This is a genomic window from uncultured Tateyamaria sp., assembly GCF_947504105.1.
Lineage (GTDB): Bacteria > Pseudomonadota > Alphaproteobacteria > Rhodobacterales > Rhodobacteraceae > Tateyamaria.
On sequence record NZ_CANNGP010000018.1, the window covers coordinates 1 to 56,644 of the forward strand.

General features: G+C 59.2%; 59 protein-coding genes (1 of these 59 cut by a window edge). 22 read left to right on the plus strand and 37 right to left on the minus strand.

Annotated elements, in window-relative coordinates; genetic code table 11:
* Window positions 1-57: 57 nt before the first annotated feature.
* Both Q1A75_RS12250 and thyX read right to left on the minus strand, forming a co-directional pair.
* Window positions 58-513 (minus strand): DUF4062 domain-containing protein, encoded by a 456-nt coding sequence (locus tag Q1A75_RS12250; RefSeq protein ID WP_299553868.1) that lies wholly within the window; start codon window positions 511-513, stop codon window positions 58-60.
* A gap of 3 nt (window positions 514-516) precedes the next feature.
* Complete coding sequence (gene thyX / locus Q1A75_RS12255; RefSeq protein WP_299553871.1) at window positions 517-1,422, minus strand: FAD-dependent thymidylate synthase; 906 nt, start codon at window positions 1,420-1,422, stop codon at window positions 517-519.
* Window positions 1,423-1,629: 207 nt separating this feature from the next.
* Between thyX and Q1A75_RS12260 the strand changes: the two genes are divergently transcribed.
* The 5 genes from Q1A75_RS12260 (at window position 1,630) to Q1A75_RS12280 (ending at window position 6,061) form a co-directional block, all read left to right on the plus strand.
* Complete coding sequence (locus tag Q1A75_RS12260) at window positions 1,630-2,619, plus strand: thymidylate synthase (RefSeq protein ID WP_299553874.1); 990 nt, start codon at window positions 1,630-1,632, stop codon at window positions 2,617-2,619.
* A 469-nt stretch (window positions 2,620-3,088) separates the two neighbouring features.
* On the plus strand, window positions 3,089-4,099 hold the full coding sequence (locus tag Q1A75_RS12265) for a surface lipoprotein assembly modifier (RefSeq protein ID WP_299553877.1): 1,011 nt from the start codon (window positions 3,089-3,091) through the stop codon (window positions 4,097-4,099).
* An 86-nt stretch (window positions 4,100-4,185) separates the two neighbouring features.
* Window positions 4,186-4,614, plus strand: a complete 429-nt coding sequence (locus tag Q1A75_RS12270; protein ID WP_299553879.1) for a VOC family protein — start codon at window positions 4,186-4,188, stop codon at window positions 4,612-4,614.
* Window positions 4,608-5,309: a DUF1194 domain-containing protein gene (locus Q1A75_RS12275; protein WP_299554092.1), complete on the plus strand. Its 702-nt coding sequence runs from the start codon at window positions 4,608-4,610 to the stop codon at window positions 5,307-5,309. The genes Q1A75_RS12270 and Q1A75_RS12275 overlap by 7 nt, the downstream gene beginning before the upstream one ends.
* Complete coding sequence (locus tag Q1A75_RS12280) at window positions 5,306-6,061, plus strand: DUF1194 domain-containing protein (RefSeq protein WP_299553882.1); 756 nt, start codon at window positions 5,306-5,308, stop codon at window positions 6,059-6,061. The genes Q1A75_RS12275 and Q1A75_RS12280 overlap by 4 nt, the downstream gene beginning before the upstream one ends.
* Here the strand turns inward: Q1A75_RS12280 and Q1A75_RS12285 are convergent.
* The 3 genes from Q1A75_RS12285 to Q1A75_RS12295 form a co-directional block, all read right to left on the minus strand.
* Window positions 6,055-6,540 carry a winged helix DNA-binding protein gene (locus Q1A75_RS12285; protein ID WP_299553885.1) on the minus strand — a complete coding sequence of 162 codons (486 nt, stop codon included), beginning with the start codon at window positions 6,538-6,540 and terminating at the stop codon, window positions 6,055-6,057. The genes Q1A75_RS12280 and Q1A75_RS12285 overlap by 7 nt on opposite strands.
* A gap of 114 nt (window positions 6,541-6,654) precedes the next feature.
* Entirely contained in the window at window positions 6,655-6,921 is a 267-nt protein-coding gene (locus Q1A75_RS12290; protein WP_299553888.1) for a succinate dehydrogenase assembly factor 2, read from the minus strand.
* A complete protein-coding gene (locus tag Q1A75_RS12295; RefSeq protein ID WP_299553891.1) occupies window positions 6,914-7,312 on the minus strand; it encodes a helix-turn-helix domain-containing protein in 399 nt (132 codons plus the stop codon). Before Q1A75_RS12295 ends, Q1A75_RS12290 begins: the two co-directional genes overlap by 8 nt.
* A 92-nt stretch (window positions 7,313-7,404) precedes the next feature.
* On the opposite strand from Q1A75_RS12295, the gene Q1A75_RS12300 reads away from it, so the two are divergent.
* The 3 genes from Q1A75_RS12300 (at window position 7,405) to Q1A75_RS12310 (ending at window position 10,905) form a co-directional block, all read left to right on the plus strand.
* Window positions 7,405-8,607: a pyridoxal phosphate-dependent aminotransferase gene (locus Q1A75_RS12300; protein WP_299553894.1), complete on the plus strand. Its 1,203-nt coding sequence runs from the start codon at window positions 7,405-7,407 to the stop codon at window positions 8,605-8,607.
* A 13-nt stretch (window positions 8,608-8,620) separates the two neighbouring features.
* Complete coding sequence (locus Q1A75_RS12305) at window positions 8,621-9,034, plus strand: hypothetical protein (RefSeq protein WP_299553897.1); 414 nt, start codon at window positions 8,621-8,623, stop codon at window positions 9,032-9,034.
* A gap of 170 nt (window positions 9,035-9,204) precedes the next feature.
* Window positions 9,205-10,905 (plus strand): calcium-binding protein, encoded by a 1,701-nt coding sequence (locus tag Q1A75_RS12310; protein WP_299553900.1) that lies wholly within the window; start codon window positions 9,205-9,207, stop codon window positions 10,903-10,905.
* 45 nt (window positions 10,906-10,950) lie between these two features.
* Here Q1A75_RS12310 and Q1A75_RS12315 read toward each other — a convergent pair whose 3' ends face one another.
* The 3 genes from Q1A75_RS12315 to Q1A75_RS12325 all read right to left on the minus strand — a co-directional run bounded on the left by Q1A75_RS12315 (window position 10,951) and on the right by Q1A75_RS12325 (window position 13,923).
* Window positions 10,951-12,339, minus strand: a complete 1,389-nt coding sequence (locus tag Q1A75_RS12315) for an MATE family efflux transporter (RefSeq protein ID WP_299553903.1) — start codon at window positions 12,337-12,339, stop codon at window positions 10,951-10,953.
* Between the two features lie 76 nt (window positions 12,340-12,415).
* Window positions 12,416-13,300: a hypothetical protein gene (locus Q1A75_RS12320; RefSeq protein WP_299553906.1), complete on the minus strand. Its 885-nt coding sequence runs from the start codon at window positions 13,298-13,300 to the stop codon at window positions 12,416-12,418.
* On the minus strand, window positions 13,288-13,923 hold the full coding sequence (locus Q1A75_RS12325; RefSeq protein ID WP_299553909.1) for a DUF1007 family protein: 636 nt from the start codon (window positions 13,921-13,923) through the stop codon (window positions 13,288-13,290). Before Q1A75_RS12325 ends, Q1A75_RS12320 begins: the two co-directional genes overlap by 13 nt.
* A 184-nt stretch (window positions 13,924-14,107) precedes the next feature.
* Here Q1A75_RS12325 and Q1A75_RS12330 point away from each other — a divergent pair, with 184 nt between their 5' ends.
* The 5 genes from Q1A75_RS12330 (at window position 14,108) to Q1A75_RS12350 (ending at window position 19,718) form a co-directional block, all read left to right on the plus strand.
* Complete coding sequence (locus Q1A75_RS12330; protein WP_299553912.1) at window positions 14,108-15,397, plus strand: alpha/beta fold hydrolase; 1,290 nt, start codon at window positions 14,108-14,110, stop codon at window positions 15,395-15,397.
* Entirely contained in the window at window positions 15,397-16,260 is an 864-nt protein-coding gene (locus tag Q1A75_RS12335; protein ID WP_299553914.1) for an alpha/beta hydrolase, read from the plus strand. The genes Q1A75_RS12330 and Q1A75_RS12335 overlap by 1 nt, the downstream gene beginning before the upstream one ends.
* Window positions 16,261-16,323: 63 nt before the next feature.
* A complete protein-coding gene (locus Q1A75_RS12340) occupies window positions 16,324-16,983 on the plus strand; it encodes a hypothetical protein (protein WP_299553917.1) in 660 nt (219 codons plus the stop codon).
* Between the two features lie 64 nt (window positions 16,984-17,047).
* Window positions 17,048-19,003, plus strand: coding sequence for a DNA topoisomerase IV subunit B (locus Q1A75_RS12345; RefSeq protein WP_299553920.1), 1,956 nt, complete (start codon window positions 17,048-17,050; stop codon window positions 19,001-19,003).
* A 274-nt stretch (window positions 19,004-19,277) separates the two neighbouring features.
* A complete protein-coding gene (locus Q1A75_RS12350; protein ID WP_299553923.1) occupies window positions 19,278-19,718 on the plus strand; it encodes a hypothetical protein in 441 nt (146 codons plus the stop codon).
* A 1,067-nt stretch (window positions 19,719-20,785) separates the two neighbouring features.
* On the opposite strand, the gene Q1A75_RS12355 is transcribed toward Q1A75_RS12350, so the two are convergent.
* Window positions 20,786-20,917, minus strand: a complete 132-nt coding sequence (locus Q1A75_RS12355) for a hypothetical protein (protein ID WP_299553926.1) — start codon at window positions 20,915-20,917, stop codon at window positions 20,786-20,788.
* A gap of 18 nt (window positions 20,918-20,935) precedes the next feature.
* Entirely contained in the window at window positions 20,936-21,139 is a 204-nt protein-coding gene (locus Q1A75_RS12360; RefSeq protein WP_299553928.1) for a hypothetical protein, read from the minus strand.
* 116 nt (window positions 21,140-21,255) lie between these two features.
* Between Q1A75_RS12360 and Q1A75_RS12365 the strand changes: the two genes are divergently transcribed.
* Together Q1A75_RS12365 and Q1A75_RS12370 are read left to right on the plus strand one after the other, a co-directional pair.
* Window positions 21,256-21,936, plus strand: coding sequence for a hypothetical protein (locus tag Q1A75_RS12365; protein ID WP_299553930.1), 681 nt, complete (start codon window positions 21,256-21,258; stop codon window positions 21,934-21,936).
* 28 nt (window positions 21,937-21,964) lie between these two features.
* On the plus strand, window positions 21,965-22,399 hold the full coding sequence (locus Q1A75_RS12370; protein WP_299553933.1) for a DMT family transporter: 435 nt from the start codon (window positions 21,965-21,967) through the stop codon (window positions 22,397-22,399).
* Between the two features lies 1 nt (window position 22,400).
* Here Q1A75_RS12370 and Q1A75_RS12375 read toward each other — a convergent pair whose 3' ends face one another.
* The 6 genes from Q1A75_RS12375 to proS form a co-directional block, all read right to left on the minus strand.
* Entirely contained in the window at window positions 22,401-23,387 is a 987-nt protein-coding gene (locus Q1A75_RS12375; RefSeq protein ID WP_299553935.1) for an Ldh family oxidoreductase, read from the minus strand.
* Window positions 23,388-23,520: 133 nt separating this feature from the next.
* The gene (locus Q1A75_RS12380) at window positions 23,521-24,207 is read right to left on the minus strand and encodes an ABC transporter ATP-binding protein (protein ID WP_299553938.1); all 687 of its coding nucleotides are present in this window, start codon (window positions 24,205-24,207) and stop codon (window positions 23,521-23,523) included.
* Window positions 24,200-25,486: a lipoprotein-releasing ABC transporter permease subunit gene (locus Q1A75_RS12385; RefSeq protein WP_299553941.1), complete on the minus strand. Its 1,287-nt coding sequence runs from the start codon at window positions 25,484-25,486 to the stop codon at window positions 24,200-24,202. The genes Q1A75_RS12380 and Q1A75_RS12385 overlap by 8 nt, the downstream gene beginning before the upstream one ends.
* A 52-nt stretch (window positions 25,487-25,538) precedes the next feature.
* On the minus strand, window positions 25,539-26,042 hold the full coding sequence (locus tag Q1A75_RS12390) for a DUF2937 family protein (protein WP_299553944.1): 504 nt from the start codon (window positions 26,040-26,042) through the stop codon (window positions 25,539-25,541).
* On the minus strand, window positions 26,039-27,043 hold the full coding sequence (locus tag Q1A75_RS12395; RefSeq protein ID WP_299553947.1) for a serine hydrolase: 1,005 nt from the start codon (window positions 27,041-27,043) through the stop codon (window positions 26,039-26,041). The genes Q1A75_RS12390 and Q1A75_RS12395 overlap by 4 nt, the downstream gene beginning before the upstream one ends.
* 13 nt (window positions 27,044-27,056) lie before the next feature.
* Window positions 27,057-28,394, minus strand: a complete 1,338-nt coding sequence (gene proS / locus Q1A75_RS12400; RefSeq protein ID WP_299553950.1) for a proline--tRNA ligase — start codon at window positions 28,392-28,394, stop codon at window positions 27,057-27,059.
* A 193-nt stretch (window positions 28,395-28,587) separates the two neighbouring features.
* On the opposite strand from proS, the gene Q1A75_RS12405 reads away from it, so the two are divergent.
* The 4 genes from Q1A75_RS12405 to Q1A75_RS12420 all read left to right on the plus strand — a co-directional run bounded on the left by Q1A75_RS12405 (window position 28,588) and on the right by Q1A75_RS12420 (window position 34,246).
* Window positions 28,588-29,667, plus strand: coding sequence for an AI-2E family transporter (locus tag Q1A75_RS12405; RefSeq protein WP_299553953.1), 1,080 nt, complete (start codon window positions 28,588-28,590; stop codon window positions 29,665-29,667).
* 4 nt (window positions 29,668-29,671) lie between these two features.
* Entirely contained in the window at window positions 29,672-30,355 is a 684-nt protein-coding gene (locus tag Q1A75_RS12410; protein WP_299553956.1) for a DnaA/Hda family protein, read from the plus strand.
* A 40-nt stretch (window positions 30,356-30,395) separates the two neighbouring features.
* Entirely contained in the window at window positions 30,396-32,564 is a 2,169-nt protein-coding gene (locus tag Q1A75_RS12415) for an RNA degradosome polyphosphate kinase (RefSeq protein WP_299553959.1), read from the plus strand.
* 131 nt (window positions 32,565-32,695) lie between these two features.
* Entirely contained in the window at window positions 32,696-34,246 is a 1,551-nt protein-coding gene (locus tag Q1A75_RS12420; RefSeq protein WP_299553962.1) for a Ppx/GppA family phosphatase, read from the plus strand.
* Here the strand turns inward: Q1A75_RS12420 and Q1A75_RS12425 are convergent.
* The 7 genes from Q1A75_RS12425 to Q1A75_RS12455 form a co-directional block, all read right to left on the minus strand.
* A complete protein-coding gene (locus Q1A75_RS12425) occupies window positions 34,243-34,608 on the minus strand; it encodes a hypothetical protein (protein ID WP_299553965.1) in 366 nt (121 codons plus the stop codon). The genes Q1A75_RS12420 and Q1A75_RS12425 overlap by 4 nt on opposite strands.
* Window positions 34,609-34,624: 16 nt before the next feature.
* Window positions 34,625-35,626, minus strand: coding sequence for an endonuclease/exonuclease/phosphatase family protein (locus Q1A75_RS12430; RefSeq protein ID WP_299553968.1), 1,002 nt, complete (start codon window positions 35,624-35,626; stop codon window positions 34,625-34,627).
* A complete protein-coding gene (locus Q1A75_RS12435; protein ID WP_299553983.1) occupies window positions 35,626-36,306 on the minus strand; it encodes a molecular chaperone DjiA in 681 nt (226 codons plus the stop codon). The genes Q1A75_RS12430 and Q1A75_RS12435 overlap by 1 nt, the downstream gene beginning before the upstream one ends.
* A 9-nt stretch (window positions 36,307-36,315) precedes the next feature.
* Window positions 36,316-36,819, minus strand: a complete 504-nt coding sequence (locus tag Q1A75_RS12440; RefSeq protein ID WP_299553984.1) for a GNAT family N-acetyltransferase — start codon at window positions 36,817-36,819, stop codon at window positions 36,316-36,318.
* Complete coding sequence (locus Q1A75_RS12445; protein WP_299553986.1) at window positions 36,816-37,424, minus strand: VOC family protein; 609 nt, start codon at window positions 37,422-37,424, stop codon at window positions 36,816-36,818. The genes Q1A75_RS12440 and Q1A75_RS12445 overlap by 4 nt, the downstream gene beginning before the upstream one ends.
* Window positions 37,425-37,631: 207 nt before the next feature.
* Window positions 37,632-39,767: a methylmalonyl-CoA mutase gene (scpA, locus tag Q1A75_RS12450; RefSeq protein WP_299553988.1), complete on the minus strand. Its 2,136-nt coding sequence runs from the start codon at window positions 39,765-39,767 to the stop codon at window positions 37,632-37,634.
* Complete coding sequence (locus Q1A75_RS12455; RefSeq protein ID WP_299553990.1) at window positions 39,730-40,686, minus strand: hypothetical protein; 957 nt, start codon at window positions 40,684-40,686, stop codon at window positions 39,730-39,732. The genes scpA and Q1A75_RS12455 overlap by 38 nt, the downstream gene beginning before the upstream one ends.
* Window positions 40,687-40,831: 145 nt before the next feature.
* Here Q1A75_RS12455 and Q1A75_RS12460 point away from each other — a divergent pair, with 145 nt between their 5' ends.
* Entirely contained in the window at window positions 40,832-41,281 is a 450-nt protein-coding gene (locus Q1A75_RS12460) for a DUF4174 domain-containing protein (protein WP_299553992.1), read from the plus strand.
* Window positions 41,282-41,393: 112 nt separating this feature from the next.
* On the opposite strand, the gene Q1A75_RS12465 is transcribed toward Q1A75_RS12460, so the two are convergent.
* The 10 genes from Q1A75_RS12465 to Q1A75_RS12510 form a co-directional block, all read right to left on the minus strand.
* On the minus strand, window positions 41,394-43,415 hold the full coding sequence (locus Q1A75_RS12465) for an acetyl/propionyl/methylcrotonyl-CoA carboxylase subunit alpha (RefSeq protein ID WP_299553994.1): 2,022 nt from the start codon (window positions 43,413-43,415) through the stop codon (window positions 41,394-41,396).
* Window positions 43,416-43,520: 105 nt separating this feature from the next.
* Window positions 43,521-43,724, minus strand: coding sequence for a hypothetical protein (locus Q1A75_RS12470; RefSeq protein WP_299553996.1), 204 nt, complete (start codon window positions 43,722-43,724; stop codon window positions 43,521-43,523).
* A gap of 132 nt (window positions 43,725-43,856) precedes the next feature.
* A complete protein-coding gene (locus tag Q1A75_RS12475) occupies window positions 43,857-44,066 on the minus strand; it encodes a hypothetical protein (protein WP_299553998.1) in 210 nt (69 codons plus the stop codon).
* 367 nt (window positions 44,067-44,433) lie between these two features.
* Complete coding sequence (locus Q1A75_RS12480) at window positions 44,434-44,790, minus strand: hypothetical protein (RefSeq protein ID WP_299554000.1); 357 nt, start codon at window positions 44,788-44,790, stop codon at window positions 44,434-44,436.
* A gap of 60 nt (window positions 44,791-44,850) precedes the next feature.
* On the minus strand, window positions 44,851-44,997 hold the full coding sequence (locus Q1A75_RS12485; RefSeq protein WP_189369029.1) for a hypothetical protein: 147 nt from the start codon (window positions 44,995-44,997) through the stop codon (window positions 44,851-44,853).
* Between the two features lie 178 nt (window positions 44,998-45,175).
* A complete protein-coding gene (locus Q1A75_RS12490; protein ID WP_299554002.1) occupies window positions 45,176-45,664 on the minus strand; it encodes a DUF6497 family protein in 489 nt (162 codons plus the stop codon).
* Window positions 45,661-46,056 (minus strand): cupin domain-containing protein, encoded by a 396-nt coding sequence (locus Q1A75_RS12495; RefSeq protein WP_299554004.1) that lies wholly within the window; start codon window positions 46,054-46,056, stop codon window positions 45,661-45,663. Before Q1A75_RS12495 ends, Q1A75_RS12490 begins: the two co-directional genes overlap by 4 nt.
* Window positions 46,053-46,391: a hypothetical protein gene (locus Q1A75_RS12500; RefSeq protein WP_299554006.1), complete on the minus strand. Its 339-nt coding sequence runs from the start codon at window positions 46,389-46,391 to the stop codon at window positions 46,053-46,055. Before Q1A75_RS12500 ends, Q1A75_RS12495 begins: the two co-directional genes overlap by 4 nt.
* A gap of 60 nt (window positions 46,392-46,451) precedes the next feature.
* On the minus strand, window positions 46,452-46,916 hold the full coding sequence (locus Q1A75_RS12505; protein ID WP_299554008.1) for a hypothetical protein: 465 nt from the start codon (window positions 46,914-46,916) through the stop codon (window positions 46,452-46,454).
* Window positions 46,917-46,961: 45 nt separating this feature from the next.
* Window positions 46,962-48,494: an acyl-CoA carboxylase subunit beta gene (locus Q1A75_RS12510; protein ID WP_299554010.1), complete on the minus strand. Its 1,533-nt coding sequence runs from the start codon at window positions 48,492-48,494 to the stop codon at window positions 46,962-46,964.
* A 180-nt stretch (window positions 48,495-48,674) separates the two neighbouring features.
* Here Q1A75_RS12510 and Q1A75_RS12515 point away from each other — a divergent pair, with 180 nt between their 5' ends.
* Together Q1A75_RS12515 and Q1A75_RS12520 are read left to right on the plus strand one after the other, a co-directional pair.
* Entirely contained in the window at window positions 48,675-49,892 is a 1,218-nt protein-coding gene (locus tag Q1A75_RS12515) for a multidrug effflux MFS transporter (protein WP_299554012.1), read from the plus strand.
* 66 nt (window positions 49,893-49,958) lie between these two features.
* Window positions 49,959-51,359 (plus strand): helix-turn-helix transcriptional regulator, encoded by a 1,401-nt coding sequence (locus Q1A75_RS12520; protein ID WP_299554014.1) that lies wholly within the window; start codon window positions 49,959-49,961, stop codon window positions 51,357-51,359.
* Between the two features lie 19 nt (window positions 51,360-51,378).
* On the opposite strand, the gene Q1A75_RS12525 is transcribed toward Q1A75_RS12520, so the two are convergent.
* The 4 genes from Q1A75_RS12525 to Q1A75_RS12540 all read right to left on the minus strand — a co-directional run.
* Window positions 51,379-52,029, minus strand: coding sequence for a thermonuclease family protein (locus tag Q1A75_RS12525; protein ID WP_299554016.1), 651 nt, complete (start codon window positions 52,027-52,029; stop codon window positions 51,379-51,381).
* Between the two features lie 54 nt (window positions 52,030-52,083).
* The gene (betA, locus tag Q1A75_RS12530) at window positions 52,084-53,730 is read right to left on the minus strand and encodes a choline dehydrogenase (protein ID WP_299554018.1); all 1,647 of its coding nucleotides are present in this window, start codon (window positions 53,728-53,730) and stop codon (window positions 52,084-52,086) included.
* Window positions 53,731-53,974: 244 nt separating this feature from the next.
* Window positions 53,975-55,426: a betaine-aldehyde dehydrogenase gene (betB, locus tag Q1A75_RS12535; protein WP_299554021.1), complete on the minus strand. Its 1,452-nt coding sequence runs from the start codon at window positions 55,424-55,426 to the stop codon at window positions 53,975-53,977.
* Window positions 55,427-55,482: 56 nt separating this feature from the next.
* Window positions 55,483-56,644, minus strand: partial view of a BCCT family transporter gene (locus Q1A75_RS12540; protein WP_299554025.1) — the 3' portion only. It continues 20 nt past the right edge of the window; only the last 1,162 of its 1,182 coding nucleotides appear in the window; its start codon lies off the right edge, out of view; its stop codon occupies window positions 55,483-55,485.

Below are 56,644 nucleotides of genomic sequence, written 5' to 3' on the forward strand. Positions count from 1 at the left end.
GCGTTTCATAGTCCATCCTTTCTTGGGACGGATTACTAGCACCTCAGTGGCCTGATTTCAGGGGGCTGGGTCAGTCCCTTCCGCTCCTACTCTTTTCTTGAAATCCAAAACCTTCTTGTACTGCTCAAGGTCAAGAGAAGATGGATCGACTTTTGAAGTTGAAAAGTAGAACTGAATTTTTAACTCTTGTTGCTCCTTCCAGATAGCTAGTGCATCGTTGTACTCTTCCTCCGTACCGGATGATGCTACACCCGTATCAGAGCCAAAATAGAACCCCATTAAACCTAGATATATTTCGTACTCGCCTATCTGTTTTGTGATCACCTCTTGCGATCGGCCTGAAATACCCGATGAAGTATGCGTTTCCCAGAAAATCGGATCCAAATAGAATCCAAGCAAGTTGCCTGTATCGACGTTGATCTCTTCACAAACTCGTTTTACAAGGGCGCGTTCTTCTTTCAAATCGCCGGGCGACGAAACAAAAACCCGGATACCTAAAACACTCTTTACCATTCCTCAACCAATTACCCCCATAAACTCCCGCCATTCCCCCTTGGACATGCCGGAATTCTCCTGCGTTACCTCTTCACCTTTCAACATTCTCTGAATACACGCAAGAGCTGTAGCGCTTAATGTTGCACCACCCATACGGTAGTCCTCGAACGCCTTATACGCCGCAGGCACCCAATCCTTGACCATTTCGCAAATCGCATCTGCATAAACGCGGATTTCGTATTGCGCGTGGGCGTCCGCGCGCAGGCGGAGGAAGTGGAAGAGGTTGTGCAGGTCCACTTTCCAATACCATTGGGTGTAGATATTGGCGGGCAGGTTCATGCGCGCCAGCTCTCGCGCGAGGCCCTGTTGGCCGTCCTGGGAAATCATCTCTTCGTAATGGTCATAGGACCGCATGGCGTCGTCGCGCAGGTAGTTGAGGACGCGTTGGGCTTCTTCGCCTGTCAGCGCTTCGCCCCGGCCCTGGTTGTTGACCACCGATTGGGCGGCAAGCGCGTCGGGTTCGGGGATGTAGAATTCGCGATCGAGGATCGAGTAGCGGGCGGAGTATTCGTTCACGTTGGCCGTGCGGTGGCGGATCCACTGCCGGGCGACGAAGACGGGCAGTTTGACGTGCAGCTTGATCTCGCACATCTCGAACGGGGTCGAGTGCCAGTGGCGCATGAGGTAGCGGATCAGCCCTTCGTCGTTCTGGACGGATTTGGTGCCCTTGCCATAGCTGACGCGCGCGGCCTGGCAGATGGCGCTGTCGTCGCCCATGTAGTCGATGACGCGGACAAAGCCGTGGTCGAGCACGGGTTGGGCTTTGTAGAGATGCGCTTCCATGCCGGGGACGGTGGCACGCAGCGTGGGCTGCGTGTGGCTGCGCAGCTCTTCGATTTCGGCAAGCTGTTCGGGGCTGAGCGGCATGGGGCGCGTCCTTTATCCACAGAATCTATCAGGCCTACACCTTATATTGTGGATTGGCTGATGAGAACCGCTAGATCGGGGTCGTTTTTTGGCAACGGTTCACGGGCGGTGCGAATCAGTACGATCACGAAACCGTTGACTTTGGGGGGGTTACGGCGCTTTCTTGCCACAAAAGAGGCAGTACATAGACCGCAAAGGTTTTCAGGCATGAAACGGATAGTAGCAGTGTGCGCACTGACCGCGCTGGTCGCGGCGTGTGGCAATGGCCCTCGCACGGATGAAGACGAGACGGATGCTGGCGGAACGCCGACGGATCCCGGCGACTCTACAATTACAGTTCCAGCAACAATTGCGAACGATCTTTCGGGTTTTACTTTCGTTCCGGATCCGTCTGATCCGAGTGGCGGTACGTTGACCGTGGAGGGTGTGTTTCTTGACGACGACCTTCCCGCGTCCACTTACCAACGTCGACCCGGCCTTGATGTTCCGGGATACGTTGCTTTCACGGCGCAGGATGACGCAATTGACCAACACACTATAGCGTTGGTGCAATCGCTCAACGGCACGCGAGCCGGGGTCATTGTAACCGGCGGTCAGTTCGGGACCTACAATGGCGGCGCTGCCTTTGCACGGAACGGGGATTTCGACAGACCGCCTCTAACCGAAGAAACTGGACAGGTCAGCTATGCTGGCACCTATGTCGGCGTCACAAACCTTGAAGGCGACGATACCGATCTGTTGCCATTTCCGGCAGATCGCGATCCCAGCACCCGACCGGGTCAGGCGGCCGTCGTGACAGGCGAGGTCTTTCTGAACGTCGACTTTTCCGACAATGCTGTAAATGGTGTAATCTTCAACCGTGTACTCGACTTGAATGACGACGATGTGTTCGACGTGATGGCGCCTGGCGAGACAACGTCGGACGTGGGCAACCTGCAATTAGACCCCTCGACCATCGACGAAAACGGAGCGTTTGATGGTAACATTATCGCCGAAGGTGACACCAGCCGTAGCGACATCGGGGACTATGCCGGAATTTTCGGCGGCGTGGACAGCGAAGCGGTTGCCGGTGCAATCTTTGTCGCAGACCACTTGCTAGACGGCACAAGTGCCGAGGAAGAATATGGCGTCTTCGTCCTTGGACGCTGCGGTGGTCCCTTAGAGAGTGCAGCGATCTGCGCCGACGTGGATGGTTAGGTCGTTCAAGCGTAGAACGTTGCCAAGCGCCAAAGAAGCCAATTCCCCCGCGTCGGGCACTTGCGCCAAGCAGAAATGGCGCACTCTTTTGATTGCGTGTCTCACATGGCATCTGAACTCTCCGCCTTCCGGTGCAGCCGCCGACACCCAGCCGACTGAGCAGGAGCAACCTTCGTTACAACTGTCATTGGACCATGCACGCGCTCTAGCCCACCAAGCGCTGGAGCGCGGGCGTCCAACCATTGCCATCAAGATTGCACGTGGCCTGCTGCAAGCAAATCCAAACGATACCAGTGCGCACTTTATACTCGCCTCTGCCATGGCCAGATCAGGTGACATTGCGGCGGCTCGAAAGTCGGCGGCACGCGCCTATCGCATTAGCGACAATCGGGTTGATCGAGTCGCAGCGGCACAATTTGCGGCCCGCGCATCCCTCGTTGAAAACCGGCCGACCCTTACGCAACTTTGGTTGAGGCGGGCTGCCGTTCACGCGAAAGATGAGGCAAGCCTGACGCGTATCGCGGCAGACTACAAACGTGTCCGTCAGATCAACCCCTTTTCCTTTCGGGCTAACATAGGCTTCCGTCCATCCGACAATGTAAACAACGGCGCTGACGGTGCTTTGCAAGTAATTGACGGCGTCCCCGCGGTTGGACTTCTGTCTGGAAGTGCCCAGGCTCTGGCGGGCAACATTGGAACACTCAGCGTCGACTTGAACTATAAACTGCGACGCACGGCCCAATCGGAACTAAGCCTCGGCTCCCAAATCTACGTGCGCCGTGTATGGTTGTCGTCGAGTGCCCAACGGCAGGCGCCAGACTTGGAAAACGAGGACCTAGGTAGCACATATTTCGATACTTCATTGACCCACAAATTTGCACTGGGTGCCGAGGGCAATTCCGCCTCAATTGGTTTTGGCATCGGGCGGGCGTGGTCAGGAGGTGAAGAACGGTTCGATTTTCTGGCTTTGCGAGGATCCCGCTCAGTGCGTCTTGGCACACACACGCGGCTGAACCTGACCGCTGCAGTCGAAGATCGTACATCGGCACGCCACACAATACTCGATGAAACGCTCTACAAGCTTGGTACATCCTTGCACCACAAACGGAGCAACGGGGACTCAATCGGCCTTTCCTTGAGCCTTATTGATACAGAGTCCGACTTCAGTAACATCGATTCAGTTTCTCAAACAATTCGCGCGAGCTACGGCTTTGCAAAGGCACTGGGACCGGCCAGCATATCGACATCATTGACAATCGCGAACTCAGATTTCGATGATTACCGGGTGGGTTTCATCGCTGTACCCGATGGCCGTCAAGATGAATCGATCTATGGCGACGTGACCTTTTTCTTTGCGGATTGGCACTATGCAGGTTTTGCGCCGTCCGTCAGACTGCGCGCCGGTCGGCGCGACAGCAATGTCAGTCGTTTCCAGAGCCGGGAATTTTCGGTGGATTTCCAGATCCGTTCATCCTTCTGACATCAGACTCTCAGCGATCGTGCGTCTCGACACTACAAATACGCGTGCTACGGTTTGCGCATAGCTAACAAACGGAGGCCACCGGCATGGCACTGACCTATCTGCACACAATGGTTCGCGTAAAGGACCTGGACGCATCGATGGCATTCTACAAACTGTTGGGCCTTGAGGAGACGCGGCGGCATGACAGCGAAGGCGGACGGTTCTCGCTGATCTTTATGGCTCCGCCCGATCAGCCGGACTGCCCGATTGAGCTGACCTATAACTGGGATGGGGATGATGCGCTGCCGGATGACAGTCGCCACTTCGGGCACCTCGCCTACCGCGTGGATAACATCTACGAGATGTGCCAGCACCTGATGGACAATGGTGTGACGATCAACCGGCCGCCCCGCGACGGACACATGGCCTTTGTACGCTCACCCGACATTGTGTCGGTCGAGCTGTTGCAAGCCGGTGACGCCCTGCCCCCGGCCGAACCGTGGGCGAGCATGGAAAACACGGGCCATTGGTAAGGACTGCGGCCTGCCTGGTCGCTTGCGTCGCCGCCTCTCCCGCAGCGGCATGTCGGCTGGCCTTGCTTTTGGCTCTTGATGTTTCGTCGTCCGTTGACGCGACCGAGGATCAATTGCAGCGGGGCGGTCTGGTGGCCGCCCTGACAGCGCCCGAAGTGCGCGCCGCTTTCTTTGCCAATGAGGCGCCCGTCGCGCTGGCCGTCTATGAGTGGTCGGGTCGATACAACCAGGAGGTTGTGCTGGATTGGACGCTGATCAACAGCCCCGCAGCATTGCTGGACGCCGCCGAGACTGTGGCGGCAAGCACGCGGTCGCACAACGAGTTCCCGACCGCGATGGGGTATGCATTGGGGTTCGGGGCCGAGATGTTGGGCCGTGCGCCGTCATGTCTTTATCGGACGATCGATATGGCTGGCGATGGGCAAAACAACGAAGGGTTTGGCCCGCGACTTGCTTATCGTGAGTTTGCCTTTGATGATGTCACGGTGAACGGTTTGGTTGTGAATGCAGCCGAGTTTACATCGGAGACCATGTTGATCGATTTCTACAAGCGCGAGGTGCTGCGCGGTCCCGGCGCCTTTCTGGAGGTGGCGCAGGGGTTTGAAGACTATGAGCGCGCGATGCGTCGCAAGTTGGAGCGGGAGTTGACCCCGCCTGTCATTGGCGCGCTGGACCAGCGCCATCGCGGCGGATGAGCCGCGCGGCGCTGATCGGGGCGGCGTTGCTGGCCATGGTGAGTGCAGCGGCTGACGCGGCTTGCCGACAGGCGTTGGCCCTGGGACTGGATGTATCGGGGTCCGTCGATGTTCGTGAATACCGCCTGCAGATGGACGGGCTGGCCGCCGCGCTGGACAATGGCAAGGTACGACAGGCCTTGTTGCAGACGCCATCCGCACCGGTGCACCTGCTGGTTTATGAATGGAGCGGGCCGGAAGACCCCGCCGTAATCTTGCCCTGGACAGCCATAGAGAGTGCGGCCGTGCTGAATGGCGTGATTGGGCAGTTGCGGGCGACTGAGCGGCGTCAGGCCAGCCCTGGCACCGCGCTGGGTCTGGCCATGCGTGAAGGCGCTGCACATCTGGCGCAACGCCCGGACTGTTGGAAGCGCACTCTGGACCTGTCCGGGGATGGCAAGTCGAACCTGGGCATCCGCCCGGTCGACGTGAAAGCTGAGCTTCAGGACACGGGGATTACAATCAACGCGTTGGTGATCGGGACCGATGCACCCAACATGGGTGATCTGCAACAAACCGAGATGTCCGGGCTTTCAGCGTATTTCCAGAACAATGTCATCGTTGGGTCAGACAGTTTCGTGGAAACGGCGCTGGGTTTTGAGGACTATGCTGCCGCCATGGCCCGGAAGCTGGAACGCGAGTTGGAAACACTGATCTTGGGGAGTGCTCCGACGTCGTCGTCAATCGGCGTCCCAAGCGCTGGTGATCAGTAGATATAGCGTATCTGGTCTGTCCAATAGCGTTCCATGCGCTTGAGCGAGGCGGTGATGTCAATGATCCCTTCAGGGCCCAATACGCCTTTGGATTGCAAGCCATCTGCGTGGCGCAGGAACAGCTCATTCACGACATCGCGGATCTTGCGCCCTTTTTCCGTCAGGCGAACTCGGACCGAACGGCGATCGATTTCGCAGCGTTGATGGTGCATGTAGCCCATTTCGACCAGCTTCTTGAGGTTGTAGCTGACATTCGAGCCCTGGTAGTAGCCGCGGCTTTTCAGCTCTCCGGCCGTCACCTCATTGTCGCCGATGTTGAACAGCAACAGCGCTTGAACTGCATTGATTTCCAGCACGCCCACGCGCTCAAATTCATCCTTGATCACGTCAAGCAACAAGCGGTGCAGCCGTTCGACCAGTGACAAGGCCTCAAGGTAACCGACCATGAAACTGGCGTTGGCGGTTGTTTTATCGGCCATGCCTGGGACCTGGCCGATAGGGTCCTGAATGCTCATCCGTTTTCTCCGACATGATCTGCTCTGGCCAGAAGATGCGGCTGATTCGGAAATATTCAGTTAAATGCGCGGGGGACCTTATTTTTCTGGCTGAAACGTGCGCGAGACCGCCCCGATCAGATCGGCAATATGTGCTGGCGGCGCCTCTTGCCCCGTGACCCATCGATAGAGGTCCTGATCGTTTTCGTTGAGGAGGGCATCATATACGTCCAACTCTGCATCCGTCATGGTAGACAGATGTCGGTCGGCATAGGTCGACAGGATCAAATCCATTTCCTTGATCCCGCGGCGCATGGATCGCATGTGCAGCCGCTTCAACCGATGTTCGCGCGGCTCGTCAGACATCTGTCGGGGTCTGCATCGCGATGCGCAGCTTTTTCTCAAGCCGACCCAGCTGTTCGGCGCGCGCCAGCATGTCCGAGCGCATATCACGCACCTCGGTCAGCAGATCACGCATATCCGGGGTCAGCGGCTCTTCGACCACGGGCGCGTCAAGCCCCTCGCCCTCTCCGTTGATCAACCACATCATCGACACGTTCAGCAGCCCGGCCATCATCGACAGCCGGTTGGCGCGCGGTTCGCTCAGATCGTCTTCCCACCCGCGCAATGTCGCCAGGCGCACGCCCAAGCGCTTCGCAAGCTGCTTTTGAGTCATACCGGCCTGTTCGCGCGCACCTGCCACACGATCGCCGAATGTTGCCGCTTCCGCGCTGTACCAGTCCTGCAGATCGTCCATAGGGTCGTTCTCCTTCTCTGTGCTAGCGCTTGATCGCGCACGGCGCGCCGCCTATGAGGGTCTCGATAACGCTCTAACGCCCCGAGGCCAACATGACATTCCTTTCCGCGACACTCGACCGCGTCAAACCGTCTCCGACTGTCGCCCTGACGGGGCACGTGGCGGCATTGAAGGCGCAGGGCAAGGACATCATCGGCCTTGGCGCGGGCGAGCCCGACTTTGATACACCGCAGAACATCAAGGATGCCGCCGTGGTGGCCATTGCCCTTGGTAAAACGAAGTATACCCCGGTCGATGGAATTCCAGAGCTGAAGCAGGCAATCGTGGAAAAATTCAAGCGGGACAATGGCTTGGACTACACACCGGCCCAAGTCACCGTGGGCACGGGCGGCAAGCAGATCCTGTACAACGCGCTGATGGCGACGCTGAACGAAGGCGATGAGGTGGTGATCCCTGCCCCCTATTGGGTCAGTTACCCCGACATGGTGCTGCTGGCGGGTGGGACACCCGTCATCGCCGAGGCATCGTTGCAGACCGGTTTCAAGCTGACCGCCGATCAGCTGGAATCCGCCATCACCGACAAGACCAAGTGGCTGATCTTCAACTCTCCGTCGAACCCGACCGGCGCGGGCTATACCCGCGCAGAGTTGAAAGAGATCACCGATGTGCTGATGCGCCACCCGCATGTCTACGTGATGTCGGATGATATGTACGAGCATCTTGTCTATGACGATTTCGAGTTCACGACCCCGGCCCAGATCGAGCCGCGCCTCTATGACCGCACGCTGACCGTCAACGGTGTCAGCAAGGCCTATGCCATGACCGGCTGGCGCATCGGCTATGCTGCGGGCCCCGAGGACCTGATCAAGGCGATGCGCAAGGTGCAGTCGCAATCGACCTCGAACCCCTGTTCGATCAGCCAGTTTGCCGCCCTGGAGGCGCTGAACGGCACGCAGGAGTTCATCGCCCCCAACAACGAAATCTTCAAGCGCCGTCGGGATCTGGTGGTCGAGATGCTGAACGCTGCCGAAGGCATTGCCTGCCCGGTGCCGGACGGGGCATTCTATGTCTATCCGTCCATTGCGGGATACATCGGCAAGACATCGGCGGGGGGCGTGAACATCGTCGATGACGAAGCGTTTTCCACGGCGTTGCTGGAAGAGACCGGCGTTGCCGTCGTCTTTGGTGCCGCCTTTGGGCTATCTCCGAACTTTCGCGTCAGCTACGCTACGTCCGACGAGGCCCTAAAAGAGGCTTGCACCCGCATCCAGACCTTTTGTGCGGGGCTGACATAACGAGGGATGGGGAATGGGCGCGGAGCTTCCTGACTATTATTTCCGTGTACGCGAGAACGGCGCTGCCGTGTTTCGCGTCGATACCGAGAACCGGCAGCGCCGGATCGAGATGGACCAGATCGCGGTCGTCAACATTCGGAACGGCGAGATCAAGCCGCATGGGGACCGAACGTTGTCCGCTGATGATCTGGCCCGGATCGAAGCATGGATGGAGGAGCGGGCCGAGATCCTGGCCCGGCGAGACATTGACGACATTCACCGTGCCGTGGACTACCTGAACCTGACAACCCAATGGGCGCAAAGCCGGGCAACCGAAGATCAGCTCGAAGACGTCACGGACGCGCTGTTGCTGGCCATGCACGACTTGCGGTCTGTATTGGTCAGAAAAAAGGCTGACAGGCTGCTGAGCGGCTCCGGCAAGGACTGAATCCATCCGCACCCGTCTGGTTTCGGCAAAACCAGACCGAAGTTATGTGCATTCTGGTGCCCGTTTTTACCGTTTCTTGCTGATGTGACAGCGATGTTATGTACGTCGTTTCACGGAGGTACACACTGTGGAAGACCGAATTGCATAAGACATGCAACAGGGACATCACCATGCCAGCGACGCAGCAAGCCAACAGCCTTGAGACCATTGCCGAGATCGTCGAGACCGAACCCGGTCTGATCGCCAACGTTTATCCCGAAGACATTGCGGGCGGCGCTGCAGCCGCCCGGCAAATGAACGATGTGATCGAGACAGCGATCAATGCCACAGGCGTAAATGACGACGGTCAATTGTCGCCCGGAGACATGTACACCCTGTCTGCCTATATCCGCGCCAATGCCACGCTCTATGCCACGTTTTTGGAAGGGCATGGGGATGACGAGGGAGATATCGAAACCGGGTTTCACCTTGTGCAAGGCAATGGGGGTGCTCTCATCTTCCAGGGACGCGATTTCATCGACACCGTTGCGGACGCAATCTATCACGTGGGCTTTGCCATCGTGGATGGCCGTTTCGAGAACGAAGATGGCGATGCCAACGAGACGGTCGAAGATATCGCCGGGAGGATGAATTACTACGTCAACGGCCAGAACCGTGTTTACGGGACGGACGATGGCGAGACCTTGAATTCCGGGCATTACAGCTTTGCTCTGGCCGAAGCGCATCACGAGATCTTCGAAGCAGGAGACGGGGATGATCGCATATGGGCCGGCATCGGCAATGATTGGGTCTATGGCGGCTCGGGCGATGATCGCTCCGGCGGCGATGAAGGCAATGACCGCCTGTTCGGAGAGGCGGGCAACGATCATCTCAACGGCGAGGAAGGCAATGACACGCTGAACGGTGGCACCGGTGACGACACGCTGGTGGGTGACGTGGGCGCAGATCGCCTGTTCGGGGGGCTGGGTGCGGACAAGCTTTATGCCGAGGAAGGCAATGACCGGCTTTGGGGCGGCGGCGATGGTGACACGCTGGGCGGCGGCGAAGGGCAGGACACCATCTGGGGAGAGAAAGGCGACGACCGGATCTGGGGCGATGAAGGCAACGACACGATCTTTGCCGGACAGGGTGAGGATTCGGCAGATGGTGGTGAGGGGGACGACCTTATCCGGCTCAACCAGGGTGACGACTACGCCTATGGCGACTTGGGCGCAGACACGATTGACGGTGGCATAGGCAATGACGAGGTCTATGGCGGCGAAGGTGCGGACAGCCTGTCCGGTCGCGCCGGTGACGACTCGCTGTCCGGACAGGATGGCGCAGACCGCCTGCGTGGCGGCAATGGCAATGACACGCTGCGTGGCGGTGACGGCAATGACACGCTGTCTGACTCGCAGGGAAATGACAGTTTGCGCGGGGACGACGGCGCCGATCTGATACTTGCCGGGGCCGGCAATGATGATGTCCATGGCGGCGATGGACGCGATACGCTCTGGGCCGGTGCGGGTGCCGATACCGTGCTTGGCGGCGATGGTGAAGACCGGGTGTCCGGTGGGCGCGGAGCCGACGAGATCAATGACTGGGAAGAGATCGAAGCACGCGATGTGTTTGTCTTCCGGCCTGGTGACAGTGGTCTGACGGCACAGAGCATGGATGTCATCCTTGGTTTCACATCCATCATCGACAAGATCGACCTGACCGGATTTGGCGGGCTGACCTTTGTCGAGGGGGATGCTTTCTCGGGCAATGGGGCCGAAGTGCTGTTTGATGGCGACTTCGTCCAGATCGACAGCGATGGCGATGGCGATGCGGATGAGATGATTGAACTGCGCCATGTCAACGCGGTCGAGGCGGAGGACTTCATACTGTAAGCGCCCGCTCAATGGGCCCGCGGGCCAATAGCACGCCTGCCCCTTTCAGGGGGCGGGCACGGCGCCCACGCCTACAGCCCGACCCAACCGCGGCACCGAGACGGTCCAGAATCGCAGCATCAACGCCACCCCTGCACAGGCCAGTCCCAGAACCAGTCCAAGCCAGATACCTGGCCCACCCCAGCCCAAAACAAAGCCCAGTATGTAGGACGCAGGCATCCCCACCAACCAGTAGGACACCCCCGCAAGTACCATGGGGATTGTCGTGTCCTGCACGCCGCGCAACAGACCCAGCGCGATCACCTGTGCCCCGTCCACGAGTTGGAACAGCGCGGCAAGGGCCAAAAGCAGCACACCGATCCCAAGGATCTGATCCCGGGCTGGTTCGTTCCGATCCATGAACAGCGAAATCAGCGGTTCGGGCAATGCGATGAACAGCACAATTGTGGCAAGGGCCATCCCAAGGCTCATCACGGTCACTGTGCGGGCACCGCGCAGCATATGATCCAGATCGCCCCGACCATAGGCGTTCCCAGCCCGGATCGTCGCGACATTGCTGAGCCCGAGGTGCACCATAAAGGTGATAGACGCCAGTTGCAGGGCGATGTTGTGGGCCGCCAGCGGGATTGTACCCAGCCAGCCCATCATGAACGCCGAGGCTGCGAACAAACCGACTTCGCTCAGGTTCGTGAGGCCAATGGGCAGTCCCAGGCGGAATACTTTGCCAAGCATCTCCCAATCCGGGCGCCAAAGCCGTTTAAGCAGTTGGTGTTCCGGCAGGACGAGCAGCGCGTAGCCTATGACCCCAATCACCATAACCAGTTGGGTCACGAGCGATGCGACCGCCGCACCTGCAATCCCCCATGCCGGAGCGCCCCAATTCCCGAAAATGAACGCGTAATTTGCCAATGCATTGGTCAGTGCCGCGGCCAGGGTGATCCAAAGCACGATTTGCGTGCGCTCCAGTGCCGCCAGATAGCTCTTGAATGTCATGACCAGCAGCGCCGGAATGATCCCCCAGCCTGCAATGCGCAGATACTCGGACCCAAGTGCCGCCACCTGTTCGGTTTGCCCCAGTGCCAGCAGTACGCTTTCGGCCATGACCATGACCGGTAATGTCAGCACGGCAAAGCCCATGCTGAGCCACAACCCCATGCGCGTGGCGCGGCGCAGGTTGGTTTCATCCCGCTCGGCATGGAACGACGCAACCATGGGCATGACTGCCCAGGCAAAACCCGACCCCATGAGGAACAACACGAAGAACAGGCTGCTCGCGACCCCTTGGGCAGCAAGTTCCTCGACCCCATACCAGCCCAACATGACCGTATCAGTCACGCCGATTGCAATCTGACCAAGGTGCCCACCGATCAGCGGCAGGCCGAGAACGAGGATTGCACGCGCGTGCGCGCCATATGACATCTGTTGGGTGGACATATCCCACCCTTACGCCTGCTTTTTGTGCAAGAAAAGCCCCAGCGTCACACGGGTGACGGGATGCCGCCCTTGCCCGCTAGAGCAGCGGCCAAACGAGCGTTGTCGCAACAAGTGCGATCAATGCACCGGCCATGATCTCTATCACCGCCATTGCGCGCAGGCTGCCCGCGCCGGACCACCCCGCAAAGGCCGATTGCCGCGCGCTCACGGCCACAAGGGCCACAAGCACCGTCACGCTTGCCGTGCCAAGCCCCATTACAAAAGCCCCGGCGACGCCGGCCCACGGGATGCCCAGTCCGAAACAAAGGATCAACAGGAACACGGCACCGGTGCAGGGGCGTATCGCGATGGACCCAATGATCGCCACGGCATCCTGCAACGAAGAAACCGAAGCCGCCTGATCAACGCTGGGTGCATGTGCATGCCCACAACTGCTGCAATGCCCGTGTTCGTCGATCACATGCACCGCCATACTGCGCGTCCGGCGCACCCCTCGCGCCATCAGCCATAGCCCAACGAGAGCAATGGCAATGTAATTGGCCGGGGCCAGCACCTTTTCTGCGGCGTCCGTCAGTTCAGTGCGTCCCCACCCCAGAACCCAGGCCCCCAGCGTCACCAGCAAGACCGCTGCCAGCGCCTGAGCCAGGGAAGAGGCCACGGCCAGACCAGACAAGCGCCACGCCGTCACGCGCGCTGCCGCACCGTAGCCCCCGATTACCAGCTTGCCATGTCCCGGCCCGGCGGCATGAAAAAATCCATAGGCGGCACAAACCCCCATAAGGGCAAACCACGCACCCGGCTCCCCTGCCCGCACGGCCCGCAGACCACCGGCAAGTGCGGTCTGAGCCTCGCGTTGTTGGGCAGCAGCCCATTGTCCGATATCGGTTACGCCGCCAAAACCAAAGAGCCAGAGCAGTGCCAGACCGAAGGCCAGAAGGACGCCAATCCTTAGCCCGCGCATGACAGGCTGACAGTGTCGGCGAAGGCCTCTCCCACTTCGGGGTAAGCGGCTTCGGCCTGAGCGGCGGGTGTGGCGTACAACATCTCTTCGACCAGCGTGTACGCAGCATCGAGGTCGGCAGGCTGGATCGCGGCTGTGCACGGGCCATCTACCGCCACCGGGCCGATCAGATCATACGCCGTATAGAATGTCGGGTCATAGGCTTTCAGTACAACCCCTGCCGCCGGCCCCCCCGCAGGTCGAAAATGCGCTGATGTAATCCGCCCCTCTTCAACCGAGACGCCCCGCCCATCGGGTTTTCCAAGAGCAACCGGCGTACCATCACGAGTGGCGTAGCTGTCGCCCTCAAACCCTTCGATCCACTGCAGGTCAAATCCATCAAGCCGGGCCAACTCCGCGTCGGTCAGGTCGCCGTCACCATCCGGGTCCAGGCCAAGGTCGGCCATCAGAAGAAGGGAATAAAACTCATCATATGTCCAATGCACTTCAACACCCTTGAACGCGCCATCGTCACCAACAACGACAATCATCTTGGTGTCCACGAACACATGCGGATGAGCGAACGCCGTCTGAGCACACAAGACCAGCGCCACAGCGGCGCCAAGAGGACGAAAAAAGGACATGCCCCAGATTTAGGCAAGAGGCGCCAAAGCCTCAACCCCGATTAGTGCATTGCGCGATACCCTGCCCGGATAGAAACGCGACCTGACACGGATCATCACTTGCGCCTGCGAATTGCTCTGGCACATTGGGTCAATAAGTGGTTGACATGTTACCATAGGTTGAATCTTGCCAAAGGATGCCCTGATGAATGTTTCATGTACGACCGGGCTGGCCCTCGCCGCGACGTTGACCGCCGCGGGCACATGGGCGAACCCGATTGACCAGATCCGCCCCGACGCGCCCGCATTGGCGCGATACGGGACTTTTCCAATTGGTGTGCAAACGCTTGAAGTTACAATTCCCGACAGCATCGATGTGCTTAACGTGAAGGGAAAGGACATACCCAGCTATGACCGCCCGCTGACACTGGAAGTCTGGTATCCGGCGGCTGAGGGGACCGAAGCAGGTGGCACTTACACAGCCATCCTGCGCGACGGCACGACCGAGGTATCGCTGACGGGTCGCGCGGCGCGCGATGCCGCACCGGCCAGTGGCGCGCGTTTTCCCCTGGTGATCATCAGCCACGGATACCCCGGCAACCGGTATCTCATGAGCCATCTGGGCGAAAACCTTGCTTCCAAGGGCTATGTGACCGTGTCGATCGATCACACCGACAGCACCTATTCCGATCAAGCCGCCTTTGGTTCGACCTTGTACAACCGTCCTTTGGACCAGGCCTTTGTTCTGGATCACGTGGCGGGTTTGCAAGGACCGCTGGGTGACATCATTGATGCGGACCAAACCGGTGTTATTGGCTATTCCATGGGCGGCTATGGCGCACTGATCTTTGGCGGTGCAGGCGTCACACAGGCCTCAACCGAGTTCAGTTGGGGTGCGCCGAATGATCTGCTCGAGGCACATCTGGCCATGTCCGACAGTCACGAGGCCCTGATGGATGACCGCGTCAAAGCAGTCATCGCAATAGGCCCTTGGGGCAACAATGCGGGATTCTGGGATGCAAGCGGGGTAGCTGGCTTGCGCGTGCCCACGATGTTCATGGCAGGCGGGGATGACGATGTTTCGGTCTATGACGCCATGCGTGAGCTGTTTACCGGCGCGGTGGGCACGGATCGACACTTGCTGACGTTTGATTATGCCAATCACAACGCCGCAGCCCCGATCCCAGCCCCCAAGGAAAGCTGGGAGCCTGTTGAGGGTCTCGATTTCCTTCCCTTCGAGCACTATGCCGATGCGGTGTGGGACACGACGCGGATGAACAACATCGCCCAGCACTTCGCCACTGCGTTCTTTGATTTACATCTCAAGGATGACGCGGCCAAGGCCGAGTATCTGGAGCTTGTGCCGGATTCCCGCAACGGGTTGGTTGACCTTGATGATGCAGGCAACCCGACCGAGGATCATACCTATTGGCAAGGATTTGCACCGCGCACGGCCAAGGGTTTGCGGTTCGAAACACTGCCGAAGGGTCAGTGATGGACGTCGCCACCCGCGCATTGGGCGGGCATGCATTCACGGTTCGGACGTGGGGGGACCCCAAGCACCCCATGATCCTGATGCTGCACGGTTTTCCCGAGTATGGTGGCGCATGGGACGAGATCGCCACGCGCCTGTCCGATCGCTATTATTGCGTCGCCCCCGACCAGCGCGGGTACGGTGCGAGCTATGCGCCCGATGAGGTTGGCGAATATGCGACGTCGAAACTGGTTGGGGACATGGTGCACCTTATCGCCGATCAAGGCCCCGTGATTGTTATGGGCCATGATTGGGGCGCTTCTGTCGCCTATGGTCTGGCCATGTTCCGACCCGATTTGGTGTCGCATCTGATCATTGCCAACGGCGTGCACCCGGTCCCCTTTCAGCGCGAGATGGCGGCGGGTGGAGCACAATCCGAGGCATCCCAGTACATCAACTTCCTGCGCAGCGAGGGGTCCGAAGATACGCTTGCCGCAGATGATTTCGGCAAGCTTCTCAAGCTGTTCTCGGCCAAGATGGACATGAGCTGGCTCGCCGGTGACAGGTTGGACGCCTACAAGGCCGCGTGGCGGCAATCGGGGCTGCGCGGCATGATCAACTGGTACCGCGCCTCGCCCCTGATCGTGGCGGACCCCGGCGTGCCCGTAGAAATGCCCGACCTGCCCCTGGATCGGCTGAAGGTACATTGTCCGCATCTGCTGGTCTGGGCCGACGGCGACACGGCGCTGTTGCCGGTGTCGACGGAAGGTCTGGAAGACTTCGCACCGTCGCTGACCCGCGCGCATATTTCCGGTGCAGACCATTGGGTACTGCACCAACAACCCGACTCTGTCGCGGATATCGTCTCCAACTGGCTCGGCTGATCTCTTCCCAAGTGGCTTTGATCGCGTCATAGTTGTCGCATTTCAAAGCGCGGAGATATTTTCATGAGCCATAGTTACGATATCAAGCTGGCCGCGCAGATGGCCGAAGCGTCCTACAAAGGCAGAAGCAATGCTTCATTGGCAACAGCCTGGCGGGACGGTCTGGACGAAAACGATGTTCAGGCGATCTTCCTCAAGGGAGACATCCTGCTGATCCCCGGATCGAATTCTGTGATGGATTACCTCAAGTACAACCTGCGGGTTCTGAACATCGGCGGCAAACGGTACCGGCTGGCGGATGATGACACGGAACGGGGCGCGTCCGGCACCGTGTGGCACCAGGGGTTTCTGGCCCATGCCAAAGGGATCTTTGACTGGCTGCAAAAGAAGAACCACCGCCCGAAATACATCATCGGTCATTCGCTTGGGGCGGCTGCGACGCAAATCCTTGTGCGTACCTATGGCGTGCCCGGTATCGGGTTCGCCGCCCCGCGCCCGCGCCGCAGCGCCGGCGCCATCAGGCATTCGAACCTGTGCCTGTGCATCAACCGCGACGATGACGCCGTGTGCGATCTGCCGGGGTCGTTTCACCATATGGGGCACGTGCACAAGGCCCGCGCCCGCCGGTCCGTCTTTGGCCCGGACCACAGTATGAAGCACTACCGCAAGGTTATCGACGAACAGCAGACGTCGGGACATCTACGGGCACACTGGCCGGGTTGATACGCTCTTCCCCCGTCTGACCGGCTCTGGCATAGTGCGTTCCAACCAACAAAGAGCAGCAACCATGTCCGATCTTCTTGCCGGGGCCAGTGGGCCTTCTGACTACGATGCCTCCTCTATCCAGGTATTGGAGGATATGGAGCACGTGCGCCTGCGCCCGGGCATGTATATCGGGGGCAAGGACGACCGCGCACTGCACCACATGGTGGCCGAGATCATCGACAACTCCATGGACGAGGCGGTCGCCGGGCACGCCACGTGGATCGAGGTGGAGCTGCACGAGAACGGCCATGTGTCGGTGCGCGACAACGGACGTGGCATTCCGACCGATCCGCATCCCAAGGACCCGTCCAAAAGCGCGTTGGAGATCATCTTTTGCACGCTGAACGCGGGCGGCAAATTCTCGGGCGACAGTTACGAGACTTCGGGTGGTCTGCATGGGGTTGGATCCTCCGTCGTCAACGCCCTGTCCGACCATTTGCGCGTTGAAGTGGCGCGCAATCGCGAGCTGTTTGCCATGGAGTTTTCCAGGGGCACCCCACAAGCGCCATTGGCAAAAATCGGTGCCGCCCCCAACCGGCGCGGCACGTCCGTTACCTTCCATCCCGATCCGGAAATCTTTGGGTCGCTGAAACTGAAACCCGCCCGCCTGTTCAAGATGGCGCGGTCCAAAGCCTACCTGTTCTCGGGCGTGGAAATCCGCTGGAAGTCGGCCATCGCCGATGGCGACACGCCACAAGAGGCGACATTCCACTTTCCCGGCGGTCTGTCGGACTATTTGACCGAAGCGTTGGGTGGGGCCACCACCTATTCCGACGCCCCGTTTGCCGGATCGGTGTCCTTCGAGAAGTTCAAGGTGCCGGGCAAGGTCGAATGGGCGATAAATTGGACGCCCAGCCGCGATGGGTTCATCCAAAGCTACTGTAACACCGTGCCCACGCCCGAGGGCGGCACGCACGAAGCCGGGTTCTGGGCTGCGATCCTGAAAGGGATCAAGGCCTATGGCGAGCTGGTGAACAACAAGAAAGCCAGCACAATCACGCGCGAGGACCTGATCACAGGCGCTGGCGCACTGGTGTCCTGCTTTATCCGCGAGCCTGAGTTCGTGGGCCAGACCAAGGACCGCCTTGCCACGGTCGAGGCACAGCGGATGGTCGAAAACTCGGTCCGCGACCACTTTGACAACTGGCTGGCGGCCGACACGAAATCCGCCGGCGCCATCCTTGATTTTCTGGTCCTGCGCGCCGAGGAACGGCTGCGCAGGAGGGCCGAGAAAGAAACACAACGCAAATCCGCCACTAAGAAACTTCGGCTTCCCGGCAAATTGGTGGACTGCTCTTCATCAACACGCGATGGCACGGAATTATTCATTGTTGAGGGCGACAGCGCGGGTGGGTCGGCCAAGATGGCGCGCGACCGCAAGACCCAGGCCCTTCTGCCCCTGCGCGGCAAGATCCTGAACGTACTGGGCGCGGCCTCGTCCAAGCTGGGCTCGAATGCCGAGATTTCGGACCTGACGCAGGCGCTTGGTGTGAGCCTTGGGGCCAAGTTCAACATCGATGATCTGCGGTACGACAAGGTCATCATCATGACCGACGCGGATGTCGATGGCGCGCATATCGCGGCGCTGCTGATGACGTTCTTTTATACCCAGATGCGGCCCATGATCGATGCGGGGCACCTGTACCTGGCTTGCCCGCCCCTGTTCCGTCTGACCCAAGGCGCCAAGCGGGTCTATTGCCTGGACGAGGTCGAGAAGACCACGCTGATGGAGAGCGGTTTGGGCGGCAAGGGCAAGATCGACGTGTCCCGCTTCAAAGGGCTGGGCGAGATGGACGCGAAGGACTTGAAGGACACCACCATGAACCCTGCGACACGGAAACTGATCCGTGTGAGCATTGACGAGGATGAGCCGGGTGAGACCGGGGACCTTGTGGAGCGCCTGATGGGCAAGAAGCCAGAGATGCGGTTTCAGTATATTCAGGAGAACGCGCGGTTTGTGGAGGAGTTGGATGTTTGATTGATGATTGATGATTGATGATTGATGATTGATGATTGATGATTGATGATTGATGATTGATGATTGATGATTGATGATTGTAAAATAGCGCAACAATGATATTTTCTCGAAAACTGCGAGAAAAAAATTGCTTTCTAATCCATTTGGCAGACTAGTCGACATACTGAAGAGTAAACGCTGCAACTACCCAAAGATATCAACCTACGTATCTTGTGTACTTCTTTCATTCCTTTGGACATTCAGCTGGATAACTGTTTTCTTCCTTTCAACATGGTTGTTCGACTTAACAACTCAAGCTGCAGATTTCGTTGTGATTTTCTGGTTGAGTATAGCTGCGGAATCCATAATCAGGTGGGCTGAAAACACAAATTTTATCGCTTCTTTATCAAAGCCGTTTGATGATAGCCCAAGAGGCGACAACCAAGACTTCAGGCTAAAAAATGCTTCTAGTTTATTGATTTTAGTACTTTGTTTAATGTTTTTCCTTAATGCGTACCTTGAGCGTTATGGCGTTCGTGCATCTGGATTGCAGTTTATGGGCCAAAATGGAGACCATTCACCCGCAGCGTTTGAAAAAATGGTGCAAGGTTGGCTTGAGGTAGCCGCTAACTCCAATGTGTATTTTCCAATGTTGTTCGGCACGCTACTTCGTGCTAAAATATACAAGAGGTCTCATAGTGCGCTTGAGGATTTGGGAGGAGACGCAAGTGATTGAGTTCTTGGATAGCATATCTGCAATTATTTTCCTGGTAATGGCAGGTGTACTAGTCTTTCTTACGGCGCTTTACGCGTTGGACTTGGCATGGAACGCTATCCGTGCATCGCTCGATGATAAACACGGTTGGTCTTACTACTTCAGTGATGAAGGCCCTGAGAACTAACTACAAGCTAGATTTTTTATTCGAGAGATGAGCGGTAACTTTTTACCGCGTAAAAGTAGGCTCGCTTCTGCAACGACATGGGCCAAGGCTCGAAAGCCGCGCGGGGAACCTGTATCAGAGGACCGCGCCCTCTACCAACCTTATTGCCATGCAACACGCTGCCGGATGGGGCGGCGGCCTTTGGCCTTGAGACCGCCCTTGTAAGTGGAATGGACGCTGACCCTCTCGGGCGACGCGCCCGCTGCGCGGGCGCTGGGAAAAAGCGGAGGCTTTCGCCTCCGCTGCTACTCGATACGCGAAGCGGGGTGCGTCGCCACCCGCTTCGTCCTCGATATGCCCCAGATCAGGTTAACGAGCGCTTACCCAAGCAAGGCACTTTCTGGGCGTTGTAACGGCGACGGAGGGCCGACTTGTTAAAAGGGGGAACCAAAGGGACCCTCCGCCGCGCTGATCCACCCCCGGGACGTCCAGATCACCGGGGGCAGGAACGTCTCAGACCGTGGCGCCGACGATGACCCACAGGCTCATCATGGCAGCAAAGCCAAACACGGTCGGAATGATAACCTTTTCCATCACTACTCTCCTTTCCAGGCAGGCCGGGAACACGTGAGTGGTGGCCTGCGGTGCAATCCGCGGAGAGGATCCCCGCGATGATAGGAAAGAGGTGGGCGTAGAGGCTTGACACAAAAACCCCCTGCCCCATCACCTCTGATCACGGAGATGCGACGACCAACGTTATCAAGACGACGCAGGCCCTTGGATGTGGCAGGTGTGTTTGCGACGCCTAATCGGAATACATCGGCCTTACGTCACGACCTTTGGTGCAGGGTCGCGATGTAGGCAGAGGTCGAAAATAGGTGGCCATCATCATGAGGGCCACCGATACATTCGAACTGTCAGCTTAGAATTTACAGCGCTTCTTCTTGGCAAGGGCCACAAGCACGTCATTGCGCTTGTTGGCAGCTTCCAACGCCTGTTTGGCGTTCTGATAGTTGCCAATCACTGCAGGCCAAAACAGGATCGCTGCGGCCACATTTTCACCCGATGCACGTTATCCCTTGGAGGCTTCTTCCCGAATTTGTTCCAACTGAACCAACTGTACCTTGATCTCTTCACAGGTGAGGTCACCGTCTTCGACTGATCGGGTCTGCACAACCTCTGGCGAGACGCAGGCTGACAAAAGGAGGGCAGTGGCGGCGATACACCCCGTGACACGCAATGACTTCATCGAAATGGTCTTTCTTGTTCTTCGCATGCGCGCGACGCGCGCTTTCAACTGGGGCGACGTATCAAGCGACGCTACTCGGCGTCAACCCGATATTGACGACATATTTTCTTGAACTTCATGGCGTTTACGCACCTACTACGGCCATGATCCTGCGCCTGTTTCTGATCCTGAGCCTGCTGGCCGCCTGTGGCCGTCCGCTGACCGATGCGGAGCGTGCTTTCGCAGACACCATCCACGGCGATCAGCTGAACCATCAGCGGGTGCGCTTGATTGACGGGGCGCCGACCCGCGCCGTCACCTTCAAGCGCAAAGCCCGGCCACGCACCACCTGCCGTGAGCGCATCCTGCCGCCCCCGACCAGCGACACGATCACCGCCAAACCGGCGGCAGTTGCCCTGTGGCAGAACGTTCTGTTCGACAAGGACTGGTATCTGGACGATTACGTCCCCGCCTATCCGCAAGAGATCAACCTGATCGCCGCCATGTTGCTGGCCCATGAGTTGACCCACGTATGGCAATGGCAGAACCGGGAGGTCACCGGATACTCCCCTCTCAAGGCGGCCCGCGAGCATCGGTTCAGTGACGACCCCTACCTCTTTGACGTGTCGGCGGAACGGAAGTTCCTCGACTTTGGTTTTGAGCAGCAAGGGTCCATTGTCGAGGAATTCGTATGCTGCCGGGCGCTGGACCCTCAGGGCGGGCGGACACAGCGCCTGCACACCCTGATCTCGCAGGCAATGCCCGTCTCACCCCTGCCGCAATCCCGGCAACATGACGTGCGCTTGCCATGGGATGGCGTGCAGGTGAACGGGATCTGTGCGTAATCCAAATCAGAAAGATGGAGGTGCCGGAATGGCCCAATATGCCGTGATCATGCTGCTGGCCGGTATCGGCATCCCGATCCTGGCCGCGCTGAATGCCGCGCTTGGCACGCGGCTGGGCAGTCCTGCTGCTGCTGCGACCGTGCTGTTTGTCATCGCCTTCGGGACGGCAGCCGTTATCTTTTTGCTAACGGGCGCGCAGGGGCTGTCGAAATTATCCGCTGCGCCAAAACACCTTTTGCTGGCTGGCGTTCTGGTCGCGTTTTACGTGCTGAGCATCACCTATATCGCCCCACATTTCGGCGTCGGGAACGCGGTGTTCTTTGTGCTGCTGGGCCAGTTGATCTCGGCTGCCGCAATTGATCATTTTGGATTGTTCGGGGCGCAGGCCACGTCGCTGGGTCTGACCCGGATCGGTGGCATCGCGCTGATGGCAATGGGCGTGTGGTTGACCCAACTCGCCTGAGTTATTCCGCGATGCCAGCCAAGTCCTGCGCTTGCGCCCACGCAGCCGGGTCCACATCAACAGGATCAGCCAGAAGACGGTTTTGTCCCGGCATGCGGCCTGCACTGTCTTCGGCAAGAAACGTCTCGAACTGCGCCAGGCGATCCGAGAAGACACCAGATGTGCTGGGATCGATGAGGATATAGAACTGCCCCAGGTCATGTGGCGGCCCTTCGGCTGCTTTCAGGGGCTTCACGTCCCGGCTGAGCACGCCCCCCGTGAGACCGGCAGTCAAAAGCTCGACCATCACGCCAAAGCCCCATCCCTTGTACCCACCCGTTGACACAAGTGACCCCGCAAGTGCCGCTTCCGGGTCGGTCGTGGGAGCGCCATCAGCATCCAAGGCCCAGCCTTCCGGAATTGCCTCACCTGCTGCCTTGGCCATCGTGATTTTGCCCAAGGCCACCGTTGTTGTCGATTGATCGAACTGCATGGCAAGATCGCCCTGCCCGTCCGGAACGGAAAAAGCGATCGGATTGGTGCCAATCATACGTGTCTTGCCCCCGGGTGGCGCGACAATAGGAGAGGCATTTGTCATACCCAAACCGATCAGGCCCGCGCGGGCAATCTGTTCTGTGAAATATCCCAGCGCGGTGCAGGTATGCGCATGGCCGATGGCAAGGCTCGCAATGCCAAACTGCCGTGCCGCATCCAGCGCAGGTGCCAATCCGTAGGCAAAGGCCGGCTGGGCAAACCCCATCAAAGCATCCACCTGGATAGCCGCAGGGCGCTGTGCCGTGACCACCGGCACCACGTCACCCTTGACCCGGCCGGTACGCAATTGCTGGCAATAGCTTTCCAGGTAGTACAGCCCGCAGATCCGGTTCCCTGCCGCCTCGGCTTGCGCAACGGCGCGTGCAACCTCTGCCGCCGGAAAGGCGGCGGCCCCGTGCGCCATCAGTGCAGCCTGCACGGTGCGCTCAATCTCTGCCCTGGAAATGTCAGGCATCGTTCTTCTATCCCCCACGGTCTTTGCCGCGAGGTCAAGAAAAAGCAAACCGGAAGGCAGCCGTCAAGCTGCCGATTGCTTGCGGGGCTCTTTCAACGATAGCGGGAGAAGGCGACTAAGGACCACACCGCAATCATGAAGGACCGGTCAAATGCCCTTCATCAAGTCGAACCGTGCGGTCCATACGCGCCGCGAGGTCCAGATTATGTGTTGCGATCAGCGCGGACAGGCCCGTATCCCGCACCAGCGCCATCAGCGCATCAAAAACCTGGTCCGATGTTGCCGGATCCAGATTGCCCGTCGGTTCATCCGCCAGCAGCAAGGCCGGACCATTGGCAAGTGCCCGGCAAAACGCCACGCGCTGTTGCTCGCCTCCGGACAGTTCCGCCGGGCGGTGCGCAGCGCGATGGGCCACCCCCACCTTGTCCAATAGCGACAGTGCGCGCGCCTCTGCATCTGCCCGGGCTAGCCCTGACGCCAGCTGCGGCAACGCAATGTTTTCGATGGCTGAAAACTCGGGCAGCAGATGGTGAAACTGGTAGATGAACCCGACCTCTGCCCGGCGGGCCAGCGTTCTGCGCCGATCCGATTGCCCGGTCATGTTCTGGCCATTCAGCGTCACCGTGCCTGCATCGGGTGTATCCAGCAGCCCGGCGATATGCAGCAGCGTCGATTTGCCTGCACCAGAGGGTGCGACCAGCGCCACAACCTCGCCCCGCTGCACCTCCAGATCGACGCCACGCAACACATCCACCTGATTGGGCAGGCCCGCATTGTAAGACTTGGCGATCCCCGCCAAGGACAGGACGACGTCACTCATAGCGCAGCGCCTCCACCGGGTTCATGCGGGCCGCACGTCGGGCCGGGAAAATGGTCACGATGAAGGACAGGCCCAGCGACAGCGTGACGGCGCTGAGTACATCGCGCAGATGCAGCTCGGCTGGCAGTGCGTATATGCCCCGGATCGAGGGATCCCATACGCCACCTCCCATCACGTAGTTCACGAATGAAAAGAGCGGATCGATATAGATGGCAAAGAGGCAGCCCAGGATCACGCCCATGGCTGTGCCGATGATCCCCGTGAATGCGCCGCAGATGAAAAACACGCGCAGCACCGATCCTTCGGTCAGGCCCATCGTGCGCAGGATCCCGATGTCGCGCCCCTTGTTCTTGACCAGCATGATCAGGCCCGAGACGATGTTCATCGCCGCAATCAGCACAAGGATCGAAAGGATGATAAACATTACATTATCCTCGACCTCGAGCGCACGCAGGAACCCGCCCGACGCGTCCTTCCATGTCCAGACCTGTCCCCGTTCACCGGCTGTTTGCAAAATGGCCGCCGTGTATCGGTCGACGGCTTCCGGTTCATCCACCATCACCTCGATCTCGTCGACGACACCCTCGCGGTTGAAGTAGCTTTGCGCTTCGGCAAGTGGCATGTAGATGCGCACGCGGTCGATATCGTAGCGCCCCGCGGAAAAGATGTAAGTCACCTCGTAGGCATTGATGCGCGGGCTGGTGCCAAAGGCGGTGCGTACCCCGTTCGGTGAAATCAGCTTGATGCGATCCCCCACCTGCGCGCCCAGCTCCTGAGCTACACCCGCCCCGATGGCGACGCCCTGATCGTACCGGGCAATGTCGCCTTGGGACGTTGCGGGGTCTGCGATACGCGGCAGACCGGCGAGATCTTCGGCACTCATGCCCAAGACCTGTACACCCGCATTGCGGCTCCGCAGATTTGCCATGACCTGCCCCCGCACAAGCGGCGCGGTGCGTACAACACCCGGTAGCTCGGCAAGGGCGGCGGCCCTGGCCTCGTAATCTGCAATGGTCCGGTCGATCCCGCCCGTATCCGTCACTTCGCCGATCTGGTAGACGGTGACATGCGCGTTGGCACCGAGAATGGTATCCACGAACTCGGCCCGAAATCCTGACCGCACCGCCAATGTTGCGATCAGCGCAAAGACGGCGAGCGTGATGCCGATCAGGCTGATCCAGGTCATGGTGCTCACCCCACCTTCGGCGCGGCGGGCACGCAGGTAGCGCCAGGCGATCATCCACTCGAATGGGGCAAAGGGGGCGGTTGGTTTGGCCATTTACGGCTCCTGCTCGGGTTGGGACGAGATGTGGCGGGGTCCGCCCCCAAGGTCAAGTCCCGCGCGCAGGTTGCCGCCGTCCGAAGGGCCACAGCAAGAGCTTGAGCGCGGCCCAGACGGTCACGAGTCCGGTGAGAAGGCCGGTTGCGGCAAAGATCCCCCCGGCCGCCGTCAACGGCACCGCAGGTTCGAAACTGGACAGGGCCGCCGCGGCCACTTCGGTATCTCTTGATCGAGCCACGTAATATGTGCGCAGGAGGGGACCCGCGTCATTCAGCGCAATCAGGTCCATGCGCAGTTGGTCATAGCGACCAAATGTGCGGGTCATGTCCGCCCTCCGGCGATCCAGAAACGCCGTGCCATGCATCTGAGCGAGGGCTGCGGTCCGGGTCAGTCCCTCGGCTAGGGCAGACGCATCGAAATCTGCCACCACCTCGGCCAGAGCATCAACCGCGCCGCCAAGACGTTGCCGGTATTGCTGGGAAAACTCGGGCAATTGCGACGCGAGCGTACCGCCCACTACGCCGCCCGCCAGTACAAGCACGCGCAGGATCATGGACGCTTGCCATAGACAGCGGCACTGAGCGCCATGTCCAAGCTCCCCATAGCATCCCCGTCCAAACAGGCGTCGTAGAGAGCGATCACGCTGACCTTGCCCTCCCAGATGACCGCAAAGCTGCCGATGTTGAGACGTCCGGGAAAGCACAATGCCCCAAAGTGCCAGAAGTTGTGACCATCCTGGAAGGGTCGAAACACCATGCCCATACCGTAATAGGCACCGCCGCCCAGCGCGACATGTGGCAGGGCAAAGGGATCGTTGGCAACGCGGCTGCCCGGTCCGAAATGCGTCTGGAGGAATGTCAGGTATCCGTTGGGGTCCGACGCCAGACCGCCCCAAGGCTGGAACACGCCGGCACGGTCTCCGGGGTGAATGCTTGCGGGCAAGTCCAGCAGGTCGCGACACGCGTCGAAATAGGACATGCCCGTGACGTCTTCGATCACCAGCCCCAGCAGCGCGTAGTTCTCATTGTTGTATTCGTATGCGCCACGGGTTCCGGTCTGCGTGGGCCGGGCATTCACCAGATCCAAAACTTGCGCGCTGAAATGGCCATTCCGGGCCGTGGTCTGGCCAAGCCACCCGAGCATGGCCAATTGGGTAACATCCGGAGCAAGGCCCGACGTGTGCGTGACCAGCTCTGCCACCGTCACATCCGGCGCGGGACTGACGAAATCCCGCAGGGAGTCGGACCATTCAAGACGGCCCTCATCCACCAGATGCATAACGCATATGGCAGTTATGGACTTGGATACGCTTGCCAAGTCGCCCGAACGGATCACGCCGTCAGCAGTGTCGTTGTACAGATCGACGTTCCAGGTGCCGTCCGCCCCGAACACGCCAGATGCCATAATGCCGGACGTACCCTGCGCGGTCAGCCAGTCTGCAAAGGCGGACTCAAGTTTGCGGTGAACGGAAGCGGGTGTGGCGTCATCGCTGCTGGCAAGCGTGGGCAGTGCCAGCAGCGCCGCACATAAGACCAACCTGAAAAGAGCCTGCATTTGCATCAGGTTATCACAACCCCGCGTAAATCTCCGCCACTTTCTTCACTGCCTCTTCGGGCGGCAACTCTTCGCTTTCGCCGGTCCGGCGCGAGGTCAATTCAACCACGCCGTTCTTGAGGCCGCGCGGCCCGACAGTGATCCGCCAAGGCAGACCGATCAGGTCCATGGTGGCAAACTTGCCGCCCGCCCGCTCATTCCGGTCGTCATAGAGCGGCTCAAGCCCCAGTGCCGTCAGGCTGGCATATAGCGCATCACAGGCGGCGTCCGCTTCGGCGTCGCCCTGTTTCAGGTTCACAATCCCGCAATGATAGGGCGTCACGCCTTCGGGCCAGATGATGCCGTTGTCATCATGGCTGGCTTCTATGATGGCGCCCATCAAGCGACTGACCCCGATACCGTGGCTGCCCATATGCACCGGCACTTGTTTGCCGTCCGGGCCCTGCACAACCGCGTTCATTGCTTCCGAGTACTTGGTTCCGAAGTAGAATATCTGCCCAACCTCGATCCCCCGGGCCATGCGTCGGCGCTCTTCTGGAATTTCGTTAAACAACGCCTCCTCATGGGTTTCATCCGTACGGGCGTATTTCGAGGTGAACTCCTCAAGTACAGCCTGGCATTGTTCGACGCTGTCATAGTCGATTTCGCGATCCCCGAATGTTAGGTCGGTGACTGCGCTATCATAGAAAACTTCACTTTCGCCGGTATCTGCCAGCACAAGGAATTCGTGCGTGTAGTCACCGCCAATCGGGCCACCGTCAGCCCGCATCGGAATCGCTTGCAGCCCCATGCGTTCATAGGTTCGCAAATAGCTGACCAAATGGCGATTGTAGGCGTGAAGCGCGTCTTCCTTGGTCAGGTCGAAGTTGTAACCGTCTTTCATGAAGAACTCACGCCCGCGCATCACGCCGAAACGTGGGCGGATCTCATCCCGGAATTTCCACTGGATGTGGTAGAGCGTCAGCGGCAGGTCCTTGTAGCTGCCGATATGGCTGCGGAAGATATCCGTGATCAGCTCTTCGTTCGTGGGACCATAGAGCATGTCGCGGTCATGCCGGTCCTTGATGCGCAGCATTTCCTGACCGTAATCATCATACCGTCCGCTTTCGCGCCACAGATCCGCCGATTGCAGCGTGGGCATCAGCATGGGGATGTGACCCGCGCGCACCTGTTCCTCGTGCACGATGTTTTCAAGCTTGCGCAGCACCTTGAAGCCTAGAGGCAGCCAGGAATAGATACCTGCGCTTGATTGCTTGATCATGCCCGCACGCAGCATCAGGCGGTGACTGACAATCTGCGCCTCGCTGGGGTTTTCTTTTAGCACAGGCAGAAAATAACGGCTCAAACGCATATGCGCGCTCCCTCACAAGATTTCGACCTGATTAGGACAAAGGCGGCACACCCGCAACGGCCCCTTCGGCGTTTCGGAAAAAACCCACGGAGTGACGTCAAGGCTCACTCGGGATCCCAGCACATCACCACCCCCCTTGAAGAAACAGGCAAAACGCCGCATCTGTTAGCACGACACTAACTACGGAACACACATGGCACTGCCCGTCCGCGAACAGTTCAAGTATTGGGGGATCGCGGCGGCGATATTCTTTCTGCTGCTCTATGCACTGGGGGATCAGTTGCTGCCGTTCTTTTTGGGTGCAGCCATCGCATATTTCCTGGACCCCGTTGCCGACTGGCTAGAGGCACATGGCTTCAGCCGGGCCGTCGCGACTGGCATTATCACAATCAGTGCCATCGTCATCTTCGTGATTTTGGCATTGCTGGTGATCCCGCAGCTGATCGAACAGGCCATCCAACTGTTCAATGCCGTACCACAACTGGCGCGCGATCTGGGCACATTCCTGACCGAGCGCTTCCCAAGCCTGTTGGACGAAAGCTCGACCGTGCGGCAGAGCCTCAATTCTCTGGGTCAAACGATCTCGGAGCGAGGGGGGCAACTGCTTGAAACCGCCCTGACGTCGGCAGCCAGCCTGATCAATATCATCGTCCTGTTTGTCATCGTGCCGGTTGTTGCGGTGTATCTGCTGCTGGACTGGGATCGGATGATTGCCCGCGTGGACGAGTTGCTGCCGCGCGATCACGCGCCGGTCATCCGCCGCCTTGCTGGTAACGTGGACAAGACCCTTGCCGGGTTTATCCGGGGAATGGGAACCGTCTGTCTGATCCTTGGCGCCTATTATGCAATAGCGCTCATGCTGATCGGATTGCAATTCGGGCTGGTGGTTGGGTTCGTCGCTGGTTTGCTGACCTTCATTCCTTATGTCGGCGCCATTGTTGGGGGCTGTCTTGCCGTGGGCCTTGCCCTGTTCCAGTTCTGGGGCGAATGGTGGTGGATTGTCGCCGTCGCAGTTGTCTTTCAGATTGGCCAAATTGCCGAAGGAAACTTTCTGACCCCGAAACTCGTGGGTAACAGCGTGGGCCTGCATCCCGTCTGGTTAATACTTTCCCTATCTGTTTTCGGGGCACTGTTTGGCTTTGTTGGCATGCTGGTGGCGGTCCCTATGGCAGCAGCACTTGGGGTGCTCGTCCGCTTCCTGATCGAGCAGTACCGGTACAGCCGCCTCTATACCGGCATCAGCGGTGCCGCCGAGCCGGAAGCCGAGGACTAGTCCCATGGCCCAACAGCTTGGGTTTGATCTGCCGGTGCGTGTCGCGCTGGGGCGCGACGATTTCCTGGTTGCGCCATCCAATGCCGTGGCCCTTTCAATGGTCGATGCCTGGCGCCAATGGCCGCTGAACAAGCTTGTTCTGACCGGCCCGGAAGGCGCGGGCAAAACCCACCTGACCCACGTGTGGGCCACCGACAGCGGTGCACAGATCGTCGCGGCCACCGCGCTCGACAATACAACGATCGACACTTTGTTTGACGGCCCCATAGCCGTCGAGGATGTCGACCAGATCGCGCAAGACGACAATCGGCAAACCGCCTTGTTTCATCTGCACAACGCGCTCCAAGCGGCTGGCCACCCATTGTTGATGACTGGGCAGACTGCGCCCAATCTGTGGCGATTGTCCCTGCCCGACCTGCAAAGCCGTGTAGATGCGGCAGGGCACGCAGCACTCGATGCCCCGGATGACAGCCTTCTTGCTGCTGTTCTTGCAAAGCTCTTTTCCGATCGTCAGCTCACACCGCGTCCCGACGTGATCCCGTATCTCGTGACGCATATGGAGCGCAGTTTTGCCGCCGCGCGGAGGATTGCAGCCGACCTTGACGCTGCCAGTCTTGCCCAAAAAAAGCCCATTACGCGGAACCTTGCCGCTGCCTGTCTGGACAATCAGGGGGGATCCGGCGGATAAGTGTCATTCAACGTTTACACCCCGTCGACATAAGCCGCGCATGACCAACGCTGATTTCCTCGGCTCGGATTTTCCCGAGCCAATTTCGCTGCCAGATCTTGATACAACCGGCCCAGGCCGGTTCTTTAACCGTGAACTCAGCTGGCTTGGGTTTAACTGGCGCGTGTTGGAAGAAGCCGAGAACCCACGCGTGCCGCTTCTGGAACGCTTGCGTTTCGTATCAATCAGTGCCGGTAACCTAGACGAATTCTATACCGTGAGGGTGGCCGGTCTGCGAGAATTGGCCATTGCGGGCAATTCCACGCCGGCGGCCGACGGGCTGACACCGGCAGAGCAATTGGTGCTCATCAACGAAAACGCCCGCCAACTCATCCTGCGGCAAACCAAGGTTCTGGCCAGCCTCAAGGCCGAAATGGAAGAGCGCGGTATTTCAATTCTCACGCGCGATGATCTGACCGAAGATGACACTGAATACCTGTCAGAGGTTTTTCTGAACCGGGTCTTTGCTGTTCTGTCCCCGCTGGCGATTGACCCTGCGCACCCGTTTCCGTTCATTCCCAATACCGGATACGCGCTGGCGCTGCAGCTTGAGCGCGCCAAGGACAAGCGCGCCTTGCAGGCTCTGCTTCCAATCCCTGGGCAAATCGACCGTTTTATTGCCCTGCCCGGTTCAGGCCATCGGTTTCTGCCGCTTGAAGAACTGCTTGTCCTTAACATCCCAAGCCTGTTCCCCGGCTACAAATTGAAATCCCATTTCGGGTTCCGGGTGCTGCGCGACAGCGATCTAGAGGTCGAGGAGGAAGCCGAAGACCTTGTCCGTGAATTCGAAGTCGCGCTCAAACGCCGCCGCCGGGGCGAGGTTGTCCGCCTGACCCATTCCGCAGGCGCACCCAAAGCCCTCAAGGCGGTCATCATGGGAGAACTGGGCGTCAGCGATGCCGAGGTGATTGAGGTCGAGGGTATGCTGGGCATGTCCGACCTCAGCGAACTGGTACTTGATGATCGCCCCGATCTGCTTTGGCCGTCGTTTACCCCTCGGGTGCCTGAACGGGTCACGGACTTCGAAGGTGATATGCTGACGGCGATCCGGCAAAAGGACATGCTGCTGCATCACCCATACGAAACCTTCGACATGGTGGTGCGTTTCCTGCAGCAAGCAGCGCGTGACCCGAATGTGGTGGCGATCAAGCAGACGCTCTACCGTACATCCAAGAATTCGCCCATCGTCGAAGCACTTTGCGAGGCGGCCGAAGACGGTAAATCCGTTACCGCACTGGTGGAACTGAAAGCCCGGTTCGACGAAGCCGCCAATATCCGTCAATCCCGCCGCTTGGAGCGCGCAGGCGCCCACGTGGTTTACGGATTTCTCGACCTCAAAACCCATGCCAAGATCAGCACAGTCGTCCGGCGCGAAGGCAAGGAACTGGTTACCTATACCCACTACGGCACCGGCAACTATCACCCGATCACGGCGCGTATCTACACTGACCTGTCACTGTTTACGTGCGATGCCAAGCTGGGGCGCGATGCGACAAAGGTATTCAACTATCTCAGCGGTTATGCCCCGCCAGAAGGCCTGGACAACCTCGCCATTTCGCCCACTACCTTGAAGCCGCGCCTACTGGACATGATCGCCGCCGAAGCCGATTACGCACGGGCGGGCAAACCTGCAGAAATCTGGGCCAAGATGAATTCGTTGATCGACAGCGAGGTGATCGACGCGCTTTACGCCGCCAGCCAGGCCGGTGTGAAGATCAGCCTCGTCATCCGCGGTATCTGCGGACTGCGGCCCGGCATCCAGGGGTTCTCCGAAAACATCCGGGTCAAGTCGATCGTGGGTCGCTTCCTCGAACACAGTCGCATCGTCTGTTTTGGCAACGGTCACGGCCTGCCGTCAAAAAAGGCACGGGTTTTCATCTCGTCTGCGGACTGGATGGGGCGCAACCTGAACCGGCGCGTCGAAACCCTCGTCGAGATCGAAAACAATACGGTCAAGGCACAGATCGTGAGCCAGGTCATGGCGGCGAACCTTGCGGACGTGGCGCAAAGCTGGGTCATGGCACCCGATGGTACATGTACACGACCGGAATTGCCCGCAGGCACGTTCGCGTTCAACTGCCACAGGTTCTTTATGGAAAACCCGTCCCTTTCGGGTCGTGGATCAGCAGGTGCTGCAGACGTGCCCAAACTGACCCACACCGAAGACTGAAGCAGCGTAGGGGTCGGTGGGTGGGCGCCTTTCGGCATATGCCGAAACAGAGCCACCCAGCCGACCACATCATTGACCCACGCGACAGGCTGGTCCATCAACAAGCATAAACAGGTACCACGGGGGGGGCCATGAACGTTTCTGTATCGCCAGAGTCAGGCGACGGCGGCCTGTTTGGGCGCCCTCTGTTTGATGACCCGTCAGCGCGCGCGCTGTCGCGCGTGGGTGTGGTCGATGTGGGATCAAACTCTGTCCGACTTGTGGTTTTTGATGGGGCTGCCCGCTCGCCCGCTTACTTCTACAATGAAAAAATCATGTGCGCCTTGGGCGCTGGCATGTCCGACACCGGGCACCTGAATCCGCAAGGCAGGGTGCGCGCGCTCGAAGCTCTCAGACGCTTCCAACGCCTTGCCGAAGGCATGGGGCTGTCCGATCTGTCCGTCGTCGCAACAGCGGCAGTTCGGGACGCCACCGACGGACCCGATTTCTGCGCGGACGTTCTGCGCGAAACCGGGCTTTATGTAAGCGTCATTGACGGGCGCGAGGAAGCGCGGCTCTCGGCGCAGGGTGTGCTGCTGGGATGGCCGGGTTCCTATGGTCTTGTCTGTGACATTGGCGGCTCTTCCATGGAATTGGCCGAAATCTCGGACGGTATCGTGGGCAGGCGCGTCACCTCTGACCTTGGACCATTGAAACTGCAAACGGTCAAAGGCGGCAAGAAAGGGCGGCGTAACCATATCAAGGCCGTCATTGAACGCCTGCAATCAGAAATGGGTCCGCAACGGGATCGCCTGTTTCTGGTGGGAGGCTCATGGCGCGCGATTGCGCGGGTGGATATGCATCGGCGCGGCTATCCGTTGAACGTCCTTCACGAATACCGGATGTCACCGCAATCGGTGCAGCGCACCGCGAAGTACATCAAGGAACACGACGACCACGACGCGTTGCGGGGTGAATGTGGCATCTCTTCCGCACGGATGACGCTTGTGCCGCTGGCCGTCGAGGTCCTTGCCCGGTTGGTCAAGACTTTCCGCCCGAAGGATATCGCCGTTTCTAGCTACGGCATCCGCGAGGGGATGCTGTATGAACAGATGCCTCAACGCCTGCGCGACCGTGACCCTTTGATCGAAGCGTGCCGCTTTGCCGAGGCCAAGGACGCGCGCATGCCCGGTTTTGGCAAGCTGCTCAACCAGTTCATCGAACCCATTTTCAAATCCGCGCCGCTGGCCCGCAAGCGGCTGATCAAGGCGGCCTGCCTTTTGCACGACGTCAGTTGGCGGGCGCACCCGGACTACCGAGCCGAGGTTTGCTTTGACAATGCCACACGCGCCAATCTTGGCGGGCTCAAACATTCCGAACGCATCTTTCTAGGTCTCGCCCTGCTCCACCGCTACACCAACAAACGCGAAGGCACCCATTTCGAAGAGCTTTATGATCTGATCGACGAAAAGATGCAGCGTGACGCAGAAATTCTGGGCAAGGCGATGCGCTTCGGCGCGATGCTGTGGATGGAAAAAGACGCCGAGCGGGGCGAGTTTCGGTGGTTTCCCAAGAAACGCGAGTTGGAACTGCACCTGTCTCCTGACGCCATGCCCCTGTTTGGTGAGGTAGCCGAGGCGCGGTTGAATTCACTTGCCTCGTCTTTGAATGCCAGTGTTACCGTAAAGAAGCGGCGGCACTAGATATCGATCTGGGCATCGGGGTCCGTTTCAATCTCTGGTCCCTGCGGCGCTTTACGACGGATGATAATATCCCCGTTTTCAAGCATCTCGGGCGGGTGATAAACGCTCCAATCCTCGACCTCTTCAAGAAGATCGCGCAAAGCGGGTCCCATCTGGGCCGTGAAGTCACGCAAGGCAGGACCAAACTCCTCCGCCATATCCTGCAGCCCGTCCATCGCAGGCTCCATCTCGCGCATCAGCCCTTCCATCAGCATCTGTGCGCCGCGTTCCATCAAGGATAGACTGCGATCTTCATCTGTTTGCTGTGCAGCGACGGGGGCCGCCAACGCAATCAGGCAAAGGGCAACAGCAATCTGTTTCATGAGCCTCATATGGGGATTATAGCACGATATCCAAGCTGACGGGGAAATGGTCAGACGCGATGACAAGGGCATCGCGCAGCGCAGGCTGCGCCCAACAGGCCGGGTCGTCAAGTGGGTGCCAGATGCGCCAAACCGGTGTCCGCGCGGCAAGATCAGGCGATACCATGATATAGTCCAGCAGCGCCTGCAAAAATCGCTTTTCGGGCCTGATCCAGAAGCGCGCCGTTGTTGGCGTGGCGCCTAAACGACGCTGCAAAGCCTGGCGAGCATGCGGATCAAATAGAGCTGTTTCGCCCTCGCCCATGATGATTTCGACCGATGAGCGGCCAAACAGGTTCTCGTACTCATCCAAGCCCGGACCGTCGTTCAGATCACCCATCAAGACCACCTGATGTCCGTCCTCCAACAACCCATCAATTCGCGCGCGCAACCAGATTGCTTGCGCCAGCTGTTTGCGCCTGTTGGCAATCGAGATGCGCATGACCTCATCCCGGTTGTTTGCACCGTGCGGGGCTTTGGATTTCAGGTGCGCACCGATCATGCGCAGCGACAAACCTTGCGCCGTTTCGACCTCAAGTTCGAGCGGGGGTTTGGAGAACACCACCTCATCCTGTGTCGCATCGATATCCAGATCGATCTTGAAACGCCCGTCGAACCGCGGCGCATCCTGATGGATCAAGGGGTCATGAAGAACTGTGAGTTTGTCAGGGTCATACAGCAACGCAATCTCTTGCTGCGTGTCGTTCGAAAAGCCGATGACAGCGCGGCGCGCGCGCAAGTCGGCAAAGCGGGCAAATGCTTCGAGTGCTTTGACCGTGTCCCTGTTTCGGCTGTTGTCCGGCGCCTCAATGACCATGACCGCATCCGCATCAAGGGTCTGGAACACAGTGCGTAGAGCGTTCGTCTGGGCCGCCCGGGTCACGTCATAGCGCGACGACCAACCGTTGTCGTTCAGAAGCTCGCCATCCTCGTCGAACAGGCTGTTCATCCACTCGATATTGTAAGTAACAAAGCGCATCAATCGCGGCTGCCCAGGATCTCTTCCCACGCGCGGTTGATGTCCATCATGCGCTTTTCGGCCAGACGCACCGCCTCTTCGGGGACCCCGCGGGCCATCATGGCGTCTGGGTGGTTTTCGCGGACCAACTTGCGCCATGCCTTGCGGATATCATCAATTGACCAAGCAGGATCGACCCCAAGGACAGAATAGGGATCAGGCGTTGCATCCGGTACAAACCGCGCCCGCAGCGCGCGAAAGTCAGAGTCCGAAATGTTAAAGATGTGCGCCACTTCTTCCAGAAACGCATCTTCGTTCGGATGATAGAACCCGTCGGCCATGGCGATGTGAAACAGACCTTCGATCAGGTCAGTCAGCGTTTCCGGCTGGCTTGAGAACATCGCATGGATGCGCGTGGCATAGTCTTCGAACCCGGCCACGTCCTGCCGGGCAAGGTTGAACACCTTGGCAGCCCCCGCTTCGTCCTTGTCAGCGATGTGGAACACTTCGCGAAAGGCAGTGACCTCGTCCCGCGTCACCTGACCGTCCGCCTTGGCCATCTTTGCACCAAGCGCAATCACGGCAATGGCAAAGGCCACGCTGCGTTCGGGTGGCGCGCGCAGCTTGTCAAAAACCTCCGCCAGACCTTCGCCTGCGGTCAGCGCTGCCAGCGCGTCTGATATGCGAGCCCATAGAGACATTGGGCGAGCCTATACCCTATCCTGCGGCTTGGCGCTGGCACTCACGGTCGCACCCAGTTGCTTTTGCATCAGGATCAAATCCAGCCAGATACCGCCCTTGCGGCCGACCTCGGGCATTCTGGCAACCGTGTCGTATCCCATGGCTTTGTGGAATGCGACGGCCGCCGGGTTTACGCTGCTGATCGCAGCCACCGTCACATGATGACCAGCATCGCGCGCGCGGCCTTCCAAGGCCGACAGCAATGCCCTGCCCCATCCCTTGCCACGTGTGTGCTTTGCCAAAAAGACGGTATGTTCAACCGTTGCTGCGTATCCGGGACCACCGCGAAACTCACCATAGGTGGCAAATCCGTCCTTCTCCGGCAGCACCAGCACCACGCGATCTCGGATCATGGCTTCGATCTCGGCCACGGTTTTCAGTGTGGTGGTGAACGTGATGTGCGTGTGCGCAATCACGTCATTCCAGATGTCCGTGATCCAGCGTGCATCGTCTGGTGTTGCATCTCGGATCACAGCGAACGTGGCCCATTCGGCGTATCAAAGGCTGCATGCAAAGCAACCGGTCCAACCTCTACCGCAACCCGATCATCGCTCAGGTGCCGGGCAAGCGCAGCTGCCAAAGCTTCACCATTAGGATGCACCAATGTGAACCGGCGCAGACGCACACCCGTTGGTTTCAGGTTGGCGGCGGGATGTACGCCCTCGGGCCATTCGATCAGGGCAGGCCACAGATTGTCGAATGGGGTTGTGCCATCCGCCGACACCGCCATGCGCCACGAGAGTGCGTCGCGGCTGACCGACACCGGCGCCCCTGCCCCGTCCGGCATGTCGGCAAGGGCCGCGTCCATATCCGGAACGGCGCAGGCCCAATTGGACAGGCCGGCATCACCCGCATACCGGTCCAGATCATACCACCGTGGACGGGTGGGTGCAGGCACCGCCGGGTTCGGCGCGATGGCTTCAAGATAGAGCCCATCTTCCAGCCCCATCAGCGCGTTGTGCGTCTGAAACACCGCATGCGCACCGCCGGGCTGCATGAAAACACCCAGCGCATCCTGCACATGGGCGCGCGCGGCGCACAGATCGGTTGATCCGACAACAAGATGGTCAAACAGCATCCGGGCCTCCTGCTCCGCATTGGCGGACCGCATATCGGGTTCCAAGAGTCGATGTATCGCAGCCCTGGAAACGGAAATGAAGAGGCTTCGCTGTTCGGTGGTGGACGGCATACATATGCCTCGAACAATCCGCCCGGTGCCGAGGTTATCAGCGCCCGCTCAGAAAACAGAAGCAATGGCCGCCTCGTGCGAGGCGGCCCTCATAGATCAAGCGGCAGCCTCACCACCCTGCAGGATGTTCAGGATATGTTGCGCGGCATCCGGGATGTTGGTGCCCGGACCAAAGATCGCCTTGACGCCTGCGTCATAGAGATACTGGTAGTCCTGCTGTGGGATCACACCGCCGCAGATCACGATGATATCCTCGGCGCCCGCGTCCTTCAGCGCCTGCACCAGTTGCGGGGCCAGCGTTTTGTGCCCGGCGGCCTGCGAGGAAATCCCAACAACGTGCACGTCGTTGTCGACGGCGTCCTGCGCCGCTTCGGCCGGGGTCTGGAACAGCGGGCCGACATCCACGTCAAAGCCGATATCGGCAAAGGCCGTCGCGATCACCTTGGCGCCACGGTCATGCCCGTCCTGCCCCATCTTGACTACCAGCATGCGTGGGCGGCGGCCCTCAACCTCGGCAAAGTCTTCCACCGATTTCTGAATGGCAGCGAACCCTTCGTCGCCCTCGTAGGCGGCACCATATACACCAGCGAGTGTTTTCACCTCGGCCCGGTGGCGCCCGAATTCCTTCTCCATCGCCATGCTGATCTCTCCCACCGTTGCACGTGCCCGCGCCGCTTCAACCGCGGCCTCCAAAAGGTTGCCGTCCGCTGCGGCAACGGCGCTCAGCGCATCAAGCGCGGCTTGGCACGCCTCTTCGTCCCGTTCCGCCCGGATACGCGTCAGACGCGCGATTTGACTGTCGCGCACGGCTGCATTGTCGATATCGAGGATGTCGATTTCGTCCTCTTTCTCGAGGCGGAACTTATTGACGCCCACAATCACCTCGTCACCGCGATCGATCATTGCCTGACGCTTGGCCGCGGCTTCTTCGATCCGCAGCTTGGGCATGCCGGAGCCCACGGCCTTGGTCATGCCGCCCATCTCCTCGACCTCTTCGATCAGCTTCCAGGCTTCTTCGGCCAGGTCGTGGGTCAGCTTTTCGACATAGTAGGATCCGGCCAGCGGATCGACCACGTTGGTTACGCCCGTCTCGTTCTGAAGGATCAGCTGCGTGTTCCGGGCGACCCGGCTGGAAAACTGTGTGGGCAACGCGATGGCTTCGTCAAAGCTGTTGGTGTGCAGCGACTGTGTGCCGCCCAACACCGCGCTCATCGCCTCGAACGCGGTACGAACCAAGTTGTTGTATGGGTCCTGTTCCTGCAGGCTGACACCGCTGGTCTGACAATGGGTGCGCAGCATGGAGGACTTGGGGTTTTTCGGTTCAAACTCGGACATGATGCGGTGCCACAGCAGTCGCGCAGCGCGCAGCTTGGCCGCTTCCATGAAGAAGTTCATGCCGATGGCAAAAAAGAACGACAGACGGCCTGCGAACTTGTCAACGTCCATGCCACGAGCGATGGCGGCGCGCACGTATTCACGCCCGTCCGCAAGGGTAAAGGCAAGCTCCTGCACAAGGTTCGCGCCAGCCTCTTGCATGTGGTAGCCCGAGATGCTGATCGAGTTGAACTTGGGCATGTCGTTCGAGGTGTATTCGATGATATCCGCGATGATCCGCATGCTTGGTTCGGGCGGATAGATATAGGTGTTGCGAACCATGAACTCTTTCAGAATATCGTTCTGGATGGTCCCGGACAGGGCCGCGCGGTCCACGCCCTGCTCTTCTCCCGCGACGATGAAGTTGGCGAGGATCGGGATAACCGCGCCGTTCATGGTCATCGACACCGACACCTTGTCGAGCGGGATACCGTCAAACAGAATCTTCATATCCTCGACACTGTCGATGGCCACGCCTGCCTTGCCGACATCGCCGACAACCCGTTCGTGGTCGCTGTCATAGCCGCGGTGCGTTGCCAGATCGAAGGCGACCGACACCCCCTGCTGCCCCGCATCCAAGGCTCGGCGGTAAAAGGCATTTGATTCTTCAGCCGTGGAAAAACCGGCATATTGCCGGATGGTCCATGGACGGCCTGCATACATCGTCGCCTTCACCCCACGGGTGAAAGGGGCCTGACCGGGAATGGTGCCAAGGTGATCAACATCAGCCAGATCATCTTGGGTATAGATCGGGGCGACATTGATGCCTTCGAGCGTCTCCCACGTCAGATCATCGACCGGACGGCCGCGCAGCTCGCCCTCAGCCAGGTTCTGCCATTCGTCTTTCTTGGTCGTCATGTCCTTGTCCTCTTGTCAGCGGACCATGCGGCAGGGTTTGCGCCGCTCCTCTGTGGCCCAAATCCTCTGTCAGTGTTGCTAGTCCGTCGGCACCGGCGGTGAGCCAGTGGATGTCGTCCATATACGCCTCGCGCATGGCGGCAGTCGCCGCTGGGTCGAACGGGGCCCATCGCGAAGCGAGCCCACTGATCAGCCCTGGATTGTCGCCCCGATCGGCGAGCACATTACGCAATTCAGACGCTGTCGGCGATCGGTTCAACCAAGTCTCGGCCGCGTTGCGTGGGCCATGCAAGCCCGTCACGCCTTGGAACATTGCATCAGGCCGACCTGCGGTGCGTTCAAAGGGGACGATGACGATCTTTGCCCCCGGTACGGCGCAGGCGACATCGGCAATAACATCACGCCAGCTGCGTGGACCAAAGGCCACACGCAGCAGTTGATCCGGCTCGAGTATCGTATGCCCGCGCGCCACGCAATATGACGTGGCCGAGCTCCAGTAGTGGTTCAGCGCCCGTACCGACATCACGACCGTGTCGATATGCCCATCGAAGGCAGTAGCATAGCGCGCCATCCGTTCGCCGACGTCACCGTACAACGACCGGCTGCGCATATTGCGGCGCATCGTGCCCAGCATGTTTTCATCCGATACAAGGAGGGTCTTGATTCCGTTGCGTTCGGCCTTGTTCAATTGCAGCAGGACCCGCCCGCGCGCTCGACGTGCTGACCGATGCCCGCCCCCCACGCCTGGCTGGATGCCGGCAAACAGCCCTTTTCGGGTGCGCAGCGGCCCCCAAAACCCGATGCGACGTGTGCGCATGAAATCAGAATCCCGGCGGATGTAAGCCTGGAAAGAAGTCGTTCCGGTGCGATGTGCACCAATATGCAAGATGACCTTCATGCCGTTTGTGTCCTTTACCATGGCCGCACGTCGCCCGGCAAAACCCCGGCGATCATGGTTAAGGCGTCGCACGCAAAGGCTTGCCGAGCGATTAAAGCTAAAATTGACGCGAGCAGCCGTCGTAATTGCCGAAAAAGCCGCTACATTGGAGAAGGCAGGAGGGCAGATGAAACACGTATTACCCATTGTTCTGGTTGGTCTTTTCGGCGGCTCGGCTGTCATTGCGGAAAGCGGAGATACGGCCGCATCTTCCATCTTCATCACAACCGATGTGCAGGATTTGAACGAATTCGTCTGGGAAAACCGGCCTATCGTCGTGTTCGCTGACAGTCCGAATGACCCGAACTTCCGACAACAGATAGAGTTTCTGGAAGAGCGCGCCGACGAGTTGGCTGAGCGCGATGTGGTTGTACTCACGGACACCGATCCGTTGAAAGATAGCGCCTTGCGCCAGAAATTGCGCCCGCGTGGTTTCATGATGGTGCTTGTCAGCAAGGATGGCAGCGTATTGCTACGCAAACCTTTCCCCTGGAGTGTACGCGAACTGATGCGCAGCATTGATCGACTACCGAGTCGGCAACGCGAAATCCGCGAAAGACGGGAGTCTGACGGTTGAGCGATTGGGGCCGCTGCTGTGAGGTTTTGAATGTCACAATCAACGGGCCTGCGGAAAGCACATGCACCCCACGGCTTGGCTGAAGACCAGCCAGTTATGTGGGACGCAAAACTCACTCGAATTCCATGATCACATCATCAACGGCCAGACTGTCGCCAGCGCCCGCATTGATCTTGGACACGATGCCCTTCTTCTCGGCGCGCAGGATATTCTCCATCTTCATCGCCTCGATCGTGCATAGGGCCTGACCCTCTTGCACTTCGTCGCCTTCGGCCACATCGACCTTCACAACAAGGCCGGGCATGGGGCATAGCAGCATCTTCGATGTGTCTGGCGGCGTCTTTTCCGGCATCAGGCGGGCAAGCTCTGCCTGACGTGGCGAACGGACATGCACCTTGAGATCCGCGCCACGGGTGCGGATGCGGAAACCGCCCGACACCTTGCCGACTTTCAAAACCAAAGGCGCGCCATCTACCGTCATCTCGGCCAATTGATCGCCTGGTGTCCAATCACCGGACACGCGCAGGGCCGACCCACCATCGAAGGCCACGGTGGCGCCCTCGTGGTCTGCGTCGATTACGACGTCATAGGACAGACCTTGGAGGCTGACATTCCAGTCCGTGCCAACCTTACGCTCGTGATTGTCCATGCGGCCCGACACGCGTGCGCGCCGGATTTCGGCCACGCGGTGCATGGCAGCACAGGCCGCCGCGATACGGCGCAAGTCTGTTTCCGACAGTTCGACCCCTTCGAAACCATCGGGATATTCTTCGGCAATGAAGGCGGTTGTCATATCGCCCGAAACAAACTTCGGATGGTCCATGACAGCGCTCAGGAATGGTAGGTTGTGACCAATGCCCTCAACCTCGAAGCTATCAAGCGCAACGCGCATTGCTTCAATCGCTGTGGCCCGGTCAGGACCCCAAGTGCACAGCTTGGCGATCATCGGATCGTAATACATGCTGATCTCGCCACCCTCATAAACACCGGTGTCGTTGCGCACCACGATGCTGTCCGGCGTCACACCGGGGGTGTAGCTTTCGGTCTCGGCGGGCGGACGATAGCGCGTTAAACGGCCAATCGAGGGCAGGAACCCGCGATAGGGATCCTCTGCATACAGCCGGTTTTCGATGGCCCAACCATGCAGCTTGACGTCATCCTGCGTGATCGACAGCTTTTCGCCAGCCGCGACGCGGATCATCTGTTCCACAAGGTCAACGCCGGTGATCAACTCGGTCACCGGATGTTCCACCTGAAGGCGCGTGTTCATCTCGAGGAAATAGAAGTTCTTGCTGCCGTCCACGATGAACTCGACAGTGCCCGCGCTGGCATAGCCCACGGCCTTGGCCAGTGCCACGGACTGTTCGCCCATGGCCTTGCGTGTGGCTTCATCCAGGAAGGGCGACGGGGCCTCTTCGACCACCTTCTGGTTCCGGCGTTGGATCGAACATTCGCGCTCTCCCAGGTAGATGCCGTTCCCATGGCTGTCGCACAGCACCTGGATTTCAATGTGACGTGGCTGGGTCACGAACTTTTCGATAAAGATACGGTCGTCACCAAAACTGTTGGCCGCCTCGTTCTTGGACGACTGGAACCCTTCGCGGGCTTCCTCATCATTCCATGCGATCCGCATCCCCTTGCCGCCGCCGCCAGCCGAGGCCTTGAGCATCACGGGATAGCCAATCTCGTTCGAGATTTTCACAGCTTCGTCTGCGTCCTCGATCAGGCCCATGTAGCCCGGCACCGTGCTGACGTCTGCCTCCTGAGCGATCTTTTTCGAGGTGATCTTGTCGCCCATGCTCTCAATCGCACCTTTGGGCGGGCCGACAAAGGCGACACCAGCAGCATCCAAGGCCTCGGCGAACTTGGCATTCTCGGACAGGAAGCCATAGCCAGGGTGCACCGCCTCGGCCCCTGATTGTCTGATCGCATCCATCACCTTGTCGATGACGATGTAGGACTGGTTCGCTGGGGGCGGTCCGATATGGATCGTCTCGTCCGCCATCTTGACGTGCAACGCCTGCGCATCCGCGTCAGAATAGATCGCAACAGTGGGAATCCCCATCTTGCGCGCTGTCTTGATCACACGACAGGCAATCTCGCCCCGGTTGGCAATCAGTAGTTTCTTGAACATGGGGCCTCACTTCTTTGGGTCCTGGAACGCAAAACACCGCCCTGCCCGAAGACAGGACGGCGTTCCGCGTGTGATCTGAAATTGCGCGCGTGGCGCGGGAGTGCCTTAGCAGCGGCTTGGGTATTGGTCGCAGTAAAGCACGTTGGCGCCGGCACCAACGGCTGCGCCTGCAACCGCGTTACCTCCGAGCACCGCGCTTCCGACACCACCGGCGGCACCGCCGAAAACAGCCTGCTCACCGACAGTGTCACCACATGCCGCCAGTCCGAAGGCTGCGGTCGTGACAAGAACAAGGGATTTAATACGCATGTGGGTCTTCCTTTATTTGACACCTTTGTGATGTGACAAACGCGATCCCGGATCAACGACCCACGATTAGAAGGAGAAGAATGCGCATCCCGCCGCCGAAACAGGCGTCCATTGGCACGTGACTGCCGATAATCAGTTGCAGCGCGCCGTGTCGTAGATCTGACAATAGGCAATTCCGCCGACGGCGCCGACAACAGCACCCGTGCCAACGTCACCGTTAAAGAGGGCTGTACCTGCGGCGCCGACGACAGCACCCGATAGCGCCTGTTCACCAATGGTATCGCCGCAAGCGGCCAACCCAAGCGTTGCGACAAGGGCAACAGAGGCAAATTTAAATGACATGGTATCGGTTCCTTCTCAATCTCTGGATTGGAGTTAGGAACTGATCGATCCAGAATAAAGCGATCGGGTCTGACACAATCAAACGCTATTGCGTGACACGCTGTAACATCATCCCGCATCTTTTTGCGCTGACACAAAAAAAAGGTGGGCAGCATAACATCTTGCGATATTCGCTGCCCACCAGGGGAAGGGGTACGGAAATGGTACACGGCGCCGCAGATAACCTGGGGAAGCGGCTCCGTAAGATCACGCTCGCATGCTTTTTCCCTGCACACAAAGGGCATACCTCCAGCTAGGCGGGAATGAGCCGGGATTCGCCAATAACGGGAATTCGGTGGCGGAAAAGCGCCGAGAATTACACGGTTACTCATCCCAAATCCTCATCGAACGCATCGGGAAAGGAGGTACGGGCCAAGCTCTCATCAATTCGCAAAAGTGCTTCGTAATCAGCGGGATCGAACGGATCGGTGGCCGGAATCACTTCCCGGCCAAACAGCCAGGACAGGCGGCCCGCATCCAAATTTCCACGTTCAAAGGGCTCAGACCCGAAATGCACCCAAAGCGCAGCCAAAAAGGCTGCATCGGCGCGCCTGTCAGCCGACTTACGATCACCAAAACGTTCGCGCCGCTGAAGCGGTGTCACCCCTTTGGGATTTGGACGACGAATGGTGAATTGGAAATCTGTACCGGTCAAACGACCGGGAAAACCGCGATGTTTCAGCATGTGCTACCCCCCACGGCAAAGGGGGATGTCAGGGCGGGCTGAAACGCCCGCCCTGTAGAATTATTTGAACTTGCCGGTGTGGACAGGCTCTTGGCTGATGGGCTCAGGCTCGACAACCACGAAATCGTCGTCGTTGTTGTTGCGGCCGCAGGCTGCAACCAGAACCATGAGGCTAACCATGCCCAAAACTTTGATGCTCTTCGACATCCGTCTCTCCTGTAGTCAACTTCCGAACATGCAAAATCGCATGCCCTATGCGAGGTAACGCGGTCTTGGGGACCGCTCTTTCGGGCTATACGTGATTTTCCGGGGGAATGATATGGGGCCACACAGGCTTGCGCGGGTTGTGGCCTCAATGCCGCATATGCAAAAATCCGCTTGCGCATCAAAACGCCTCCCAAACACAACCGTCCGTCTCTGGACGGAAGGCTTCAAAAAACTGGGTTGCCTCTGGATCAGACGTGCCAAACGGCACCGGGCGGTCCATCAGCGAAATGACCACCACATCCGCCGTCAACTCAAAGTCGGTCAGATAGGTCATCGCAAAGTCGTCACACAGCGCTTGGAAATCACCTTCGGCTTGACCGTAACTTACCGTGCCAGTGTCCTTGGCAATCTCGGGCGCAATGAACCGGAACCGCACCCAATTTTCCGCCCCAACCGCATCAAGCAGAACCTCGGACAACGATACGGGCTGGCCCGACGGGACCTCTTGCGCAAGTGCAGTTGAGGCAGCGAGGCAAAGTGCGGATACGCAGCCCCGGACCCAAGACCGTTTCCGGCTTCGGGCTCCTCCCTCCGGGGCTGCTGTGCGTGCGGTGATAACCCGTCGCACTATTCCATTCGGCTCTGTATGTTGCCGATCACCACTCATCGTGCATCTTCTTCTTGCGTTGTAAAGTCTGCAGGCGCAGTGATTTCGATCAATTCGAGATCATCAGAATGCTTGACTTCGCGGTGTATGATCCCGGGGGGCTGCAAAACGCACGAGCCTGCACGCAGCACATGCTCGCCCTGCCCCTCATATTCAAAGACGACCCACCCGTGCGTGACATAGACCATCTGGAAATCCAGATCATGGCTGTGCCACGTGCCCGGGCTTTCCATGCCAGGCACGGCACGGATGACATGTGCGCCGTACGCACCGTTTGTCGCCTCGACGATGCCGAGTTGACGGTACTCAAAGAACGGGCGCAGCCCAGCACCTTCGAACGCACTGTTATCTGCATGACTGATAGCAAACGCCTGATTCTTCCAAAGGCTCATGGCGCGCCCCCTGCAGATCGCACCCAACGCGCACGGTTCTTCGGGTCATCCAGAACCGCCTGCGCCCGCGATGTTACGGCTGCCGGTACCGGACCGGTAACACGCCCGCCCGCCAGCACCCGCCAACCATTCGCAACCCGCTCCAAACGTACGACGGGTGAAAACCCCCGCAACCTTTGCAGCGCCCGCCACAGATCTTGGCGTATCTGATGCGCCAGACGCACGGCCCTGCCATCAGGCAAGTCCGTGCGCACCACGAAATCAAAGCGCGGCGGCAGATGGCGGCACAGTGTGACGCTGGCACCGTCGCGTTGGATATGCCAGCGCTTACCCATGGACACAGCACCACGCGGTTTTGCCGGCGCTGAGCGGCGATGTTTTGCAGGGCCTTATAATCACCGTCCAAAGAACCTGATGCCGCGGCAGTTGGCATTCGTGAATGCGGGCTGGACCTCGATCTCGGATCGCGATTTCGGCACGAAATCTCCGGAATTGGCAACACGCGGCCAGAACAGACGAATGACAATCCGATTGTAACGTTGCCCCGCAAGCTCTTGCTTGATCGTTGGCAAGAAGGTCTGGCAGATGCCACGCATCCGCTTACCGACGACCTGCCGTGACCCTGAAAACGTCCCGAACATTGCCACGTCGATCTGACCTGCTGCATTCCTCGAAGACTTCGAACTTGCCCCATCATCACGGGTGAGTGTGGTCGTGATGGACGTTGAACCGATATCCAGCAAGCAACCGTAGGCCCCGTCACCCAAATCAAACGCTTGCTTACCACGACAATCCCGTTCCTGTTGCGCCAGGGCAGGAACCGCAAAACATACGAACACAACTGTTAAAATGAACCGCACATACTTCTCCATATTTGTTTTCGAGGACCGCCCTTTGCGATTCCCCTATAGCGGGATGTTATCGTGCTTTTTCCAAGGCATAGGCGTTTTCTTGTTCCGTAGCGATGCAAAGGCGCGGCTCACCCGCTTGCGGGTCGAGCGTGGCTGGATCACTTCATCAATGAACCCGCGTTCGGCGGCCACAAACGGATTGGCGAAACGATCTTCGTAATCCGCTGTATGCTGCGCAGTCTTCTCTGCATCCCCCAGATCGGCGCGGTGAATAATCTCGGTCGCACCCCTGGCACCCATCACCGCGATCTCGGCCGTGGGCCAGGCGTAGTTGAAATCCGCCTGCAAATGCTTGGACGCCATCACCACATAGGCGCCACCATAGGCCTTGCGCGTGATGACCGTGACCTTGGGCACCGTCGCCTCGCCATAGGCAAAGAGCAGTTTGGCGCCGTGCTTGATCACACCGCCATATTCCTGCGTGGTGCCGGGCAGGAAGCCGGGCACGTCGATCAGCGTCAGGATCGGAATGTCAAAGCAATCACAGAACCGGACAAAGCGGGCTGCCTTGCGAGCGCTGTCGATGTCCAGAACGCCCGCCAGCACCATCGGCTGGTTTGCCACCACACCCACGGTCCGCCCCTCAAGACGGATGAAGCCTGTGATGATGTTCTTGGCGAACTCTTCCTGCAACTCGTAGAAATCGCCCTCATCGGCCATCTTCACGATCAGCTCTTTCATGTCATAGGGCATGTTCGGATTGTCCGGCACCAGCGTGTCGAGACTGCTTTCGATCCGGTCGGGTTCATCAAAGAACGGGCGGACGGGCGGTTTTTCGCGGTTGTTCAGCGGCAGGAAGTCCACCAAACGGCGCACTTCGGCCAGCGCCTCGACATCATTGTCGAACGCGGCATCAGCCACCGACGACTTCTTGGTGTGGGTGGACGCACCACCCAACTCTTCCGCCGTGACCTGTTCGTTGGTCACGGTCTTGACCACGTCAGGGCCGGTCACGAACATATACGAGCTGTCCTTGACCATGAAGATGAAGTCGGTCATCGCCGGAGAATACACGGCACCACCGGCGCATGGCCCCATGATCACGCTGATCTGCGGCACGACACCCGAGGCCATGATGTTGCGCTGGAAGACCTCGCCGTACCCTGCAAGGCTGTCCACACCTTCCTGAATGCGCGCACCACCCGAGTCGTTGATGCCGATGACAGGCGCGCCATTCTCAACTGCCTTGTCCATGATCTTGCAGATCTTGGCCGCATGAGTGGCAGACACAGACCCGCCCAGAACAGTGAAGTCCTGCGAAAACACATAGACCTGCCGCCCGTTGATCGTGCCCCAGCCGGTCACAACTCCGTCGCCTGCAGGCTTTTGATTTTCCATACCGAAATCGGTGCAGCGGTGGCTGACAAACATGTCGAACTCTTCGAACGATCCTTCGTCCAGCAGCAGATCAATCCGCTCGCGCGCTGTCAGCTTGCCACGCCCGTGCTGGGCATCGATGCGCTTTTGTCCGCCGCCAAGACGCGCGTCCGCGCGCCGTGCTTCCAATTCGGTCAGAATATCTTTCATGCTGTCCCCGCTGGTGGTTTCGGGCCTTATACAAGTGCAATAGCCGTCGGTTGAAGTGTCAATCAGAATATTTGCAAACTTTTCGCAATAGTCTTGCTGCAAATTGCAAACCAGCAAATCACACCACCCTGTGCGCAACTGCACTGGACAGTTCACTTTCCCACGCATACCTCAACCAACATGCAAGCGCCGCACAAGGTCCGCTTTCTGGACCGCACAACCCCGCCTCATATCGCAACGCTGATCCTGCTGGCCGGGGTCTCGGCCATGGTCATGAACATGTTCCTGCCCAGCTTGCCAAATATGACAGCGTATTTCGATACCGAATATCGGCTGATGCAACTGTCTGTCGCGCTGTATCTTGCCGTGTCTGCCATCATGCAAACCATCATCGGGCCCATCTCGGACAACCTTGGGCGACGCAAGGTGCTGATGTGGGGCATCGGACTGTTCATGTTGGCGACATTGGGCTGCATCTTTGCCCCCAGCGCGGAGGTTTTCCTGTTCTTCCGCATGTGTCAGGCGGTTATTGCCGTCGCCATGGTGCTCAGCCGCGCCATCATTCGCGATCTCTATGACCAGGACCACTCCGCCTCGATGATCGGATATGTCACCATGGGTATGGCAGTTGTGCCAATGATTTCGCCGGGAATAGGTGGCGTTCTGGACGAGGTGTTCGGTTGGAAATCCGTCTTCTGGTTCTTCTTCCTGACCGGTGGCCTGCTGTTATGGCTGGTGCACTCTGATGTGGGCGAAACGGCTCAACCCTCGTCCAAGTCCCTTGTCGGGCAGTTCAAAGAATACCCCGAGCTTCTACGCTCACCCCGCTTCTGGGGCTACTCGCTCGCGGCCGCTTTCTGCTCGGGATCGTTCTTTGCATATCTGGGCGGCGCTCCCTTTGTCGGAACCGAAGTGTTCGGGATGTCCCCTGCACAGCTTGGCTTCTTCTTTGGCGCACCTGCCATCGGTTACTTCATCGGCAACGGGCTGAGCGGTCGCTTCGCCACACAGTTCGGTGTGAATCGCCTCGTTCTTTGGGGAACGCTGGCCAATGCCATTGGTACATTCCTTTCGCTAGCTATTTTTCTCGCGGGTGTCGGCACGCCCGTATCCTTTTTCGGAATGATGACCTTTGTGGGTCTCGGCAACGGCTTGGTGATCCCGAATGCGACGGCAGGCATGCTGTCGGTCCGCCCGCATCTTGCCGGGACAGCATCGGGTCTCGGCGGGGCGATCATGATCGGCGGCGGGGCCGCGCTCTCCACGCTCGCCGGCTTCCTTCTGACACCTGAAACCGGCGCATACCCATTGCTTTACATCATGTGCATCACCGGCATCTGCGCCCTGCTCGCCATCGGCGCGGTCTATCGTCGCGAACGGCGGCTCGCTACCGCGTAAAGCTTGCACCAACGGCTTTGCAAACCTAGCATACGTTAACTGCAAAGCTGCAAAAACGGACGCATCATGGCCGCCCCCAAACTCTATGCCGGAGCAAAACTGCGCGAGGTACGCACGCGCGTTGGCCTCACGCAAAAGGACTTTGCAGCCAAGCTGGGCGTGTCCCTGCCCTATCTCAACCAGATGGAAAACAACAACCGGCCCGTCAGCACAACGGTTCTGCTGAACCTCGCGCAGGAATTCGGGCTTGATGTGACGGAACTCAGCTCGGGCGACGGCGAACGTCTGGTGTCGGACATGCGTGAGGCATTGGCGGATCCTGTATTCTCCGGCGACATGCCGCCCCTGGCCGACCTGCGGCTTGCGGCGTCCAACGCCCCGGCCCTGGCCCACGCCTTCCTCGATCTGCACCGCGCCTACCGACAAACCCACGAACGGCTTGCGTCACTGGACGAAGCACTTGGCCGCGAGGACGCCCGCGCCCGCCCATCGCCATGGGAAGAGGTGCGCGACTTCTTCCACTATTGCGACAACTACATCGACGCTGTGGACCGGGCCGCGGAACACTTCGCCAATGCCGAGGGCACGGATCACAGCATTCGACAAGTTGCCGTGACCGCACTGGCCCATATCGGGGCCGACGTCACCTTTGACGACACGGACACCCTGCGCCACTACGACACCGACAGCAAAACGCTGACCATCTCGAACCGCGCCAACCAGGAAAGCCAGACCTTCCAGATGCTGCTGCAGGTCGCCCTGCTGCAACAGGACAAGCTGCTCGAAGCAACGCTCGACTTCGCCCGCTTCCAAACGGACGAGGCGCGCTCCATCGCCAAGATCGGCCTTGCCAACTACTTCGCGGGGGCCGCGCTCATGCCATACACCCGCTTCCTGCAAGCGGCACAGGACACGCGGCATGACCTGGAACAACTTGCAACCCGGTTCGGAGCCTCCATCGAACAAGTCTGCCACCGGCTGTCGACCCTGCAACGGCCCGGAGCCAAGGGCGTGCCCTTCTTCTTCGTACGGGTCGATCAGGCAGGTACGATCACGAAACGCCACTCCGCCACGCGCCTGCAATTTGCACGTTTTGGCGGCGCCTGCCCGCTCTGGAACGTGCACCGCGCCTTTGAACAGCCGGGTCACTTCCTGCGCCAATTGGCCGAAACACCGGATGGGGTGCGCTACATTAGCCTCGCGCGCGACGTATCCAAGACCGGAGGACGGTTTGGAGCGCCCACACGCCGTTATGCGATTGCACTTGGCTGCGAGGTCAAGCACGCAGGGCAACTGGTCTATGCGGACGGGATGGACATCACCCGCACCGAGGCCTTCGAACCCATCGGCATCTCGTGCCGGATCTGCGAACGCAAGACCTGCCACCAGCGCTCCGTCCCCCCTCTGGAACGGCAATTGTCCGTCGATCCCGATACCCGCGGTCTGCTGCCCTATACAGTGAACTAGGGGCGATGGGCGTCAGCCGTCAGTACGACGCTGCGCGCCACCCGGCCCGCAATGCCGCCGCCTCGGAACAGAACCACCGCTCCCCGCTGGCTTCGTGGATCTCTGTCTGCTGATAAAACCTCTGGCCCGGCATATGGAAAACACGCCCATTGTCGGAAATGTTGCCCTTGATCGCACAGGACGGGTGCGGCGGCACACGCCCTTTCGCCTGTGCCTGCCGAAACTGCGTGGGCGATTGCAACTGGAACGCATGCAATCCCCGGCCCGCGACATACGCGACCTTTTCGTCCAAATCGTAGTCCAGACCGTAGGCACGCGCGGCAAAGGCCCATCCCTCGCGTACGATATGCCGGCCCATATCGATGCCCAGCATCGAACACCTGGCCACCACCCGTCCGTAGCGATCCCTGTCCACATGATCACACGTGGCGCGCCGCCCTTCAAAGGCTTCCACAACCCGCGCCGTGGCCCAAGCACCGCAGGCAAAATCGGCACCTTGATCGGTCTGGCAAAGCTGGTCCTGCTCAGGCGCATCAATGGCGTGCAACCGCACCCGCGTCTCACCCACATCCACGGTGTCTGCATCAATGACGCGGATCACACCGTGTAGATCAGCCCACGCCATCGCGGGCAACACCAATAGAACAAGCACCGAACAAAGTCTTAACATTCTCTTTACTTGGAGACGTCGCGACCGGACTTCAAACGGTTTGTTCTGCAATACTTAACGCTGCGCAGTCTCCCACTCGGGATGCACCCACGGCACGTCATTGCTGCGCGGCAAATGACGCCCCAGAATGTGATCGCTCATCTTCTCGCCAGTCACGATGGACGGCCCATTTAGATTGCCATTGGTGATGCGCGGAAAGACAGAGCTGTCGACAACTCTCAGCGCATCAACACCTATGACACGCCCCTCTGGATCAACCACGCTCATCGGATCATCGGCGCGCCCCATCCGGCATGTCCCGCAAGGGTGATAGGCGCTCTCGGCATGTTCCCGGATCGCGTCGTCCAGCTCGTCATCACTCTGATACGCAGCACCCGGCTGGATCTCGTGTTTCACGAACGGCGCAAAAGCGTCCTGGGCAAAGATTTCGCGCGTCAGACGGATGCAGGTGCGGAAGTCGTCCCAATCCTGCTCCGTGCTCATGTAATTGAACCGGATCACCGGATCGTCGGCAGGGTTGGCTGACCGCAAGGTCACAGCCCCGCGCGATGGCGACCGCATCGGGCCAACATGGGCCTGAAACCCGTGCCCCTCAGCAGCTGTTTGTCCATCATAGCGCACTGCAATGGGCAGGAAGTGGTACTGGATGTCCGGATATGGCACACCGGCCTTGCTGCGAATAAAGGCGGCACTTTCAAACTGGTTCGACGCGCCCAGCCCCGTGCCGGTGAATAGCCACTGCGCGCCAATGAACGCTTTGGAAAACAGGTTCCAGTGCTTGTAGAGCGTGATCGGCTGTTTGGAGGCGTACTGGATATACATCTCCAGATGGTCCTGCAGGTTGGCCCCCACACCGGGGCGGTCCGCCACCACATCAATCCCATGCTCGGCCAGATGTGCAGCCGGACCAATCCCCGACAGCATCAGGATCTTGGGAGAGTTGATGGATGACGCAGCCAGGATCACCTCGCGCCGGGCCCGTACCACCTTGCCACCGGCAAGGGCAACGCCCACAGCCCGCCCGTCTTCCATGACCACACGTTCGACCAGCCCACGCACCAGATCGCAGTTGGGCCGCTTCAGCGCGGGCTTCAGATACGCATTCGCCGCCGACCAGCGACGCCCCTTGTGCACCGTCTGCTCCATCGGGCCAAAGCCTTCCTGCTTCTGCCCGTTATAGTCGTTGGTGACTTCGTACCCGGCTTGGCGCCCGGCTTCGACAAAGGCGTGAAACAGCGGGTTCTTGCGTGGCCCCCGCGTGACATGCATCGGCCCGTCGGTGCCGCGCCATCCCGGATCACCGCCATGACCGTTGCCATCCCAGCTTTCCATGCGCTTGAAATACGGCAGCACGTCGGCATAGCCCCAGCCATCGGCCCCGCTGTCAGCCCAATGATCGTAGTCCATGGCGTGACCCCGCACATAGACCATGCCGTTGATGGACGACGATCCACCCACAACCTTACCCCGCGGACAGACCAACTGGCGTCCCCCCAAATGCGGCTCCGGTTCGGATTTGTAGCCCCAATCGTACCGCTTCATGTTCATCGGATAAGACAGCGCCGCAGGCATCTGGATAAACGGCCCGGCATCTGTACCACCATGCTCGATCACAAGCACCGATTTTCCGGCCTCCGCCAGCCGATAGGCCACAGCGCAGCCGGCCGACCCCGCACCTACAATGACATAATCTGCTTCCATATCTCACCTTCCGTGATTCCGCGGTGGGTCAAGGATGCGCAGCGCCGCGCATGCGCGCGGCTTGTCCTTGAGGCATCGGAGAATCGCATCTCATCATCGAACAGGTGTCTTGCGGCGCAGATTGCGCCCTCAAGCACCTCTCAGCAAAAGTCCTTCACATAAACACGCACGCCCAGATCATCCCACTATCCGTCCTTTTTCGGCGAGACGGGGTGGGTGGGCGGCTTGCCGAAAAAGGGCGTTCTCAAAACGGAGCCTCCAGATCACCCATGCGCACATAGACGGATTTCACCTGGCTATAATGCTCAATCGCCGCTTTCGAATTCTCACGCCCCACACCCGAAGCCTTCACCCCGCCAAAGGGGGCCTCGACCGGCGCGTCATTATACGTGTTGATGTAACAGGTGCCCGCCTCGAACCCGGCAGCCACACGGTGCGCGCGCGCCAGATCACGGGTAAAGACGCCTGCCGCCAGACCAAACTCGGTGTCATTGGCGCGCACCATCACATCGGCCTCGTCCTCGAAATCCAGAACCGCCATCACGGGGCCGAAAATCTCTTCGCGGGCGATGGTCATGCCATCGGTCACATCGGCAAAGACCGTGGGTTCCAGAAAGAAGCCATCACGCTGCAGCCGATTGCCTCCGCAGACCAGCCGTGCGCCTTCATCCTGCCCCTTTGAGATATAGCCCTGCACGATCTCCATCTGGCGTGCGCTGACCATCGGACCAAAACTGGTGTCCGGGTCCTGCGGATCGCCAATCACCGCCTGCCCCAACCGTTCGGCCAGTCGGGTCAGAAACGCCTCCTTGATGCCTTTCTGCACAAACACCCGCGTCCCGTTGGAACAAACCTGCCCCGAGGAATAGAAGTTGCCAAGGATCGCCCCCGATACCGCATTCTCAATATCGGCATCGTCAAAGACGATCATCGGGGACTTGCCCCCCAACTCCATGGTGACATGCTTCATCTCGGCCGCCGCAGCAGCATAGACCTTACGCCCGGTCGGCACCGAACCGGTCAGCGACACCTTGTCGACACGGGCGTCAGATACCAGCGCCGCGCCCACATCGCCCAGGCCCTGCACCACATTGTACACACCCGCAGGTGCACCCGCTTCATACAGGATCTCGGCCACCTTCAAGGCACAGAGCGGCGTCGTTTCCGAAGGCTTGAACACCATCGTGTTGCCGCAAGCCAGCGCAGGCGCGCCCTTCCAGCTCGCAATCTGGGTCGGATAGTTCCACGCCCCAATGCCAACACACACGCCCAAAGGTTCGCGACGGGTATAGACCCAGTCCTCACCCAACTGGATATGCTCACCGGTCAGGGTCGCGGCCATGCCGCCAAAATATTCCAGCGCATCCGCACCAGAGGTCGCATCTGCAACGCTCGTCTCCTGATACGGCTTGCCGGTGTCATAGGTCTCCAGCACCGACAGCTCATGGTTGCGTTCGCGCATGATGTCGGCGGCACGGCGCAGAATGCGGCCCCGCTCGGTCCCGGTCATGGCCGCCCACTCTGCCTGCGCGCCGCGTGCAGCCTCCAACGCCCGATCGACAATGGCCAAGGTCGCGGAATGCACCCGGCCAATCACCTCGCCAGTCGCCGGATAGATCACATCAATCGGTGTGCCAGCCGTGTCTTCAACATATTCGCCGCCAATGAAATGGCTCGCTGTCGGTTGGGTTTGCATTCAAATCCTCATGTGTTGAATGGGGCGGCAGGACAGGCCCGCCGCCCAAACGATGTCTATTCTGCCGGTGCCGCGTGCACGCTGCTCAGGTCATCCAGAGTGTTACGACGCATCAACACCCATGCAAGGCACGCCACATAGATGCCAATAACGGCGGTGCCGACCCACTGGATCTGCAGCCACTGGCTTTGGAACAGCAGTGTCAGCACGAACAGCAGGGCGGCATTGCCCAGCACGTATTGCACCTTGCCAAAGCGGTCGGCGGTGACGTTCAGGTTGTCGGTGTAGAGCCGGATCAGCGAGTCAAACGAGTTGATCACGAACAGGATGCCCACAACAGTCATCGACCAGTTGACCAGACCGGTCATGTCGATACCGTTCAGGTGATACCAGTAAGCCACCGTGAACCAGACGCCCAGCGGGATCGATGGGAAGATCAGCAGAGCGGCCAGCAGCTGCCACGTCATCAGACCGCCCACGAAACGCGAGGTGAACTGCCCGATCATGATCGACCACGCGAACCACCAGAACAGGTAGAACTCGTGATAATCTGTCAGCGGGATGATGAACTTGTGGATGTTGGCAAAGTAGCCGCCGATATTGCTGCTGGTGGACAAGAACTCACCAAAACCCATGCCCGCATTGATCCACATGCCAAGGATCAGGGCAAAGAAGACAAAGGTCGAAGCGACAGACAGGATCTTAACGTACTTGATGTCCGTAGACGAATAGGACGCCGCCAGGATCACCAGGAAACAGATGATGTAGAAGGCCGGGATCACCGTTTCACCATCGCCCACCTCGGGGATGTAATAGGGCATATAGATCAGGAACAGCGCGCCAGTGAACGCACAGGTCGTGATGATGACCAGGTTGTTGATCAACTTGACGAGGCCATTCTCGAAGAACTTCACCCGTGGCTCGATCGCACAGAAGTAAAAGGCTGTCAGGAAATAGAATGCCCAGATCAGGAAGCCCCAAAACCCGAACTCCAGCGCAAGCGGGTTCGTGAACGCATAGGCGGGCTCGGTCGCCGTATCGGCATAAAGAGGGAAGTCAAAGGCAATCGGGAACATGATAAGGCCCACATCAAGGCCAGAGGTAAACAGGATCGCGATGAAGACGAAAATGCCTACGGGTTGCGGGCCTGTCAGGCGCACATTCCAGTATTTGATGGTAATGAATGCCACCAGCACAAAGGCCAGCAACACACCGAAT

Coding starts and splice junctions, on each gene's coding strand:
- Q1A75_RS12520 (WP_299554014.1), top strand. CDS start 49,959: ATGGCCGCCCCCAAACTCTATGCCGGAGCAAAACTGCGCGAGGTACGC.
- betA (WP_299554018.1), bottom strand. CDS start 53,730: ATGGAAGCAGATTATGTCATTGTAGGTGCGGGGTCGGCCGGCTGCGCT.
- thyX (WP_299553871.1), bottom strand. CDS start 1,422: ATGCCGCTCAGCCCCGAACAGCTTGCCGAAATCGAAGAGCTGCGCAGC.
- Q1A75_RS12335 (WP_299553914.1), top strand. CDS start 15,397: ATGGACGTCGCCACCCGCGCATTGGGCGGGCATGCATTCACGGTTCGG.
- Q1A75_RS12500 (WP_299554006.1), bottom strand. CDS start 46,391: ATGGGTAAGCGCTGGCATATCCAACGCGACGGTGCCAGCGTCACACTG.
- Q1A75_RS12420 (WP_299553962.1), top strand. CDS start 32,696: ATGAACGTTTCTGTATCGCCAGAGTCAGGCGACGGCGGCCTGTTTGGG.
- Q1A75_RS12395 (WP_299553947.1), bottom strand. CDS start 27,043: ATGCAGGCTCTTTTCAGGTTGGTCTTATGTGCGGCGCTGCTGGCACTG.
- Q1A75_RS12300 (WP_299553894.1), top strand. CDS start 7,405: ATGACATTCCTTTCCGCGACACTCGACCGCGTCAAACCGTCTCCGACT.
- Q1A75_RS12340 (WP_299553917.1), top strand. CDS start 16,324: ATGAGCCATAGTTACGATATCAAGCTGGCCGCGCAGATGGCCGAAGCG.
- Q1A75_RS12375 (WP_299553935.1), bottom strand. CDS start 23,387: ATGCCTGACATTTCCAGGGCAGAGATTGAGCGCACCGTGCAGGCTGCA.
- Q1A75_RS12315 (WP_299553903.1), bottom strand. CDS start 12,339: ATGTCCACCCAACAGATGTCATATGGCGCGCACGCGCGTGCAATCCTC.
- Q1A75_RS12415 (WP_299553959.1), top strand. CDS start 30,396: ATGACCAACGCTGATTTCCTCGGCTCGGATTTTCCCGAGCCAATTTCG.
- Q1A75_RS12325 (WP_299553909.1), bottom strand. CDS start 13,923: ATGTCCTTTTTTCGTCCTCTTGGCGCCGCTGTGGCGCTGGTCTTGTGT.
- Q1A75_RS12485 (WP_189369029.1), bottom strand. CDS start 44,997: ATGTCGAAGAGCATCAAAGTTTTGGGCATGGTTAGCCTCATGGTTCTG.
- Q1A75_RS12320 (WP_299553906.1), bottom strand. CDS start 13,300: ATGCGCGGGCTAAGGATTGGCGTCCTTCTGGCCTTCGGTCTGGCACTG.
- Q1A75_RS12280 (WP_299553882.1), top strand. CDS start 5,306: ATGAGCCGCGCGGCGCTGATCGGGGCGGCGTTGCTGGCCATGGTGAGT.
- Q1A75_RS12360 (WP_299553928.1), bottom strand. CDS start 21,139: ATGCGAAGAACAAGAAAGACCATTTCGATGAAGTCATTGCGTGTCACG.
- Q1A75_RS12310 (WP_299553900.1), top strand. CDS start 9,205: ATGCCAGCGACGCAGCAAGCCAACAGCCTTGAGACCATTGCCGAGATC.
- Q1A75_RS12475 (WP_299553998.1), bottom strand. CDS start 44,066: ATGTCATTTAAATTTGCCTCTGTTGCCCTTGTCGCAACGCTTGGGTTG.
- Q1A75_RS12510 (WP_299554010.1), bottom strand. CDS start 48,494: ATGAAAGATATTCTGACCGAATTGGAAGCACGGCGCGCGGACGCGCGT.
- Q1A75_RS12405 (WP_299553953.1), top strand. CDS start 28,588: ATGGCACTGCCCGTCCGCGAACAGTTCAAGTATTGGGGGATCGCGGCG.
- Q1A75_RS12250 (WP_299553868.1), bottom strand. CDS start 513: ATGGTAAAGAGTGTTTTAGGTATCCGGGTTTTTGTTTCGTCGCCCGGC.
- Q1A75_RS12330 (WP_299553912.1), top strand. CDS start 14,108: ATGAATGTTTCATGTACGACCGGGCTGGCCCTCGCCGCGACGTTGACC.
- Q1A75_RS12445 (WP_299553986.1), bottom strand. CDS start 37,424: ATGCTGTTTGACCATCTTGTTGTCGGATCAACCGATCTGTGCGCCGCG.
- Q1A75_RS12390 (WP_299553944.1), bottom strand. CDS start 26,042: ATGATCCTGCGCGTGCTTGTACTGGCGGGCGGCGTAGTGGGCGGTACG.
- Q1A75_RS12305 (WP_299553897.1), top strand. CDS start 8,621: ATGGGCGCGGAGCTTCCTGACTATTATTTCCGTGTACGCGAGAACGGC.
- Q1A75_RS12380 (WP_299553938.1), bottom strand. CDS start 24,207: ATGAGTGACGTCGTCCTGTCCTTGGCGGGGATCGCCAAGTCTTACAAT.
- Q1A75_RS12430 (WP_299553968.1), bottom strand. CDS start 35,626: ATGCGCTTTGTTACTTACAATATCGAGTGGATGAACAGCCTGTTCGAC.
- Q1A75_RS12365 (WP_299553930.1), top strand. CDS start 21,256: ATGATCCTGCGCCTGTTTCTGATCCTGAGCCTGCTGGCCGCCTGTGGC.
- Q1A75_RS12410 (WP_299553956.1), top strand. CDS start 29,672: ATGGCCCAACAGCTTGGGTTTGATCTGCCGGTGCGTGTCGCGCTGGGG.
- Q1A75_RS12455 (WP_299553990.1), bottom strand. CDS start 40,686: ATGGTAAAGGACACAAACGGCATGAAGGTCATCTTGCATATTGGTGCA.
- Q1A75_RS12480 (WP_299554000.1), bottom strand. CDS start 44,790: ATGCTGAAACATCGCGGTTTTCCCGGTCGTTTGACCGGTACAGATTTC.
- Q1A75_RS12435 (WP_299553983.1), bottom strand. CDS start 36,306: ATGTCTCTATGGGCTCGCATATCAGACGCGCTGGCAGCGCTGACCGCA.
- Q1A75_RS12515 (WP_299554012.1), top strand. CDS start 48,675: ATGCAAGCGCCGCACAAGGTCCGCTTTCTGGACCGCACAACCCCGCCT.
- Q1A75_RS12385 (WP_299553941.1), bottom strand. CDS start 25,486: ATGGCCAAACCAACCGCCCCCTTTGCCCCATTCGAGTGGATGATCGCC.
- betB (WP_299554021.1), bottom strand. CDS start 55,426: ATGCAAACCCAACCGACAGCGAGCCATTTCATTGGCGGCGAATATGTT.
- Q1A75_RS12370 (WP_299553933.1), top strand. CDS start 21,965: ATGGCCCAATATGCCGTGATCATGCTGCTGGCCGGTATCGGCATCCCG.
- Q1A75_RS12285 (WP_299553885.1), bottom strand. CDS start 6,540: ATGGCCGATAAAACAACCGCCAACGCCAGTTTCATGGTCGGTTACCTT.
- Q1A75_RS12290 (WP_299553888.1), bottom strand. CDS start 6,921: ATGTCTGACGAGCCGCGCGAACATCGGTTGAAGCGGCTGCACATGCGA.
- Q1A75_RS12525 (WP_299554016.1), bottom strand. CDS start 52,029: ATGTTAAGACTTTGTTCGGTGCTTGTTCTATTGGTGTTGCCCGCGATG.
- Q1A75_RS12295 (WP_299553891.1), bottom strand. CDS start 7,312: ATGGACGATCTGCAGGACTGGTACAGCGCGGAAGCGGCAACATTCGGC.
- Q1A75_RS12495 (WP_299554004.1), bottom strand. CDS start 46,056: ATGAGCCTTTGGAAGAATCAGGCGTTTGCTATCAGTCATGCAGATAAC.
- Q1A75_RS12460 (WP_299553992.1), top strand. CDS start 40,832: ATGAAACACGTATTACCCATTGTTCTGGTTGGTCTTTTCGGCGGCTCG.
- Q1A75_RS12260 (WP_299553874.1), top strand. CDS start 1,630: ATGAAACGGATAGTAGCAGTGTGCGCACTGACCGCGCTGGTCGCGGCG.
- proS (WP_299553950.1), bottom strand. CDS start 28,394: ATGCGTTTGAGCCGTTATTTTCTGCCTGTGCTAAAAGAAAACCCCAGC.
- Q1A75_RS12470 (WP_299553996.1), bottom strand. CDS start 43,724: ATGCGTATTAAATCCCTTGTTCTTGTCACGACCGCAGCCTTCGGACTG.
- Q1A75_RS12465 (WP_299553994.1), bottom strand. CDS start 43,415: ATGTTCAAGAAACTACTGATTGCCAACCGGGGCGAGATTGCCTGTCGT.
- Q1A75_RS12270 (WP_299553879.1), top strand. CDS start 4,186: ATGGCACTGACCTATCTGCACACAATGGTTCGCGTAAAGGACCTGGAC.
- Q1A75_RS12345 (WP_299553920.1), top strand. CDS start 17,048: ATGTCCGATCTTCTTGCCGGGGCCAGTGGGCCTTCTGACTACGATGCC.
- Q1A75_RS12425 (WP_299553965.1), bottom strand. CDS start 34,608: ATGAAACAGATTGCTGTTGCCCTTTGCCTGATTGCGTTGGCGGCCCCC.
- Q1A75_RS12490 (WP_299554002.1), bottom strand. CDS start 45,664: ATGAGTGGTGATCGGCAACATACAGAGCCGAATGGAATAGTGCGACGG.
- scpA (WP_299553988.1), bottom strand. CDS start 39,767: ATGACGACCAAGAAAGACGAATGGCAGAACCTGGCTGAGGGCGAGCTG.